The organism is Tatumella ptyseos ATCC 33301, assembly GCF_000735525.1.
GTDB classification, from domain to species: Bacteria; Pseudomonadota; Gammaproteobacteria; order Enterobacterales; family Enterobacteriaceae; genus Tatumella; species Tatumella ptyseos.
Genome location: NZ_JMPR01000027.1, coordinates 1 through 57671, shown reverse-complemented (window position 1 = coordinate 57671; position 57671 = coordinate 1). Strand labels below are relative to the sequence as shown.

Here is a 57671-nt window from a genome sequence, read left to right as displayed (position 1 = left end):
GTCGGTAGAGATACTGCCCCAGTTCATCCCCCCCAGTGACCCCGGGAAGCTCAGTGAAACATCCGTCCCGGGTGCGGTGTACAGCCCGTTATACCGCATTGATTTGAAGCTGATACGACAGACCAGCTGATCAAACGGCGTAGCGCCCCACATATCTGATTCTTTCAGCGTCTGTGCGCCTATCTGTGGCATACCGACCGAACGTGGTTGCGTATAGCTGTACTGTTCGCCGGGAATACCGCCACCTTTCACACTGACATTTTCAACTTTCGTCAGTGGCTGACCGGTCAGGCGATCCAGCACATAAATCTGCCCCGCCTTCGTTCCGACCACCACTGCCGGTTTTTCGGTACCGTCACTGATTTTGAAATTAATCAGGCCGGGTTGCATCGGAATATCAAAGTCCCACAAATCATTGTGGACGGTCTGATAGACCCATTTCTCCTTCCCTGTCGTCGCATCCACTGCCAGAATGGAAGCACCGTATTTGTGATCCAGTGGCGTACGGTTTGCCCCCCAGATATCCACAGACGAACTGCCCATCGGCATAAAGACGGTATTCATCGACGGATCATAGGACATCGGTGCCCAGGAATTCGGGGTACTGCGCACGTAATGTTCGCCAGCCGCCAGTACAGCATTCGGATTATTATTTCCGGGATCAAATGCCCAGCGTAACTGACCGGTGACCACGTCATAGCCGCGGATCACGCCGCCCGGCATATCAGTGCTGACGTTATCGGAAATACGTCCCCCCACCACGACCGTAGTGCCTGCCAGTGTCGGTGCTGAAGTCAGTACGTATTGCGGGTCCGGTGCATGACCCATGCCTTCCAACAGATTTACCGTTCCTTTGTTACCGAAGTCCTGACAGAACTGGCCGTTATCGGCATTCAGGGCAATCAGACGACCATCAATGGTATTCATCAGAATACGACGCTGACATCCGGCGGCATCCACCGCGGCTACCGGTGCCGGCGGAATACTGCCCGGAACGGTCGGCTGAGGCACCGGCTGTGTGGCATCAAAATAAGCCAGACCGCGGCAACGCATCCATACGGAGGATTTCGCGTTGATTTCGGCTTTCCAGATCGGCTTACCGCTATCGGCATCCACAGCAATCACATTATTGTGCGGAGTACACAGGAAGACCTTATCCCCGACCTGTAAGGGTGTTTGCTGGTCTTCTGCGCCGTTACCGTCCGGGCTCAGCGGCGTATCGCCGGTATGAAACGTCCATGCCGGTTTAAGTTCAGAAATGTTATTACGGTTAATCTGGTCCAGCGCGACAAAACGGCTGCCACCGGGGGTATTACCGTAGTTTTCCCAGTTTTTCTGCATCTCATTTTTGGCCACCGGGACCAGGGGCCTCTCCTGCCCTGAAAATTCAACCGGGTAATGGGGAACAAACATACCGGCAAAGGCCGCGATAAACGCAGCGATGGCAAGCGCTCCCGGCACATAAACCCACTTCCAGGCAGAAGGACGATTTTCATAATGACGTAACGATGGCAGCAGGAAAAATGCCAGGATCGCCAGGCTGCCGGGGAACATCAGACGGGAGATTAATGGCCAGAAATTGAGTCCGGCATCCGTGACAGCCCAGATAAGGGTACCCAGCATCGTCAGCAGATAAAGTGCCGCACCTGACGATCGCAGACGCAGGATAAGCACTCCGCTGGCCAGCATAAAAATACCGGAAATCAGGAAGTACGCGCTTCCGCCGAGGCTGACAAGCCTGACCCCGCCAATAATAAAAAACAGGGCAGTCGCGATGAGCAAAAGGCCGAGCACTAAACTGCCGATCCTTAGCCACAATGGTCTCTCTTTTGATAATAATTTCATAATGTAACCCCTGAAAAAAATAGCCAAAGGAGTATACATTTAAAAACATAAAATACACATAAATAAAACAAATGAAAAACAATGCCATAAAAACCCTAACAGAGATACTGAAAAATCACCTGTATTAAGGCTGCCGGGCTGGCAGAGTTGGCCGCTATTTAAAAATCAGAGACATTAATGTGTTATGATCTTGTGATGTATTTTTTCAGGAATTTATCATCTTATGAAGTCATCACGACCTGCCCGCCGCCGGCGTTTACTGTGGTTACTGGTTATTATAATCGCGATCGTGTGCTGGTTCTGGCCTAAAAAAGTCTCTTCGGAATCCTATAGTTACTACAGTTCCCTGCTCTGTCTGATTGCCGGTAACCCGCAAAATACCCCTACGGATAATTTCAGCACAGTGCTGCAAAAAACCATTGCACAGTCTGATTCTGATTACGCACTCAGGAAAGGAAAATACGACAGTGCCGCTGCTGATGCCGTGATAAAACACTGGAAAACGTTGAGCACTGAGCAACAACAACAGGCAAGACAGGACAATAGCGTGTGCCGTCAGCTGATGCATTCAGGAACCTGATACACGATCCGTACTGAACTATACCGTCCCGACAGCAGGCCCCGGGGCCATGCCCGGGGCTGAAGAAAGGCAGCGGAGATAATGACCTGACGGGCGGGGTTTTATGGCGGAAGATAACTAAGACCGGTCCGGGAGTGTGGGCTGGCCTTACCGTTTGATTCTCCGCCGGTTATTCCCCTTCAGAAGGTCAAACCTTACGATGCGTTACCCACCGCGTTATCAGGAATGCAGCGATAGCAAAAAAACCGCCCACCAGTGTTGCCTCTACTCTGTGTGCCGCGATACCGGTTTCCGGGGCGGTAAAACCTGAAATCATAAACACGACTGTCATGGTAATAAATGCACTGTACAGCCAGTAACACTTAGAGATGAGTGAATAAGATAACGTGAAAGAGATAAACCCTGTCACCATAAATGCGCTGACAAGAAACCAGGGATGCTGGTAATAAGTAATCAGCAGTGCAGCTGTTGCGCCTCCGAGTAAGGTCCCGGCAACACGACTGCGCGCACGACCAAAGGTATCCTGATAGTTATTCCGCAAACACAGCAACAGTGTCATACCTGCCCAATAGCCATTAGGCATATGAAAGAACCTGACCGTACTCATTACTGCACACATCGCCATCACCCCGGTCAGAACAGACCATTGCAGATGCAATTTATGCCGGTAAAGACCTGTATTCTGCTTCAGAAACGTCAGCCATCCGCGCGGGTTAAGATTTTTCATCCGGAAATGCGTATGCTGATAAACCAGCGCCAGGAAGATCATCTGTATCATGCCCCCCAACCCTATCATGCCGGCCCTTCCCAGATCCTGAACTGCATTATCCGCATAATAACCTGAGATAAGATAAGCAATCGCCCACTGTTGTATCATCCACCATGCACTGCTATCGATGTTAGCCATCATCACATACAGACCGGTATAGAACAGTGCGCCAGCGATATACAGCGGTACGATATTCCCTGCCATACTGCCCATCCAGGCGGATAATATCAGGCCCAGGGTAGTGATAAGCATCATCACAAAAGTCGATCCGCCCCAGGATTTATTTGCACCGAAGGCCAAAGTCATTGCACCACTTGCGGCAATACTTGCCGCCGGGACGTGCCCGGAGAGTAAGCCCGTTACAGAAATAACTATCATGACCGGGAGGCAAAATAACCCCAGTCGGACGTCATGTTTGATTTCATCAGACAGATTCATAGAGTTGCAATATTCCTTTCAGGATCATGATAATTCGGCTGATAATTATGAGGTAGCATAAGCACCTGTCAACGGTAATATCCCTTAGCAACCCTCCGAAAAAAAACGATACCCTGCCATTAAATACCATTATAATTCAATAGATTGATTAAAAAAATGTTCTCACGTCCTCCCTGATCCCCCTCCCCGTTGGTAGTGCTAATATTGACTATTTTTTGCTCAAGACATGCGAGGCAATGAAAAATAATTGTTATAAAAATAGCATTTTTTGACAAAATTAAAAACTGTACAACATTATATTGGCTGTACAACTTACTCTGAACTGTACAGCTTTACCGGTGAATATCACAGGCAGAAGAGCAGATTCGGCGATGAAATACTAAAGGGGCTTGCCATGCGTCAGAATGTAATTAGTCCGGGGAGTGCAGGTGAAATCGTCAATTATTTCAATGGATCGGCAGAGTTTTCACAGCAGGATACTCTTGGCCAGATCGTATTAGAGATCCTTAGCGAAGGTAAGAATATCAATCGTAAGGCACTGTGTGGCGCACTGCTTGCCCGTATAGAGAATGCAGCCACCGAAGATGAAGGCCGGCATTATCAGAAATTGATTGGTTTATTGCTGTAAGTGTTCATCGTCTGCGGGCGGGTATGTCAGAAGGGAGACCTTTTTAATGACCTGACTTCTCCGGCAGAATTGAAACGCAGCCCGAAAAGGAAATTCAGAATATCAGTGATGCGAAGAAATAAGCAGGAAAAATTAACAGAAAGCGTCCTGGGCGAAGCGGTTATTTCTTTACTGGAAGTCAATGCGCCGCTGAATGGATCGACGTTAGCTAACTGTATTAAGCACATGATAACAGTGGAAGTTAACCCTGAACGTAGCCATGCACTCTGCTGTGCTCTGGCAGAAGTAAAAGCCAGCCTCTCTTCAGCCAGAGAAGCTGACTCAGTGAAGACATCAGCTATTCCGGCTTTTAAAGATATAAAAAAACATTAGTTCCGGTATTCGCTTTATCACTAAAGATTGATGACAGGCCCGGAGTCTGGCTCTGACCTGCATCGCATTAATTTACAGCTGAATCCGTTTTTCAGCCTCTGGTCAATTAACCGAATGGATAATAACGTGCAACAGACTACTCATGAAGCAGAAATTACTCGTCACTTTCGTAACGCTGGTGATAAATTAACCGCAGAAACGGAAGTCCTTGATGCTGTTATTGCAGATATTGTGATGCATGGCCGAAAAGTGACGAATAAAGCTATTATCCTTTACCTGATCGCAGAACTTGAAAATTCCTCTGACCCTGTTCATCTGGATATTTTGCGCGGAGCCCTTGAAATTATCGTCGCAAAAACACCGGACGATAAAAATATCTGAAGGTCATCACTTCGATAAACAGGCTTTGAGAACTTATTAAGCAAAGTGGCTGACTGTTGGATATATGTTCAGACCAGGCAGCCATTTCTATTGCTTATCTCACTGTATTGCGGAAAATCCACGTTCAGAAAATCAGTCTCCACAATCTTCCCTTTAATGCTTCAGTGATTCCCGGGAAATTACGGTTCCGGATAATATCCATCCCTGCTATTGACATATCAGTGTATGAATTTTACCCGCAAGATTGTTGATCCCCCTGCCCTCTGACTTTACCTCTTTATTTAACAGGAATTATTACACTACCTCCTTATAATTTTCAAATCACCCTCCTCATTGACAACGAAGTCAACCCGGTATTTCATCCCGTTAATAATATAAAGAAGATTATAATCTGCAGGCTTTTTTACATTAGCAATAAAGCACGTATCAGGGTATTTTCTGTCAATATTATCCTCATAAGCCAACGGGCTTTGATACTGATCAGCTGAATAACTCAGTAAATAATAACTCAGATGATCACCCGGTGAGGAAGGAATACAAAGATAATGCCCCACAACATGCAAATCTCCCGGGTGATGAAAAGCCAGCTTGTCGCCCGGGCCACAACCGGCTGTCATAAACACCAAAGCAAAAAGAAATAGCTATATTTCTTCATTATATACCAGGGGAATTTCAGTTTTAACATTGCTGCAGACGATGACAGAATTCATTACCAGAATCTATGGGGCAGCTCTCATAATAATCAGAACAGTAATTTACTGGTATTATCTCAGCATTTGAAATAATTTTATTTTTAATAATTAATAAGCCTCCTGGTTTACCAGGATAACGAACAGCCCTCATCAGGCCAGCGACGTCAGCCCTTGCATCCAAAAACGACTGAGTTCACTTGCAGAAATATGGGTGGCAGGTAACAGGGGCTCAGGTTGCCCGGAAGATTCAGTAAAAAACTTACCCGCTAGTTCTCTTCCAACCCGTTGGGCCGCTGAGGTCTTAATACACCTCTGTTCATAAAATCTTTGCAGCGCGGCTTCCGGCTCATCATCCGCCTTCAGTATAAGAGAAAGATGCCATGCATCTTCCAGCGCCTGACACGCCCCCTGACCTGAAGTGGGTAATGAAGCATGGGCTGCATCTCCGATGATTAAAATGTTGTCCCGATGCCAAAAGGGAAGAGGATCTATGTCATGAACAAAAATGCAATTCACCGATGCACGATCAGCGGACAGTAGCACATTCTTCACCGGATCGGGCCAGCCCCGAAAACGCTGATGTAACTCTTCATACCAATGCGTCAGGGGTCGTTTCCTGTCAATAGCGGCATTCCATGCCCCGGCCCAATAGCACCGACCGTCATTAACAGGAACGATACCAAACCGCTGGCCCGGCCCCCGAAAATCACAAATCGCGTTATCCGGCAGGCTCTCTCCGGGACTGCTCACCCCGATGACGTTCACAAAGCCGTGATAACAGGGAGTGACTTTATCCGCATACAATGCCTGACGCACGGCTGAATTCATACGGCCATCGGCGCCGACAACCAGATCAAACTGCAGGCCCAATCGCATGACATCCGCTGCAGCGATTGAACAATTAAACCGGATCTGTACCCCCAAACTCTCCAATTCAGACGCCAGTAAACTCATTAGCTCACGCCGTAATACCGTTACACCGGGAAAACCACATAGTGAGTTGACGGCTGAAATATCGAACTCAGTCTGAAGAACGCCATGCTGATCGAACTGGCGCATCCTATCCGGTACGCCTCCTGCATGCCTGAGCTTTTCATCCAGCCCCATTTGCTGCATGACAAACATGGCATTAGGCCACAATGTCACACCCGCTCCCATAGAAGACACCGTACTGCCACGCTCAAAGAGAGTAACTTTATGGCCTTGTTTCGCCGCGAGTATTGCCAGTGCCATTCCTGCCACACCGGCACCTGCAATGGCAATTTTTCGATTTCTGCTCATGATTTTTTTCCTGATTATGAAGATTGATAAAAATTGTAATAGCTACCCTATTAGTGATAAATACGGATTTATTGTTTTATTAATCTCATTTTTTGGGATAGTTAATGATTGAAAAAATCGAAATTCAGTGGCTGATTTGCTTTCAGGCGGTCTATGACAAACGGAGTTTTAAGCTCGCGGCAGAACAACTTCAGCTGCCGATGTCCAATGTCAGTCGGCATGTCGCATTGCTTGAACGGGAACTTCATGTGCGGCTACTGGAACGTACCACACGTAAGGTCGCACCAACCGCAGCCGGTAAGCAGCTTTATCAATCCATTACGCCGCTTACGCAAGCTATGGATCACGCCCTGGAAGAGGTATCTCTGTCCGGCGATTCGCTGTCAGGTCACCTGAAAATCATTACACCGGACCTCCCCTTTCTGGCAGACATTCTCGCGGAATTCTGTATCAGGCATCCTCAAATAAAGCTAAGTTGTGATACTCAACTGGATCCCACAGAGGGACTGCTGGACGGGTTCGATCTGGTATTGCGCTTCGGACGTGGGCAACTTGAAGATTCAGGCTGGGTTGCCAGGGAAATCCTGCGTTTGCCGAGCTGTGTGGTGGCTGCGCCAGAATTTCTGAAACGTTACCCGCCGCCACAATCGATGGATGAACTCAGTAAAATCCCCTGTATCACCAGTTTATCGATACTACAGGGAATGCCCTGGCGGTTTAAACAGAACAAAACCGTCCAGGTACAGTCCGGCTACAAAGTTAACAGCGGGCAGATGGCTAAGGCAGCGGCACTGAAAGGACTCGGTCTCGCCATTTTGCCGCTTCACTCTTGTGGTTCAGAAATTAACAATGGCTTGCTGGTGAAGATTAACTGTAACAGCGAACCTGAAGACCTGGTGCTATACGCGTTGTATTCGGGCAGAAGATACTTACAGGTAAAAGTGAAAACATTTCTGGAACACCTGCAATCGGCGATCAGCCATTCCGGACTGAGCAGTAATCAGGACTGAATCGCCACCGTGCCAGTGAAGACCCATCCTCTGCTATTTATAAAACCATGAAGCACGAAAATATCCGGGAAACCGGAGTCTGTCTAATGGGAAGCAAAAAGCATTGAATACTGTATGTAAAAAGCCACCCGAAAGTGGCTTAGAATTATTTTGCCTCAGGGGCCAGCGTGGGACTAACGGCTTTGGGGTGGAGGGTATACATTCCGCCATTAAACGGATCAACAGCTAACCATCCAATCAGCCCTCCGAAGACAATGTTTCCGCCAATATACCAACCGTTAGCACTTGCTTTGATAGGCAGGGTTACGGGGGAGTAACCTTCTTTAATGAAAGTAATCTGATAGTTCTTTTTACCAAAATAGCTCCCATCAGATTTGGCAAGAGTTACGCCTTGAGGGGTAATCCCTTGAGAAATAAGGGAACCTGAATCATCTTTGATTTGAAACTGAGAGCCTTCCGGATCACTGTTAACCTGGACGAGCTGCGTATCATTACCAACGATAGTTGCACAACCAGAAAGCGTGGAAAGACAGAGAGCCAGGGCAAAAAACTTTTTCATTGAAAATATTTCCATATAATTACAATCAGAAATATCTTAACAATAAAATAAATATTTTCAATAAAAAATAGTTATAAATCAGTTATTTTCACCCTAAGCCCCCTGTTCTTTCACCGATTGATCATTGTAAATACTCTCCAGCGTCAGGGTTGCCGCTTCAAATCACTGACGGTTGGGCATTACTGTAAGCATCCTGTAAAAAGAACCATTCACTTTTATTAATCTTCAAACAGACTGAATATGTTCCCTGAAGGAGATAGCTATACGTAAAGCCCGATTTACCGAACACCAGATCATTGCCGTTCTGAAGTCAGTTGAAGTACTGCCAGTCATCAGCCCCATCCCTATAAACAGTGCCGTAAGACATGGCAACTCATTTTCACCTATACCGCAGCCCTGTCCGGTAAATACCAGAAATCATTGAGATGGCTATCAATCGCGTTGGATGCCGCGCCAGTGCGAACATTATGGGCATTGGTCTGAGTATCATTTTCCGACATTTAAAAAACTTAGGCCCCGCTCAGTAACTCACGGATACCATCTGGCTATGATGTTATTTTCTGCTCAGCAACGAACGAGTATTGGGGCTACGTAGGGTTTAAGTCACGCCAGAACTGGCCTATGACAGGATGCGCACGTGATAACACCTTTAGTGAGCACACAATTTTAACACTGGAGAGTCTTCTGAAACTAATATCAGCCTTAGAAGTGGTGGGATGGGGATTTGCATTAACCTGGACGTATCCAACAAAAAATGAAGACAAGTTACCAGCTGAGTTGACAGGCAGCTTTGAGCGAATGGCGGAGTTTCGCAGTTTGACAAAAGCATGACTGAAATCGTGGCTTGCTAAGCAATATATTCAGTTACCATCTTTTTTTTTAAAACAATTTCATATCGAAAATTAGATTTTTTATTGATTATTATAGCTAAATCATAAGATGTAATAAAAAATATATTTATCATGAAGATAAAGTTTTCTGAAATTGCTATACCACCTCAGATTGCTGGGTTGACCTAATCTATAGATCAGATTCCCTTTATACTTTACGTTAGAAAAGCACTAAGATATTTCTTAGTAGCGGCCTGTTGAAGGTATAGGGTGTATGTATTGATTTTTTACAATCACAGCCTTTAACACTCAGCCTAATCCGCGAATGATGCTTTCTGCCTGTTCGAGTTGTCCCCTGTCGTCAGCATTATTGTGCATATTTAAGTGATTTCTTCTTGAGGAGTACTAGTTTCATGGGTATAAAAGCGCAGGTGAGTATCGCGCACAAGCTGGGGTTCACATCACACCAGAATGCAGTTCCGCTGTTACGTGAGCTCATCTTGTATAATGATTCCGAAGAGACATTTCAGGATCTGACGCTGCATCTGCGAACCGTGCCAGCCGTGCTCGAAGAAAAAAAATGGAATATCGACCGCCTGCTCCCCGGTACTTCACTTGATATCAGGGATCGGGATGTCAAACTTAATGCTGAATGGCTCGCCGAGCTGACCGAAAGTGTACTCTGCGAAGTCACCCTAAGTTTGCGCCAGGGTGAGGAAGAACTCTTAGTTACTCATTACCCGCTTGAAGCACTGGCGAAAAATGAATGGGGCGGCAGTGCAATGATTGAATTGCTCCCTTCATTTATCATGCCTAATGATCCTGCGGTAGATCGTGTACTCAAATCAACCTCTGATGTCCTTCGCCGTGCAGGCAAAGATGACGCTCTTGATGGTTATAAAAGTAAGTCGAGAACTCGTGTATGGGAAATTGCTTCAGCTCTTTGGACAGCTGTCTGCAACCTCAATATCAGTTATGCCCTTCCCCCAGCCAGTTTTGAACGCAATGGCCAGAAAATTCGCACGCCAGGTACCATTCTGGAAGGAAAAGTCGCAACCTGTCTGGATACAACTTTATTATTTGCTTCAGTACTGGAACAGATTGGTCTGAATTCACTGCTAATGCTCAGTGAAGGTCATGCGTTTGCTGGCGTCTGGTTACAACCACAGGAATTTTCGCAGCTAGTGACAGAAGACGTCTCTGCGGTACGCAAACGTGTCGACCTGAAAGAAATGGTCGTATTTGAGACAACTCTCGCAACCAGAGCTCATCCGCCTTCATTTACTCAGGCATCTGATGAGGCGTTAAAGCATCTTAACGAGGATGTTTTTCACGCAGCCATTGATTCCCATCGTGCGCGGATGCAGAAAATTCGCCCACTGGCTCTGGGTGTCACTCGCCTTGAAGACCCGCCGGATGCCGGTGAGGTTATTTTGCACAAGTTTGAGGAAGCCCCCACTCTCCCTGATATTGACATTGATATCGAGACAACTGGCGAAAAAGAAGTCGGGGGGCGGCTGATACAGTGGCAGCGAAAACTTCTGGACTTAACCACCCGTAACCGCCTGCTACACCTGCCAGAAAGCGCTAAAGGCATTCGTTTGATCTGTGCGAATCCTGGTCAGCTTGAAGATAAACTGGCTGAAGGAAAACGCATTCGCATTGTCCCGCTCCCTGATCTCGAGAGTGGCGGTCGCGATGCAGAACTTTATCAGCAACTTACACACGAGAACCTGCGAGAAGAATACGCCCAGGTTGCGCTGGAACGCGGTGAAGTCGTCTCCTCAATGGAAAAATACCGCCTCGAGTCATCCCTGATCGATCTCTATCGGAAATCGAAAAGTGATCTGGAGGAAGGTGGTGCCAACACACTTTTCCTCGCTGTTGGCTTTCTTAAATGGAAAAAATCCGCTGATGACCCCAAAAGTTACTCTGCTCCACTGATACTGCTGCCGATTCAGCTTGACCGTAAAAGTGCACTTTCGGGCGTGACCATGCGTTTGCTGGAAGAAGAGCCCCGATTCAACCTTACACTGCTTGAGCTGCTACATAATGACTTTGCTCTGACAATCAACGGCCTGGATGGTGATCTGCCCACCGATGATAGTGGTATTGATGTGGATGGCATCTGGAATATGGTACGGCGTGCTGTGCGCGATATACCTGGTTTCGAAGTCACCCGTGATGTCGTGATTGGCACATTCTCTTTTGCCAAATATCTGATGTGGAAAGACCTCATCGACCGGACACCTCAGCTGATGCAAAGTGCGCTGGTAAAGTATCTCATCGAACGCGGCCAGGAAAATGCAATTCTGGCTAAGAGCGGAGAAATCATCAACGTTGAGGAACTCGATGACAACGTCAATACGCAGGATCTTTTCCTGCCGTTACCTGCGGATTCCTCACAAATTGCCGCCGTTGTAGCCTCTGCAAAAGGGAGGGATTTTGTTCTGGATGGCCCACCCGGTACCGGTAAGTCGCAAACCATAGCCAATATGATCGCGCATAACCTTGCGCTGGGAAGGCGCGTACTTTTTGTCGCTGAGAAGAAAGCGGCACTGGATGTGGTCTATCGCAGGCTCGAGGCCCAGGGACTCGGTGAATTTTGTCTGGAGCTACATTCGAGCAAAACATCCAAGATGGATTTTCTGAAACAGCTCGATCGGGCATGGGATGCACGTGATCTACTGACCACTACAGAGTGGAAGGAAGAAGCGGCTAAGGTGCAGCACCTGCGTAACAAACTCAATGAGGTTGTCCGTTTACTCCATATGCGCTGGCCAAATGGCTTAACGCTCCATCAGGCCATGGGCACTGTTATCAGGGATGCAAGTAGCGCGACGCCGCTCTTTAGCTGGCCTGCATCGACTTTGCATTCTTCTGCAGATATGACGCAGTTCAGAGAGATAGTAAAACGTCTGGAGCTGAACCGTGATGCCTGGAAACAGCATGGCAATCATTTTGGCCTCATCACACAGGCTGACTGGACCAATGAATGGCAGTCCTCTCTCATTGCTGCAGCAAACTCATTACCTGCAACCATCGATCATCTTGAAAACGCCACCGAGGCGTTACTGAAAGCGACAGGAATTACTCTGGACTCTACCGAGCCGGAGAGAGTGTCGCAGTTAGCTTCATTCTGTGAGTTATTGTCGGAAGCTTACGGCATTGACCTAAGTTTCATGTTCGCACCGGATGCCGCAATCCGTATAGAGTCAGCGAATAAAGCCGTCCACCTCCTGAAAGAGATTGAAGCGACAAAGGCTAATCTATCAGTGACCTACCCTGGTAATAGCTGGCAGCACGTTAATGTCCCGCAGATCAGAAACGCACTTGACGTCGCTGACAAAAAATTCTGGTTCTTTGCGACCAGTGCCCGCAAGAAAGTCATTGGTGAAGTTATCCGGCAACACTCGCTAACGTCAGCTCCCGACTTATCCGTTGATCTCCCGATTGCTGAAACTCTGCAGCAATTGCTGCAACGTCTGACCGAGCTTAACTCTGCCATTTTAACCCTACCGGGATGGGTTGGACTAGATACCAACGTTGCACAGTTGCAGACCACCCTGCTACTCGGCGAATCTATCCGCAACTCACTTGGTGGTTTTGCTTCTTCGCCACAGCAGTTGGCCGAGATCCGCTCTGCTGTAAAAAACCTGATTATCGATGCCAATGACCTTCTCGGTTCGCAGGGCGCTATCCCCTCCCTGACCCGTAAACTACGCACAGCGATCGCCGATTTTAATGACGCACAGGTTAGCTTCTGTAAGCTGATAAAACCCGTGGAGGACAAACCATCGCTCCCGGCACTGCGTGACTGCGCACTCAATATCCTGCAACATCAGTCCGCTCTTAAAACCTGGAGTGACTGGAGCCGTGTGCGTGAGGAAGCGATTTCACATGGCCTGCAGCCAGTGATCAACGCGCTGACCCATCCTGACTCAGGAGGCATCAGCGCTACAGAGATTTTTGAAACTGCCTATTGCCGCTGGTTTGCATCGTGGATGATCGATTCAGAACCGCTGCTACACAATTTTGTGCCGGCTGAGCACATGAGTGATATTGAGGCTTACCGTACGCAAACCGATCGTCTGGCTAAACTGACAGTACGCTACATCCGGGCTCGTTTATGTGGTGTCATTCCTGCAAAAAATGAGGTCAGCAGGCAGAGTGGTTTTGCCCTTCTTAAACATGAACTACAGAAATCCCGTCGTCATAAACCGGTACGCCAGATGGCAGCAGAAATGGGCGATGCCATGGCTAAACTTGCCCCCTGCATGTTGATGAGTCCGCTTTCAGTCGCCCAGTTCCTGCCCTCCGACCAGGCCTTATTTGACCTGGTAATTTTCGATGAAGCATCGCAGATTGCCCCGTGGGATGCTATCGGCACCATGGCGCGTGGCAAACAGGTGGTAATCGCCGGTGACCCCCGCCAGATGCCACCGACCAGCTTCTTTAATCGTGCAGCTAATGACACAGACGATGATACTGAAGAAGATATGGAAAGCATTCTGGATGAGTGTCTTGCTGCCGGCCTGTATAACCACAGCTTGAGCTGGCATTACCGAAGCCGTCATGAAAGCCTGATTACCTTCTCCAATCATCGCTACTATGACAGTAACCTGATTACGTTCCCCGCTGCGGAAACAAAGCAAAGTGCTGTCCAGTGGTGCAAGGTTGCAGGCGTCTACTCTAAAGGGAAAGGACGTCATAATCAGGCCGAGGCAGAAGCAATCGTCGCTGAAACGGTGAAGCGACTGACTAATAAAGAGTTCGTTGCATCAGGCAGAACGATAGGCATTATCACGCTGAATACCGAACAGCAAAAGCTAATCAGCGATCTGCTGGACCGTGCCAGACAGGAGCACCCTGAAATTGAACCCTTCTTCCAGTCTGAACTGGAAGAACCTGTTGTGGTTAAAAACCTCGAAACTGTTCAGGGGGATGAACGCGATTTGACCATACTCGGCATCGGGTACGGCCCGACTGAACCGGGCGCAAATACAATGTCGATGAATTTTGGACCACTTAATCGCGAGGGTGGCTGGCGGCGGCTGAATGTTGCCATCACACGTGCTCGACAGGAAATGATGGTCTTCAGCTCGTTCGATCCTTCCTTCATCGACCTTAATCGGACCAGCGCCCGCGCAGTTGCTGACCTCAAGCACTTTATTGAGTTTGCCCAGCGCGGCCCTGTAGCCCTTGCTCAGGCAGTACATGGGTCCGTAGGCGGTTATGACTCACCGTTTGAGGAAGCAGTGGCAAATGGCCTGAGAAGAAAAGGTTGGCATGTTATTCCGCAAATTGGCGTATCCCGTTTCCGTATTGATTTAGGGATCGTTCATCCGGATAAGCCTGGTGACTATCTTGTTGGTGTTGAATGTGATGGAGCCACTTACCATAGCGCAGCAACAGCACGAGATCGTGATAAAGTCCGGAGCGCCATCTTGCAGGGCCTGGGCTGGAAATTACTGCGCCTCTGGTCAACGGAATGGTGGATTGATAAAGAAGGTGCACTCGACAGGCTGGATACAGCAATAAGTCAGCTGTTGGAAAAATCCAGAGCAGAGGAAGCCGTATTAGTTGCTGAAACAGAAAAACAAAAACAGAGCACGCCAGTCATCGCTCCCGTAACCAATGCTGTCAGTGACGACATACTAGTTTCTAAAACTACACCTATCGCTAGTGATGGGCAAATATCCGAGTCAGTACCCCCGATCATCCCGCTTCCCGCCGAAGTAAGCGAAGATGATGATGGCACTGAGCTGAAGTATGCATATTCAGCTTCTCAGAATAACAACAAGCCAGCGCATGCCGGTATATATGTCGTTAACGATCTTCAGGAATGGTACGACAGGATAGATGCAGAAAAATTCTATCTCTCTGAATATGATGAGACACTTAAAACCCTCATTGAAGCGGTGGTGACAAGTGAATCACCTGTTCTGGATACAACACTTGTGCAACGCATCGCACGTATACACGGCTTCACTCGCGCCGGCAGACTGATACGTGAACGCGTAATTGGAATTGTTGATCAATACTATTACCTTGCAGCTGATCACTTAGGTGAAAACTTCGTATGGCTATCCGTGACGCAGCGTGCTGACTGGAATACGTTTCGTTTGCCTGCCACGGATAACGACATTCGCCAGGTTGATGCGATCCCTCGTGAGGAATTACGCGCGCTGGCGCTGAGTATTGAAAGTGACAATAAGATTCAGGAAATGACTCGCTCGCTCGGTATTAAACGCCTGACCAGTCAAGCAAAAAAAAGGATTGAATCAGTACTTGATGTTGTTTGAAGTGTAAGTAGACCTGCAGAAATAACGTCATTAATTTGGGTCATCGACTGATGAGGGGTAAGTAGGAAGGAAAAAGAAAACCCCGACAGTGCGGGGCTTTCAAATATAAATTGATAAGAACTGATTAGGTCAGATTAGCCCGTATATCATTCCCACTCAATCGTGGCCGGGGGTTTACCGCTGATATCGTAAACCACACGGGAGATCCCGTCGATTTCGTTGATAATGCGGTTAGAAACACGACCCAGGAAATCGTAAGGCAGGTGTGCCCAGTGCGCCGTCATAAAGTCGATAGTTTCAACTGCACGCAGTGAAACCACCCAGTCATACTTACGGCCATCACCCATAACGCCTACCGAACGAACCGGCAGGAAGACCGTGAATGCCTGGCTGACTTTGTTATACAGGTCAGCTTTATGCAGCTCTTCAATAAAGATAGCATCGGCACGGCGCAGCAGGTCGCAGTACTCTTTCTTCACTTCACCCAGAACACGCACACCTAATCCCGGTCCCGGGAACGGATGACGGTACAGCATGTCGTAAGGCAGGCCCAGTTCCAGACCAATTTTACGCACTTCGTCTTTGAACAGTTCTTTCAGCGGCTCCACCAGCCCCATCTTCATTTCTTTCGGCAAACCGCCCACATTGTGGTGTGATTTAATCACATGCGCTTTACCGGTCGCGGATGCCGCAGATTCGATAACATCCGGGTAGATGGTGCCCTGGGCCAGCCATTTCACGTTGTCCAGTTTCAGTGCTTCTTCGTCGAAGACTTCAACAAAGACGCGACCGATGGTTTTGCGCTTAGCTTCCGGCTCATCAATGCCTGCCAGCGCGTCCAGGAAGCGGTTTTCTGCAGGAACATGCACAATATTCAGACCGAAACGATCACCGAACATCTCCATGACCTGCTCAGCTTCATTCAGACGCAGCAGACCGTTATCCACAAACACACAGGTCAGGCGTGAACCGATAGCACGGTGCAGAAGCAGCGCCGTCACTGAAGAGTCAACTCCGCCGGATAATCCCAGAATGACCTGATCATCACCGACCTGCTCGCTCAGACGGGCAACCGCGTCATCGATAATTTTCGCCGGCGTCCATAAGGCTTCACACTGACAGATATCGATGATAAAGCGTTGTAACAGTGCCATCCCCTGACGGGTATGTGTCACTTCCGGGTGGAACTGTACGCCGTAGAAACGTTTCTCTTCGTTCGCCATAATGGCAAACGGGCAGGTTTCCGTGCTGGCAACAGTGACAAAATCATCAGGGATAGCGGTGACTTTATCGCCGTGGCTCATCCAGACATCCAGCTGAGGCTGCCCGGCCGCATTCAGGGTATCCTGGATATCCTTGACCAGTGCGCTGTCTGTTTTAATGTCGACCTGAGCAAAACCGAATTCACGCTCTGAAGATCCCTGAACTTTCCCCCCCAGCTGCATTGCCATGGTCTGCATACCATAACAAACACCCAGTACAGGAACGCCAGCGGTAAAGACATATTCAGGGGCACGCGGGCTGTTTTCTTCGGTGGTGCTTTCCGGGCCGCCGGAAAGAATAATGCCGTTTGGATTAAACTGGCGGATCTGCTCTTCGGTAACATCCCAGGCCCACAGTTCACAGTAAACGCCCAGTTCACGGACACGACGTGCCACCAGCTGAGTGTACTGAGACCCGAAATCGAGGATCAGAATACGATGTTTATGAATATTTTCCGTCGTCATTACAGTTTTCCAGGCAATAAATTTACTTAAAACGCCCGGCATGACCGGGCGATGAGGATAAGAAAGAGATTAAGAGCCTGTACGGTAGTTAGGCGCTTCTTTGGTGATGGTCACATCATGGACGTGGCTTTCAGAGATACCCGCGCCGCTGATACGAACAAACTCAGCTTTGGTACGCAGGTCATCAATTGTCTGGCAACCGGTCAGGCCCATACATGAACGCAGTCCGCCCATCTGCTGATGGATAATCTCTTTCATACGGCCTTTGTAAGCCACACGGCCTTCAATACCTTCCGGAACCAGTTTGTCAGCCGCGTTATCAGACTGGAAGTAACGGTCAGAAGAGCCTTTAGACATGGCACCCAGTGAGCCCATACCACGGTAAGATTTGAATGAACGTCCCTGGTAGAGTTCAATCTCACCCGGAGATTCTTCTGTCCCGGCCAGCATTGAGCCTACCATGACACAGGAAGCACCCGCGGCAATCGCTTTAGCGATATCACCGGAGAAACGGATACCACCATCGGCAATCACAGGGATCCCGGTGCCTTCCAGCGCATCGACAGCGTCAGCCACGGCTGAAATCTGAGGAACACCGACACCGGTCACGATACGGGTGGTACAGATTGAACCAGGGCCGATACCCACTTTAACTGCGCTCACGCCTGCGTCAGCCAGCGCTTTCGCACCGTTTGCTGTCGCGACGTTACCGCCAATAATTTCCAGGTCAGGATATTTAGCGCGGGTTTCACGGATACGTTGCAGAACACCTTCAGAGTGACCGTGAGAGGAGTCGATCAGCAGAACATCAACACCCGCAGCCACCAGCGCATCTACACGCTCTTCGTTACCGGCACCGGCACCGACAGCGGCACCAACGCGTAAACGTCCCTGCTCATCTTTACAGGCATTAGGTTTACGTTCGGCTTTCTGGAAGTCTTTTACGGTGATCATGCCTTTCAGATGGAATGCTGCATCCACCACCAGCGCTTTCTCGATACGCTTTTCATGCATTTTCTGCAGAACGACTTCGCGGGATTCGCCTTCTTTCACGGTGACCAGGCGCTCTTTCGGCGTCATGACCGCAGAAACAGGCTGATTCAGGTCAGTAACGAAACGAACATCACGGCCGGTAATAATCCCTACCAGTTCGTTTTCGGCGTTCACCACCGGGTAACCGGCGAAACCGTTGATTTCGGTCAGGCGCTTAACATCCAGCAGTGAAGTGGTCGGCAGAACGGTCTGAGGTTCAGTCACCACACCACTTTCATATTTTTTGACTTTGCGAACTTCGTCGGCCTGACGTTCGATAGGCATGTTTTTATGAATAAAGCCGAGGCCACCTTCCTGTGCCAGCGCAATTGCCAGACGGGCTTCGGTGACGGTGTCCATTGCTGCGGAAACCATCGGAATGTTTAAACGTATATTTTTAGTCAGTTTTGTACCGAGTTCTGCGGTGTTCGGCAGGACGGTAGAGTGAGCAGGAACGAGTAAAACATCGTCAAATGTGAGGGCTTCTTTAATGATTCGTAGCATAGCAATATCTCGACCTGGAAGTGATAAAATATTGCCGCGGCATTATACAGGAGGGAACCGTTTGCCTCCAGCTTTTTTATAAAAAACTCTTGATACTTCGTTCAGGCAATGTAGTATCGGTCAATTAACCCGCTGATTTATTATTTGATCTTCATCACATGTTGAATGACGAAAACACTAAAATTTTCTCAGTCAGTCGCCTGAATGCGACCGTCCGTCGGTTGCTGGAACATGAGATGGGTCGTGTCTGGCTGACTGCCGAAATATCCAACTTTACCCGGCCGGCCTCCGGACATTGGTACTTTACCCTGAAAGACGATAACGCTCAGGTGCGCAGTGCCATGTTCCGTAACAGTAATCAGCGGGTCAGCTTTCGCCCGCAAAATGGCCAACAGGTACTGGTCCGGGCCACCGTTACCTTGTATGACCCGCGGGGTGACTACCAGCTGATTGTCGAAAGTATGCAACCCGCCGGCGAAGGACTCCTTCAGCAGCAATTTCTTGAACTGAAAACCCGTCTGGATACCGAAGGCCTGTTTGCGGCACAGCATAAACAACCGCTGCCCTCGCCTGCCAGTCAGGTCGGGGTCATCACCTCTGCCAGCGGGGCTGCTCTGCATGATATTTTACAGGTGTTAGGTCGCAGGGACCCTTCTTTACTGGTGGTGATCTACCCTACCGCCGTGCAGGGTAACGAAGCCGCTGCCGGGATCGTCCGGGCCATTGAACTGGCTAACCAGCGCCGGGAATGTGATGTACTGATTGTCGGCCGGGGTGGCGGTTCTCTGGAAGATCTCTGGTGCTTCAACGATGAGCGTGTTGCCAGGGCTGTTTTTGCCAGCAAAATCCCGGTAGTGAGTGCGGTAGGCCATGAAACCGACATCACCATCTGTGATTTTGTGGCTGACCTGCGCGCACCGACCCCTTCCGCCGCAGCCGAACTGGTCAGCCGTAATCAGACCGAACTCCTGCGTCAGTTGCTGTCACAGCAACAGCAAATGGAAATGGCGATGGATTACTACCTGGCGCGTCGTCAGCAGAGTTTCAGCCAGCTCGGACACCGGCTTAACCAGCAACATCCGCAATTACGCCTTTCACGCCAGCAAACGCTGTTATTACAACAACAGCGTCAGTTACAGTCGGCCATGCAGCAACAGTTGCAGCAGCATAGCCAGCATTTTGAACAGCTCTCACAACGGCTGCAACGCCGTCAGCCTCAACCCCTGATCTACCAGGGCTCCCGGCAATTGAGCGAGGCCCGCTACCGCTTGCAACAGGCGCTGGAAAAGCAACTCAGTGAGAGCAGGCAGCGCTTCGCTACCCTGGCCGTACAACTGGAAAGTGCCAGCCCGCTGGCAACACTGGCGCGCGGGTTCAGTGTAACGACCGGAAGCAACGGGGATGTCATAAAAGAAACCCGGCAGGTACAGGCGGGGGAAACTCTGCGAACACGGCTGAATGATGGCTGGATAGAAAGTGAAATCACGGCGATCACACCACAAAAAGCAGCAAAACGTCCGCGCAAACCCCGCGCCCCCTCCGCAGACTAATCACGTCCCTGCTGAGATATGCGGCTGCCGGGAAACCCGCCCGGCGGCAGACCGGGGTCTTCCCTTTCCTGCCTGACCAAGGATATCAGAGGGCCTTAAGACTGATAGTCACGAAGGAACACAGTCAGGACATCTTTCGGGGCGACACCTCCGCAACTCTGGATCAGCCAGCCAACCGCGCCGCGATGATAGGTTCCGTGGAACAAAATATGATTGACCATATCCATCAGCCGCATTTCGCCTTCACCGCCATCGACAAAGGTAAAGCGGATCACTTTCCCGAATTCATCCTCAGATAGCGTCGTGATAAAGGCTATATATTCGTCTGTACTCTCCCTGAACGCCGTGATCAGCGCTTCTGCGGTCGGAGTTTCCGGGGTATTCAATGCCTGGTATCCATGCGGCCGGCCAGCCATATTGGCCCGGAAGATCCTGTCCACCACATAAATATGATTCATCAGACGCAGCATCAGATGATGCTCTTTCGCAGACGAGGCCGGCTCGATCCGTTTTATCGCCTCTAATGTTGCGGTATCAGCCCAGCGCTTATAAGCCAGTAATTTTATCAGGGTCTGTTTGTCCATCAGTCACCCCTTTTCATCTGTTGATCATGACAGATTTTCTCTGCACCTGCCTGATACAGAACCGTCGACCGGGACTGCAGACCGTCCTGCGGGCAAAAATAGTCTACGGCACCACACGCCTTAAGGACCTCCAGCGCCTGATGACAAACCGGACAACAGGGTTGCTTCAGATAGTGTCGCTGACACTGCAGACAGACAAACTCATTCTCTTTTTCCGACAACGGGGTCTGGCAGTGAATACAGACAGAATTCATCATTTCCTCCGGGGCATAAAAAAAGAGGACACTTAGGCCCTCTTAATTAATTAACGCTTATTCTTTTTCAGATGCGACATCAGACGCTGACGTTTACGCTGCTGTGTTGGCGTCAGCAGGTTACGTTTTCCGGCGTACGGGTTTTCACCCTCTTTAAACTGAATACGGATCGGCGTACCCATAACGTTCAGCGAGCGACGGAAGTAATTCATCAGATAACGTTTATAAGAATCCGGCAGATCCTTCACCTGATTACCGTGGATAACCACAATCGGCGGGTTGTATCCACCGGCATGGGCATATTTCAGCTTCACACGACGACCACGCACCAGCGGGGGCTGATGGTCTTCTTCTGCCATTTTCATAATACGCGTCAGTAACGAGGTGTTCACACGACGCGTTGAGCTGTCGTAAGCCTCAGTAATGGATTCGAACAGGTTACCCACGCCGCTGCCATGCAGTGCAGAGATAAAGTGAACACGGGCAAAATCAATAAAGCCCAGACGATAATCCAGAGCTTCTTTAACTTCGTCTTTAATTTCCTGCGAAAGACCATCCCACTTATTGACCACAATCACCAGTGACCGGCCACTGTTCAGAATAAAGCCCAGCAGTGACAAGTCCTGATCGGAAATACCTTCACGCGCATCGATCACCAGCAGCACCACGTTGGCATCTTCAATCGCCTGCAACGTCTTGATCACGGAGAACTTTTCAACCGCATCATTGACTTTACCACGCTTACGTACCCCGGCGGTGTCGATCAGCACATACTCACGCTCATCACGTTCCATCGGGATATAAACGCTGTCACGGGTCGTCCCCGGCATATCGTAAACCACCACCCGGTCTTCACCGAGAATACGGTTAGTCAGTGTCGATTTACCCACGTTCGGACGTCCGACAATCGCCAGTTTGATCGGCAATGTGGTCGGGTCAAAGTCGTCTTCCTCATCTTCCGGGATCAGATCCTGCTCTTCAGCTTCCACCGCGGCCCAGTACGCTTCGTTCTCTTCTTCTTCAGTCAGTGGCTCGATGACCTCTTCCTCTGCCCAGGGTAAGAGTACCGTTTCGAGTAACTGAGTGACACCACGACCATGAGATGCGGCAATCGGGTGGATTTCACCCATTCCCAGTGAGTAGAAATCGACAACGGCATTATCCGGGTCCATTCCGTCGGTTTTGTTAGCCACCAGGAAGGTGGCTTTTTCACGGGCACGCAGATGACGGGCAATCTGCTCATCCGCGGGCATCACCCCGGCACGGGCGTCGACCATAAACAGTACGACATCCGCTTCTTCGATAGCCATCAGCGACTGTGCGGCCATCCGGGTTTCGACACCCTCTTCGGTGCCATCAATACCCCCGGTATCAATAACAATGTATTCCCTGCCTTCAACTTCAGCGCGCCCGTATTTACGATCACGTGTCAGACCAGGGAAATCCGCTACCAACGCATCACGGGTACGCGTTAAACGGTTAAAAAGTGTGGATTTTCCTACGTTGGGACGTCCAACCAGCGCGACCACAGGTACCATAATAAAGCCTCATGACAAAAAAATTCGACCGAATCCGGTGATTATAACGATTCCTGATACAGAGTTCAGGCTATTCACAGGAAAAACTGTCAGCCGAAGAAAAACGAAACGGCCCCTGCATCACAGGAGCCGCCATTAACAGGTATTTGACTACCGGATTTTTACTTACCCTTAACGGGTAAAGGCATAAACCTCGCCGTTTTTCGCCTGAATTAACAGCTTATCACCGGCGACGACCGGCTGGGTCTGGAACCCGGAACTGTCAACTTTCTGCTGAGCGACAAAACGACCATCGGTGGTATCCATCCAGTGCAGATAACCCTCACCGTCACCGACGACCAGATAGCCATTATACAGCACCGGGGAGGTCAGGTTACGGTGTAATAAACCGCTCTGACGCCAGATTTCCACACCACCGTCCATATTTAACGCATCGACGCGGTCATTCTGATCGACCAGGTAGATACGGCCGTTATCGACCACCAGGTTTTTAACCCCGCCGATATCACGTTTCCACAGGATCTGACCTGAACGCAGGTCCAGCGCAGACAAGGAACCGTTATAAGCTATCGCATAAACGACACCGTTAACGATAACCGGCGTGGTATCAACATCGCTCAGACGATCGATTTCGGTCGCACCGCTGGGCTGGGAGATACGTTGCTGCCAGATAATCTGTCCCTGGTTCATGATAACAGCACTCACGCGCCCGTTATCACCACCGATAATCGCACCGCCGTAAGCGGTCGCCGGGGCAGATTCACCGCGCAGAGAGAGTGCAGGCACATCCAGGTTGACCACCCATTTGCTGGCACCGGTGTTCTGGTCCAGGGCCTGGAACATACCATTACTGGTATGGATCAACACTAAACCATCGCTGACCACAGGACGTGACAGGGCTTCGCCGGCAACCTGAGTCTGCCAGGCGATCGAACCATCACTGCTGTTCAGTGCGAAGACTTTACCGTGTTCTGTACCAATATACAGCAGGTTACCCTGTACTGTGATCCCGCCGGATAACAGCGCCGGTATATTGGAAGAGAAGAAACCGGTACGGGTAGAAAGATCAACTTTCCATTTTTGTTTACCCGTGTTCGCATCCAGTGCTTCAACAATACCGTAGCGATCTGCCGCATAGACAGTATTATCCTGCCATGCCGGATGCAGATTCGAATAAAAATCACCCACACCATCGCCAACCGATTTATCCCACACCATTTTAGGGGTGAACTGATTTACAACTTTTGGCAGGGGTGCCATTTTTACGACATCTTCTTCGCCACTGAATAGCGAACAACCGCTGAGCAAAGTGACCGAAACGAGTCCCGGCAGCAGGTATTTACGTAATTCCATGCGCTCTCTCTTTACTGGCTTAGCTTAAATTATTCAATTTCATTTGCATCATCTGCTTCATTGCCGGTGATGCATCAGAATCAATACCTTTACTCCAGGCAGCGCGGGCACCCTGTTTGTCGCCTTTGCTGAGCAACGCTTCACCACGGATATCGGCCATCAGCGCCGTCCAGCCATCGCCTTTGATACTGTCCAACGTCTTCAGTGCATCATCCGGATGATTTTGTTGCAACTGCAGACGGGCAAGACGCAAACGCATCACTGCCTGCAGATTAGCATCATCGCTATCTTTCAGCCCCTGCTCCAGTTGCTGAGTCGCTTTATCCAGGTGGCCTCCGTCAACATAAACCTTAGCAAGGTTCATCGCTGCCAGAGCACCATAAGATCCGTGTGTCTGGTTCACAAAAGCAGCGAGCGCATCCAGCGTTTCCGGCTTATCTGCATTCATGGCTTCAGACAACTGTTGGTAACGGGCCGACGTTTCCAGGGCATTACTTTCCTGATGGCTGACCCAGATACGCCAGCCTCCCAGGGCAGCAATACCGATCACCAGGCCGGCGGCCAGCGCTTTACCGTTGCCGGTAAAGAAGTTTCTGAGAGCCGCAGTTTGCTCTTGTTCGTTACTGTAAACTTCCACGCAATCCTACTCCTGTTAAAACTTAATACTTATCCCTGGCTTACTGCAGTGCGCTCAGTAAAAACCTGGAGACGTCATTCCGGTTAACGGTTTGCTGGTCGCCGGAGCTCAGATTCTTGATAACAACCTGCTGGTTGCTGACTTCATCTTCGCCTAACACCAGAGCCAGTTTCGCTCCCCACTTATCCGCACGGGCAAACTGTTTTTTAAAGTTTCCGCCGCCAAAGTTGGTCATCAGTTTAATCTCCGGGGCTGCATCGCGGACTTCTTCAGCCAGCTTCATGGCCTCAGACTGAACCCCTGCGCCGGAAGAGATAACATAGACATCCACTTTACGGTTCGGTTCAAATTCCGGGTTAACGGCCTGCACTAAAAGTACCAGACGTTCCAGACCCATCGCAAAACCGACAGCAGGCGTAGCACGGCCACCCAGTTGTTCCACCAGACCGTCGTAACGGCCACCGGCACAGACTGTACCCTGGGAGCCCAGGCTGGTCGTCACCCACTCAAAGACCGTACGGTTATAATAATCCAGACCACGCACCAGGCGTTGATTCACCGTATAAGCGATACCCACGTCATCCAGCAGTGCACACAGGCCGTCAAAGTGTTCACGGGACTCTGCGTCCAGATAGTCACCCAGTTGAGGTGCATCGTTCAGTAGTTGCTGGATATCAGGGTTTTTACTGTCCAGTACCCGCAGCGGGTTGCTGTACATACGGCGCTGACAGTCATCGTCCAACGCTTCTTTATGTTCTTCCAGGAAGGCGACCAGCGCATCACGGTAGGCTGCACGAGCTTCCAGGGAACCAATGGAGTTCAGTTCCAGGCTGACATGGTCAGCAATACCCAGAGCCTTCCACCAGCGGGCGGTCATCATAATCAGTTCCGCATCAATATCCGGCCCGGTCAGGCCGAAAACTTCTGCGCCAATCTGATGGAACTGGCGGTAACGGCCTTTTTGCGGACGTTCGTAGCGGAACATCGGTCCGATATACCACAGACGCTGTTCCTGATTGTACAACAGACCGTGTTCAATACCGGCACGTACGCACCCGGCAGTCCCTTCAGGGCGCAGAGTCAGGCTATCGCCGTTACGGTCGTCGAAAGTGTACATTTCTTTTTCGACCACGTCGGTCACTTCGCCGATCGCGCGTTTAAAAAGAGGCGTTTGTTCAACAATAGGCAGACGGATTTCACTGAATCCGTAACCTGCCAGTACCTGTTTCAGAACCTGTTCAATTCGTTGCCAGAGTGCGGTATCTGCTGGCAGATAATCGTTCATTCCGCGGATAGCCTGGATATTCTTTGCCACGTCAAAATCTCTTAACACAAAAAACCTGTCCGGCATCATACCTTAATAGGGCCAATACCGCACAGGTGCAATCATCAAAGAAATGTCTTCCCTGAGGAAGACATCAACCCTTATTTCTCAACCTGGCGGACATTAATTCGCTGGTTTTCGTCGAGCATCGAGGCTTTAGCCCGGATACGCGCTTCAAGCTGGTCGACCATATCGAGGTTATCCAGTCGCTCACGCTGACGGATACCATCTTCATAGAAGCCGCTCTTTTTATTGCCGCCGGTCACACCCAGTGTCGACACCGTGGCTTCGCCCGGGCCGTTCACGACACAACCAATAATGGAGACATCCATCGGGGTAATAATATCTTCCAGTCGCTGCTCAAGAGCATTCACGGTACCGATGACATCAAATTCCTGACGGGAACAGGTCGGGCAGGCGATAAAGTTGATACCGCGGGCGCGGATACGTAATGACTTCAGGATATCGAAACCGACTTTAATTTCTTCAACCGGATCGGCGGCCAGAGAAATACGCAGCGTATCGCCGATCCCTTCAGAAAGCAGTAAGCCCAGGCCGATAGCAGATTTTACTGAACCGGCACGGGCACCACCCGCTTCCGTGATCCCGAGGTGCAATGGCTGATCGATCTGTTTTGCCAGCAGCCGGTAAGACTCAACCGCCAGGAAAACGTCCGAAGCTTTAACGCTCACCTTGAACTGATGAAAATTCAGACGATCCAGATGATCAACGTGGCGCATCGCGGACTCAAGTAAGGCCTGTGGCGTCGGTTCACCATATTTTTCCTGCAGATCCTTTTCCAGTGATCCTGCATTCACCCCGATGCGGATCGGGATATTTTTATCACGTGCGCAATCCACGACCTGGCGGATACGTTCATTATTGCCGATATTACCCGGGTTGATCCGCAGGCAATCAACGCCGTATTCAGCAACTTTCAGCGCAATACGGTAGTCGAAGTGAATATCAGCCACCAGCGGTACATCGACCTGCTGCTTAATCAGACGAAAAGCCTCAGCCGCATCCATCGTCGGAACTGAAACACGAACAATATCGGCACCCACACGTTCAAGTGCCTTGATCTGATTAACAGTAGCTTCCACATCGGTAGTGCGGGTATTCGTCATTGACTGAACGGCAATAGGCGCTCCGTCGCCGACTGGCACCTTACCAACATAAATCCGGGTAGATTTACGACGGTTTATTGGAGCCTGGTTATGCATATTTTCTCTCCACAAGTCCCCGGGATGGCGTATTAATGCGCGCCAATCGTCAGGCGAGCGACCTGGTTAGTACGAACAAAACGACTTAAATCAACGGGCTGACCTCGGAACTGTACAGAGACAACCGCAGGCGCACCGATTTTGACACGGTAAGGTGTTTTACCGTTAAGGTTCAGCTGACCGCCCTTATGCTGTAATCCGCTGAATAATTTTTTACCCTGAGCATCTGTCACTTCCAGCCAGCAATCGCCACGGAAATTCATCACCAGTGCATTGGTGGTGGCCACCGTTGCATCGGTCGTGACCGGAGAGGCTGCCGGTGCCGAAGGTGCCTGTGTTTCCGCAGGACTCTGTACCGCCGGTGTCGCTGGCTGAGTCGGCGCAGGGGCTGCCTGAGACGGTGTCACAACCGCAGACGGAGCCGCACTGCCGGCAGCATCAGAAGAGGCAGGTGTCGTGTTATCGGCTGCTGCCGCGTTACCGGTCGCAGCAGGTGCAGTCGTGTCCGTTGTGGCTGGCGCAGCACTCCCGGTATCCAGTGGGATCGCATTACCGCCGGCCGGGGCATCATCACTGCCATCAGATAACGGAATCGATTGTTCATTACCGCTGCCCGCCGTGGTACTGGTCATGGCATTAAGATCGGCCTGTGAGGCTTTATGATTTTGCCACCACCAGGCCACTGTCAGGCCGACAACCACAACGATGACCAGCAGAGTGAATGTCATTAACATTCCGTCACGCTTTTTCCGTCGTCCGCTGCTGCCGAGGGCGATGTTGTGCATCGGCGTAATTTTCGCCGCACGGATGGGGGCCTGTTTGGACAGCATCGGTAAAATTTCATCTTCCGGTACCTGCACAAGACGGGCGTAAGAACGGATATAACCGCGCAGAAACGTCGCAGCTAAATCGGCCGGAGACTTATCCTCCTCGATATCGCGTACCGTGGAAAGTTTCAGGCATAGACGTTCTGCAACATTTTGCTGACTCAGTCCTTTGGCTTCGCGCGCTAAACGCAGGCGCTCACCGGTGGACTGAACGGCTGATTTTTCTTGGGTGGCTTCAGTATTCATTAGCTAAATAACGCTGGTACTGTATCGAAAGTGGAAAGATCCGCGCTAACTGCTCACCATAACGTTTCACGTCACTGGCGTCATTCTGTTGCACGGCGTAAAGAATCTTTAACCATAAGCTTTCTGCACTGGCAGAACGAAACTGGTGATAAATCTCCAGCAGAAATCCGGCATCTGCAAACTTCTGTCGTTCAATGCGACGCCCCGCTTCTGCCAGTAACTTATCTGCTGCAGCGGGTTCACTACTGATCACAGCCGTCAGTTTTTCTGCTGCCTGGCCTCGTTTCCCCTCATCAAGAAAACAATACCCCGCTGACAGCATCGTCTGAGTCCGGCCGTCCCCTGTTGTTGCAAGAGTTGCCAGTAAAAAACGCGACTGCGCTTTATCATACTGCCTTAAAGCACAGAGAAACGCACCGTAATTATTTAGTACATAACCATTTTCAGGTGCCAGCTTCTCCGCCCGAGTGTAGCAGACTCCGGCCATCGCATCATGGCCCTGAGTCTGATAAAGCCTGGCAAGCCCCAGTAATGGGCGATAATCGTCCGGCGATGCCTTGACGGCACGCCGTAAATTACGTTCAGCTGCAGTATATTCGCCAGCCGCCAGATACTGCAGGCCCAATTGTAAGCGTATCTCTCCGGCCACGGGGCCGGGATGTGGCGTACAGGCGGTGAATAAAAACACCACCGGCAACCCACAAACTATCCCTGAATATCTGAGCATCATGCCTCTCCCTGCTGATGGTTACGGTGTCATCAGCAGAGTCACACAGCGCTCAGACCAGGGAAAGCCTGCTTTGGTTACGCCTGAACCGTCTTCACAGAGATTTCTTCCCCGGCGATTTTTTTACGCATTGTCCGCTTGGTCCGGTCAATAACGTCCCCGGCTAACTGACCACAGGCGGCATCAATATCATCACCACGGGTTTTACGCACAATGGTGGTAAAGCCATATTCCATCAGCACCTTAGAAAAACGGTCTACGCGGCTGTTAGAACTGCGGCCGTAAGGTGCGCCCGGGAAGGGGTTCCAGGGAATAAGGTTAATCTTGCAGGGCGTATCTTTCAGTACTTCAGCCAGCTGATGTGCATCATCAGTGCTGTCATTAACGTGGTCCAGCATGACGTATTCCACCGTCACGCGGCCCTGATTGGCATTCGATTTTTCCATGTAGCGTTTGACCGACTGCAGGAACGCTTCAATATTGTATTTTTTGTTGATCGGTACGATGTCATCACGCAGCGCGTCGTTCGGCGCATGCAGAGAAATAGCCAACGCAACATCGATCATATCGCCCAGTTTATCGAGTGCCGGCACCACACCGGAAGTCGATAACGTGACACGACGTTTAGACAGCCCGAATCCGAAGTCATCCAGCATGATTTCCATCGCCGGGACGACATTGGTCAGGTTCAGCAGGGGTTCACCCATTCCCATCATCACAACGTTAGTAATGGGGCGCTGACCGGTGACTTTCGCTGCACCGATAATTTTAGCCGCACGCCATACCTGACCGATAATTTCGGACACACGCAGGTTACGGTTAAAGCCCTGCTGAGCGGTTGAGCAGAATTTACACTCCAGTGCACACCCTACCTGCGAAGAAACACACAATGTCGCACGGTCGTCTTCCGGGATATATACCGTCTCGACCAACTGGTCACCCACGCGGATTGCCCACTTGATGGTACCGTCAGAAGAACGCATCTCTTCGGCCACTTCCGGCGCACGGATTTCCGCAACCCGGGCCAGTTTCTGGCGCAGCACTTTGTTGATATCGGTCATTTGCTCGAAATCATCGCTGCAGTAGTGATACATCCATTTCATGACCTGGTCGGCACGGAAAGGTTTTTCACCCATTTCAAGGAAGAATTCACGCATCTGCTGACGGTTAAGGTCCAGCAAGTTGATTTTGGTGTTTTTAGGGGTCACGGTTACGGGGGTATCGGACACAGGAGTAGCTGCAGGTTCGGACATAATAATCTCTGGCCTCGTTGTTACACGTTATGGCGCGGTAATGGATAGTTAAAAAGGAACACCCCCGCAGAAAACTCTGCGGGGGTGTTCATTGTACATTATCTGTTGCGGGATGCCATCGGGGGTCCCCCTTTCGATGACAATTTTGTCACTGTATATTTACAGTGAATTCCCGCACCGACAGATTAACGGGTGCGTGCGCAGACTTCACCTTCACCGAAGAAGTAAGCAATTTCACGTGCTGCAGATTCTACAGAATCTGAACCGTGAGTTGCGTTTTCGGTGAAGCTGTCAGCGTAATCGGCACGTAAAGTTCCTGCCAGTGCGTTGTCCGGGTTAGTTGCACCCATCAGGTCACGGTGACGCTGGATAGCATTTTCACCTTCCAGAACTGAAACAACAACCGGGCCTGAAGTCATGAATTCAACCAGACCATCAAAGAAAGGACGTCCTTTGTGTTCTGCGTAGAAGCCTTCAGCCTGCTCTTTAGTCAGGTGCAGCATTTTAGCACCAACAATTTTGAAGCCAGCGCTTTCAAAACGGTTGTAGATAGCACCAATCACGTTTTTAGCAACAGCATTTGGCTTGATGATAGAAAAAGTACGTTCGATTGTCATTTTGACCTCAGTCTGAACTTCCAAAGTATGTCGCGTGGAATGGCCTGGTATTCTTATTAAAAGCGTACGAATTAACCATTCCGGCGAAGAAACGGCGCAAATTATAGGGGGCTAAGCGCTCATTGCCTACGGGTAATTACATTTTTTTTAAAAAAAGTCAGCAGACCGCCCGGGAAGGTCAATTAGTAATCAGCGCAGCCAGTCACCGGGATCAGGCCAACGCCTGTCGTCACCGTTGGCCTGCTTTTTTTGCGGCACAAGGCTTGAGCTGCCTCTTAAAATCACCGACACTCAAAAAAATGCTCATTCACAGGAGAGGCTATGAGTCAGACGCTTTTTGTTACCCCTGAATGGCTGGCAGAACATCAGCATGACCCACAGGTTCAGGTGCTCGATGCACGTATGTTACCGCCAGGACAGGAACAGACCCGCAATATTACTCAGGAGTATCTGGCGGAACACCTGCCTTCAGCTCCCTTCTTTGATATTGAAGCGTTGTCTGATCACACCAGTCCCTACCCGCATATGATGCCCCGACCGGAAGCATTCGCGGTTGCGATGCGTGAACTTGGCATCTGCAGTGATAAACATCTGGTGGTCTACGATGAAGGCAGTCTGTTTTCTGCCCCCAGAGCCTGGTGGATGCTGCGTTATTTCGGCGTGGCAGAAGTCTCTATCCTTGCGGGCGGGTTACAGGCCTGGAAAGCCGGCGGCTACGGGACTGAGCAGGGCCAACCGGCACTGACAGACGGTATTTTTGAGGCCCACCCGCAACCGGATCAAATTAAGCGTCTGAATGATGTGCTGCTGGTGAGCCATGAAGGGGGAGCACAGATACTGGATGCCCGTTCAGCCCCGCGTTTTCATGCTGAGGTGGATGAACCCCGCCCGGGACTGAAACGCGGCCATATTCCGGGCAGCCTGAATGTGCCCTGGAATACCCTGGTCAGTGACGGACGCCTGTCAGATAACGCCCGCCTGAAAACGGTCTTTGAATCGGCAGGCGTAGACCTGCAAAAACCGGTCATCGCGTCCTGCGGGTCCGGAGTGACTGCGGTTGTCCTGATTGCAGCCCTGACACAGCTCGGCCATAAACAGGTCTCGCTGTATGATGGTTCCTGGGGGGAATGGGGAAGCCGGGACGATTTACCTGGCGTTCAGTAACCGGTCAGTAATTTCCGCAGGGCGGTCTGCCGGTATCCGTCCGGGTTTTACTCAGCAACACCGGATGGGCAGCACCTTTATTACCGGGCGAACCGCCTGTCTCTCCCCTCTCCCGCCCATGATAATGATGCGGCGGCGGGAGCGGGGAAAAGTATCGTGCGCCCAACCCGCATAGCGGCACTCTGCAACTGATGCCGGGATTATCGGTCAGCAGCAGACTGTTGCCGTGACCAGTGCGTCATTTCTTCTGAAATAAACCAACCCACGAGGTCGCGATACAGGGCCTCAATCACATCCGGTTCCAGACCGCACTCCACCGCCCATTCCCGACGCTGCCGGAGCATGGACTCAAACCGGGAGTTTGCCTGCACCTGATCCGCCGTTTTTTTAAATTTTGCCGCAGCTTTGACAAACTGATAGCGCTCTCCGATCAGCGAGATCACCTGCTGATCGATACGATCGATTTCGTGCCGGATTTCGGTCATGTCACGGCACGACTCCGGGGATATAATCGTTGCAGAAGACATCATTCAGGTTCCTTTTTCGCGGGAATTTTCGTTCCGATCACAAAACATCACGGACAACATACCAGAACGATGCTCCCCCGTCGAAGGTAAGTCCTGACCTATAAGAGATCATGTTCGCTTTTGAGCTCGGTTAAACGGCTGTTCAGCGCTTCTAAATGCTGTGAAATCGCGTTAATTTCCGTTTCGCTCACCGGATGATGGTTATCGAGTTTTCGTTGTACCTCATCAAGTTGCGCAAATACCGGCTGACCGCCCAACTGGAGTGTCTGACGCATCTGATAAATTGCGGTTTTCAGCTCTGAGATAGTCATATAGGACTTACGCTTTTGCTCGGCATCAAGCAGGCGTTGTTCCAGATGTTCAAGCTGGCGATTTACCGTCGCCCAGCTATTGATGGTCGGCAGACTGGCTCTTTGTTCAGCAAAATAGCGTTGCCAGCGGACGGTCAACGGATTGCCCGGCCACAGGACATTTAAACGCACCGCTGCAGAAGGTTGCTCCAGCCAGTGAAAAATACTCATCGCGCAGAGAGTCAACGCGATCCCGGCCATACCACTGACAAGCCAGGACTTCCGGGAGCGGCAATGCGGCTGCACCACAGGCTCCGGAAGAGGCTCTCTGGCGGCCTGAACACCCGGCGATGCCGGCGCGGAAACCGCCGGGGTTATCGCCAGCGCCCGTTGTTGCAACGACCGGCGGCCTGACCGGAGATAATCGAGCAGATGACTCAGCGCCGCCTGACTGCGCGATTGCAGGCTCAACGCATGGCTGAGCATCATCGATACGGCTTCTTCAAGCTGTGTCAGCGTATCAGGTTCTGCACTGGTGAGCGGCAGGCTGTAAACACTGGTCGCAGCATTCGTGGCATACCATTCGATAATTTGCATGCGAAGATCTGTGGCGGCTAAGGGTGGCCAGCACTGGAGCTGTTTTCTGCCAAAGGCTTCCGCCAGCAATAACGTGGCATTGGCCATGCCAATCCAGCCGTGGCGATGGCCGCTGATCAGGCAATACCAGACCCCGCTTTGCAGGTCGTAACCGTGGCGTTGAAAGATCTCCAGGCACTGGTTCTCTTGCGTCAGCCACCATGACCGGTCGTGAACGTGGCGCTTCCAGCCATTGACGTTGTTACTGAGCAGCAAAAACTCATGGTGATGGCGAGGATCGTGGCAACTGATTTTCACATCAACAGGTTTTAAAATTGCATTAGCCTTTGTCATGGTGTTTCCGCGTCACGAGTTTATTTTTGCTGAGGGTAAGTTTCAGCCCGCCTTTCATGACCTTGTCTTCCTGAAACAGGTGATCTGCCAGCAATGGCAGTGTATGCCGGTTCAGTACCTGATCGATATCGCGGGCACCGCTCTGGTTCACCTGACACAGTCCGGCTATCCGGGTGACAACGCTTTCGCTGTAACTCAGTTGACTCTCGCCGTTGCTGGCGACGTGATAACGATGGCAGATTTTGTCCAGCTTAAGCCTGATGATCTGCGCAAGCGTTTGGGGTTTTAACGGCAGATACGGGATTAACGTGATGCGCCCCATCAGAGCCGGGCGGAAAACATGCTCGAACTCCGGGCGTATCAGCTCACAGAGTGCCTCTGGCGAGGTCTCTCCTCCCTCGCAGGCTGCGATGATCTTCGCACTCGCCAGGTTTGATGTCATAATAATCAGGGTATTACGGAAGTTGATGCGCTGACCTTCCGCATCCTCAATCATGCCTTTGTCGAACACCTGATAAAACATTTCCATCACATCCGGATGGGCTTTTTCCACTTCGTCGAGCAGTACCACGCTGTACGGATTGCGTTTCACTGCCTCGGTCAGCACACCGCCCTGACCATAACCTACATACCCCGGTGGCGACCCCCTCAGGCCAGAGACGCTGTGCGCCTCCTGATATTCTGACATATTGATCGTTACCAGACTTTGCTCACCACCGTACAGCAACTCCGCCAGCGCCACCGCAGTTTCCGTTTTTCCGATACCGGAAGGGCCGGCTAACAGGTAGACACCCGTAGGTTTTTGCGGGTCACTAAGGTTGGCGCGGCTGATACGGATTTGCGTGGCGATGGTTGCCAGTGCGTGACTCTGGCCGACGATGCGCTGTTCCAGCCGGTGATGTAACTCACTCAGTTGATGATGTTCTTTTTCCATCATCCGTCCCAGCGGAATGCCCGTCCACCCGGAGACCACATCGGCGATACAGGCGGTGTCTACACAATCAAATACCAGCGCATGGGTTTCATGTAACTTCGCCAGTTCACTGCGCCATCGGGCAATGGCGCTTGCATCGTCGCTTTCCTGCAACTGTTGCACCAGCGCTTTTTGTTGCTTCCACAATTGCCGGAGATGGATCCGTTCGGCCATCAGTTCAGTTTCCCGCTGAGCCAGCGTAGCCAGCCGCTTCCCGTGCTGCCCTTCTTTATTTAACGCATCACGTTCAGTGTGCAGATGAGTAAGCTGAGCCTCGATATCTTCAATCTCTTTCGGAGAATACGACCGGGATACTGCCACGCGGGCACAGGCGGTATCGAGCAGGCTGACGGATTTGTCCGGTAACTGCCTGCCGGTGATGTAACGGGAAGAGAGGGTCACCGCGGCGTGAATAGCGCTCTCAAGGATCTGTACCCCGTGATGACGGGACATGGCGGGCGCGATGGCTCGCAGCATAGCGGTAGCGCTTTCTATGCACGGCTCGGCAACCTCCACCGGTTGGAAACGGCGGGTCAGTGCGGCATCTTTCTCGAAATACTTTTTGTATTCCGCCCGGGTGGTGGCCGCCACAATGCGTAGCTCGCCGCGTGCCAGCGCGGGTTTCAGCAGATTCGCTGCATCGTTTTGGCCGGTCTGACCGCCTGCGCCAATCAGCATGTGCGCTTCATCAATAAACAGGATGACAGGCTGCGGGGCACCGGTAATTTCCTCCATCAGCACCTTAAGGCGATTCTCGAACTCACCTTTCACACTGGCACCCGCCTGTAGCAGGCCGAGATCCAGCGTCAGGACTTCCATGGATTTCAGCATATCGGGAACGTTACCCGCAGCGATGCGCAGCGCCAGGCCTTCCACCAGCGCGGTTTTTCCCACGCCTGGCTCGCCGGTAAGGATCGGATTGTTCTGGCGGCGGCGCAACAGGATATCAATCATCTGGCGAATTTCTGCTTCCCGTCCCGGTACCGGATCCAGTTCGCCGTTACGCGCCTGCGCACTGAGGTTTCGGGTAAATGTAGAGAGGGTGCTGTGGTTCGTCTGTGCCGGTGAAAGCACATGGCTTTCTGCGGGCTGGCAGGCGTTAAACAACACATTTTCTGCAACCTCCGGCGTACAGTGAAGTGCTTTACGTACGCCGCCGGCCAGTTCCGGTGCAGTATTTTCATCCAGCAGACACGCCAATAATGCAGCGGGGGCCAGTTGCGTTAGTCCCCAGCCCGCACTGGCGCAAACCCAGGCTTTTTCCAGCCACTGAACCAGACCAAAGGAGAACACTGGCGCATGGCTGTTACCGTTTCGCAATGTGTTTAACGTTTGCTGTGTCGCACTGAGCAGGGCATCACCGGACAGCCCTGCACTCAGACTGAGAGTTTCCATCAGGCTGCTGTGGCGAACAATGATCGCCAGTAAAAGATGTTCAACGTCGACTTCATGATGGGTACGGGAAATCGCCTGACTGACGGCGTCGTCCAGACACGCACGGCTTTCCGGGGTCAGTTTATCAACGATGTGTTTTAAATAGCGGCTCATAAATATTCCATTTCGTAAATTACCGGCATTCAGAGACAGTTTCCGGCAGGCCGGAGAGTCGGCCACGCAGCGCGGCAGAAGGTTCGAGAGTTTGTTTTGTTGTTTCCAGACGCTGTTTTTGTTTTTTAAGATCCGCCAACTGACTGTCCAGCGCTTTCCAGCCCATCCATGCGTTTCGCAGTTGAGTCGGGTCGGAAATCCTGAAGCGCAGCAGTATCTGTCTGATATTCAGTGCCGCCATAGCATCCGCGTTGTCATCAAAATCACGGACGTCAATCAACGCTTCGCCACGCACAAAATCGTTAAGGAAGTCAGGCCAGGCGCTGTTACCGTTATAGTGGTAGGCAGAGGTGAAATCAGGGAATTTCACTTCCAGTGTCACTCGCTTGCACTGTCCCGGCCGCCAGATAAATTGCGTTTGCTCGGCAAAATTCATGCTATCAAGCACGCTGACACCACTCTGACATTCCAGCGTCAGGCGCGAGCCTGTCGGGATCAGGCGTGCGCCTTCCGGCACGGTCGCCGGCTGGCTGACGATGCTGATACTGTAGGGGGTACTCTCCATGGCTTTTTGCTGCAGGGTCAGTTGTGCCATCTGATCATTGAGCACTGCCAGCTGATCGGCATTCTCAGTGAACGGTCGCTGCGGGACGTCAAGCACATCTTCCGGATTTAGCAGGTGACGGGCAATGTTCAGAAACTCGTCACTCAGCGGTAACGTCTGCCCCTGATATGAGCCGGCCTGTGGTCCCTGCTCATTAATGATCAGTAAGTTTTTGGCCGGGCCACGGAAGAAGTCCGCCAGATACTGCCCCGTCAGCACCACCTGTGCGTCGTATTCAAGTCTCTGAGTATTTTTGCGTATCGGCCACAGCACGTTACTTTGCCACTGCTCGTTGAGCCAGCAGCCAGAGCGAGACAGTGAGTGGGCCAGAAGCGCCCCGGCCTCGCTTTGATATAACGACCAGACCGCATCCACACCGATTTCCTGGCTGCGGGGATCTGACGTTTTACGCAACTGTTCAAAACCGGCGAAGAGTGTGACCAGCGGATTGTTTTTTTGGACGTCCGTCTGCGCGGCGAAAAGACCGTCGGTCAGCGCCGGGCTCAGGGCCCCCTGATTCAGAGCCTGACTGATCACCGTATTCAACGCCGCCTGCCATTTCTGCCATGCGATAATCACAGGCGAACCGGACGTGGCGGCAGAGAGTGATTGTCCGCCTCCCAGCCATGCCCTCAATCCCTGACGAAATGTCGCGTCAACGCCCTTTAATGTCTTCAGCGCAGGGTTTTCTGCAGCCTGTGCAGGCAGACGTTGTAAGCGTTGCAGTTCTGCCAGCCAGGGCTGGAGGCTTTGCTTCGGAATATCCTCCAGGTCGAGGGCAACACGCCTTGCAAACTGCATCGCGGGGCTTTGCCCTTGAGCCATATCAATCAGTTGGTTTTGCGACAGCGAACGCGGGGCCTGATCCTGAAGATAAGACGCAACGGAGAACAACATCCTGCGCCAGGCGTTTTGCCGCAGGACAGGCAAAGCCTGCATAAACTGTTGAAGTGCGGCCCCGGATGGCGATTTTCCTCCGGCCTGTACGATGAGGTTCACCCATTCGGTAAGCTGCACTTCGCCCTGTCGTGTCCAGATACCGGATAATCTGACGGTGTCAGGCAGTTGCGGCCAGTAGTCGCTGGCCAGGACATCATGCAGAGTGTCATCCGGCGCGGTCAGCCAGGCCAGCGTGTGGTCATCATTGATAAGCGCGGTTAGCAGACGATGCAGCGCCGCCAGATGTCTGGCACCGGTGGGTTGTTGCATCTCCCGGCGTTCAAGTGCCAGCCTCGCGTACGGGGATGCCGAAGGATCGACAGAGTAAAGCCGCAGGGCATCAGGGATGGCTGGTCTCAGGCTCAGCGCCGCCAGCGTGGCACCGTCACGCATCGCCTGACGGGTCAGCAGGGTCTGAGCCAGACTGAGCACCATCTGACGCTTCACGGGCAAGGACGCCGTCAAAAATTGCTGCTCATACGCCGGGAGCTGAGCATCGACGTTCAGTAACTGAGACGGTAGTGTCTTCCGCAGGCGTGCTTCAGCCAGCCTGTGCTGGTCGTTAAGCACGTGCGCAAAAGGCAGATATACCAGCGGGGAATCGTGGTACGTTTCGTTTTTCATCAGTGCATCGACCAGTGCTCCCGGGGGCAGCGTCGCCATGTTGTGCTGCATCAGCAGGGTACTTTTCAGTGCGCTGTAACCCAGCGCCATCACGCAGCCCAGCAGTAACAGGCGGCCCGTCACTGCGCGCAGTTTCCTGCGGTAATGCCATTGCACATCGCGCGTTTTACTGAACGCCGGAAGGTGGTATGCCAGCAAGTCGTGAACAAATAAGGTGGTGCGGTGACTTTTATTTTTATCCTGTTGCTCACTTGCCGTGAACCACACGCCACCGAGCGTTGCCGGGGTGAAGTAAGCATTGGGTTCACACAGCGACCCCACAAAAAGCCGCAGCGGATCTTCCAGCCGGGCGAACGCTTCCGGGAACGCCAGCAGCGCGACCTTGTCCTGCACTGAATCGGGTGTGCTGACAATGCTGAGCCGGGCGAGATCAAACCCTTTTTTCAGCGCGGTAAAAAGCGGCAGCAACATCGAGGTGTCTTTACCATCGATTTCCGGCGGCGTCGGCCAGTAATATCCCAGCGCCTGCTGTTGCTGAGCGAAGGATAATTGCCTTGCCCACAGGCTGAACGCCGGGAATTTATCGCACTGCGTCACCGTAATGTAGAGCGGCAGCCGGCGCTTAAGTTTGCGGGTCAGAGGATCTATCCGGGTACGGATTTTGCGCGCCTTTTCATGTAGCGCGCTGATGTCTTCGTTCATGAGTTCGCTGACCGGCAGGCAGATCAGGATCCCCGCCGGTGCGGGTGCTCGCGTGATCCAACCGACCATTTTCCCCCAGGCACGGTGGAATGCCGGAGCGCCGTTGAGGAAATTGCCGGAGATGTCCAGGAAGCCGGCGTTATGGAAAAACCACCAGCGCAAGGTGTGAGTCGGTACAACGTTATTGTCCTGTTTATTCCCGGAGAAAACCGGCAGTCCCGATCCGGCCAGCAGTGACGTTTTGCCGCAGCGGTCGCCGAGCAGCAGATACCACGGGATCGGGGGGCGTTTACGCTGTATGCGCCTGACCACCGCCGCCCCGGATTTCCAGTGTTCGAACAGCACAAACTCCCGGCGTGACAGGCGAAATTTACGGAAAAAACAGCGTGCTTTATTATCTTTAATCAGCTGTGTCAGCCAAAGCAGTGAGACCCACAGCAGGACGGCTGCGATCAGCACACTCACCCAGACCGCGAAAATGGTGACCGTACTCCACTCATGCCAAAGCCCGGTGATGCAGCAGAAGAGAAACACCAGACACAACAGCAACAGCCATCCGGCAAAAACGAATAATTTTTTCAGCATACGTTCTTATGAAAAATAAAGGGTCAGAAGAAGTACCAGAGCGGCGTAAAACAGCACCAGCCCGGGGATCGCAAATACCACGTTGTATCCGGAGGAGGTCATTAAGCGTTCACCGACATTGACCGGGGTAAGTGGCGCATCGTTCGGCCACGTCTGCCACGCGGGCGGCAGGCACAGCCGGAGCTGTTGTTCGATGAGGGCGTTGAGCGTCTGACGATCCTGCTCCCCGCCGTATTTCCCACAGAATCCGTTGTGCAGACAAAACAAAAACACCTGCCGCGCCGCCTGCTCTTCTTCTTTCAGGTCACTCAGTCGGGAGAAAAAAAGCTCGCCGCCGATGGACGTCCGGAAATACTTGCGTTGCAGCAAGTCGGAACGCCAGTGTTGCACCAACGGTTGCGCCGAGCACAACAGGGTTTCATCGAGCCAAACGACCACGGCGAAGAACGCATGCTCCCGTTCGGATTCGGAAATATCATGACGGCAGGCCTCCTGCATCGACTCTTCGAGCCGGGTGATGCAGAGGGCGCGAAAGGTGTCGTAATCGGCAAAAATCTCAGGCTCATGGGCGAATCGGGCCGCCAGTTTGAATACCGGCAGATAGCAGTCGAGTAGTTTCATTGTGAAGGGTCCATAAAGACCAGTTGTACCTGTAAGTCATCGGGAGCATCAGCCCAGTAAAAGGCGATATTCTTTTCTGTTTCGGCCTGTTTCCACGCCTCCTCATGCTGGTTAAGCATAAAGTAGAAGAAATCTTTGCGATCAGGTACGCCGCGTGGTGAAGGGTTCATCCGGGTTGCGGTGATGCCCGGGAGTGCGTGCTGGATCAGCACATTGATGGTGTCCTGAGAGGCGATTTTAAATTCACAACCGGCGGAAAAGCTGACCTGCCGCGATGCCAGCTTTTCTGAACGTAACAGCAACAACACCCGGCTGGCTGGCTGCCTTTCGATAGCCAACATCTCGCAGCGATAGATCCTTTGCTCGTCGGATTGAAGCGTGACGTAAGTGTTATCTTCCAGTGCCAATCCGTTGAGCAAAGTGATCAGCGTATTTTTGACACGAGTAAAGGAATCGATCAGGCGATAGTGATCGTAAAGCAACGGTGACGCACCACCGTCGAGCCATTCGCCGGTGTACGAGCACATGTCGTTAAAGGACGAAATCTCCCCGACCACTTGTATCAGCAGGCCATAGATGTGCCACGGATGAAGGGTCGGCGCACGGCAGTAATGCTCAAGCAGGGGCAGTGCGCGGTTAAGAGAGCGCATCGCCAGAAGCTGCGTGATGTCACTGGCGCTTTTAATGCCATTGCTGAGCTGGTCGCGACGTTTATATTCTTCGAGTTTTCGGGCGCGACTGCTGAGTTCGGCGCGCAGTCCTTCAAGCAGATTTTTGAGTGCCGGGGAGCCCGCAAGCGCGACCGTTGGCGGACTGAAACGCGGATCAAATATAACGCGTTCGTTGTCATAAAGTAGCTGAAGTAACGGCAGACACTCACAATCGACTGCGGTTTCTTTTTCTTCGTCGCTCAGTATACGAACGTTATAGACGATGCGCGGCACGACACTTTCCGGGCCGTTGTGATAAACGTCTTTCATCACTCCGTTATCGGCAGGGTTGATCCAGCGGCTACAGGTGCCGGTACCCACATTCTGATGGCCCGGGTCAAACCGGCGCAGCGCCACCCACAAGGTGAGCGGCTTTTCACGTTGTTTCCATGCCTCCCGGAACTGGTACGGCTCAAGCAGGCAATTCCCCGGGTATTCCAGATAATAGCCAGAGGGCAGGATCATCTGTAGCTGGTCGATTTTCAGTGAAAAATCGACCAGCGTTTCCTGGTTAATATCGCACTGTATTACGCCGACGTTCCATGGCTGCGCAATCTGCCGCTGCTGTGCCAGCATGTAACTGTGATGGAGGTCCACCGACTGAAAATGCTGAGGTTGCAGATACAAACCGGAGTACCAGTAAATCTGTTGTTGTTCAGGATACATGCTATTTATCTCCCTTCACGGGGGCGGTTTCAGACGGGGTCTGCGCGCGCCGGGCATTCGCTGGCTGCACCACGTCTTGCGGGGATGAATTCGTCGTCAGTTGTGTGATGCTTTGGCTACCGAGGGTCACGTTCAGCGTCAGTGGCGAGAGGCTTGCGGTCCATATTTTGTTCCACCAGCCCGTGCTATTCAGAGTGACCGGAACGCTCACTATCGCCATATGCTGCTTTTTCGGGAACGGGTAGTACCCTGCGACAATCGCTACCTCCCGGGTGTTCTCGATGCGGTCGATATGCAGAGTGGTACGCTGGCCGGGCATCGCGGGATACCGATCCACCTTCAGGATGTCGTCTTCGGCTCCCGCTCCGCTAAACAGACTTTTCAGCTGTGCCGGATTGGAGAGGATCTTATTGAGCGAACTGGCCTTTTTCGCCTGGATCACCAGCACGGTGCAACTGTTGGCTATCTCATTCCAGCTGTTCAGGCCGGGCTCTGCCGTGATGTTGAGGGTAATTGCCCCCTGCGCAAACGGCGCGATCATTTGATCGACTGCCTGCTGTTTAACAGAGACTGTCTGGCTGCCCTGGTAGCCCGGGCAACCGGAAAGCAGGACGCCGGTAACGAATAAAACGACTGACTGACGGACGACGTTCATACCTGCTGTCCTTTTAGTACCTGATTGATTTCACGAAGACTGCCGCTGTCACTCACCATTTCCTCGAGCCACTCGGTCAATGTCATGTTGGCCCAGCGGGCGGCGCGTTCCATCAGAAACGGCACCGGGCTTGAGGGCTCGGTTTGGCGGAAAAAATGCGCGATGGACAGCATCTGGCTGATGGCCAGATCCCGTGAGAGTGGCTGCTCCCTCTGCGGAAACCGGTAAGTTTCCCCCGCCTCAACGGCGGCGGTTTCCCCGGTGATTTCGGTGAAATTCATATTCAGCGTGTCACCGCCTGTCGGGATCGCCCGCTGGGCCAGACGTTGCAGAAAACAGGTACTGTCGGTCAGGTACTGCCGGGTCTGTGCAAACAGGGCGTGTGGCTCCTCCTGACTCAGCGAGAAATAGCAGGTCTCCAGCCGGTCGAGCTGAATTTGCAGACGTTCAAGGACACCGGCCTGCTGGCTGATTTCGATGGAGGAAAACGCCGCGGCGAGCGAATCAAATGTCGCTACCGTCAGATCGCCTTCTTTTGCAATCATGTCGTCCCGCGACTCCGGCCATGTGCAAACTTTATGTTCGAAGGCCAGCACTTTATGCCAATGTGCCAACGACGACTCCGGCTGACGAAGCAGCGGGAGGGTATATAGCGCCTGACTGATATCCCGATCGAGCCGGCTGAGTTTGCTGTAGCGGAACGTCGCGCCGTCTTCATCCGCCAGAGGCCAGCAGTGAAACCAGAAATGCGTGATGAATTCACTCAGAAAATGAAAGCCGGTTTCCGTGCCCTCAATGCCCTGTAAGTGAGTCATTGCCTCCACCAGCCAGCAACCGATCTGCAGATCCTTGCTTTGCTCTGACAGGGCGGCAACAGACAGCGACCTTACCTTGTGCCAGTCCGCACGCAGCGGCTCTGCAATAGTCCATTCATCCTGCGGCAGATAGTCCGGGTCGCTCTCACGCGCCTGACGGATATCATTATAAATTTGCTCGTATTCAAGATTGATCCCTGCCGGATCCTCCGGGCTAATCGGTATCAAAAGCGCGGCTATTTCGGGTTGCATTGTTGCCATGTCTTTCATCCAATGAAAACAGAACTATCCAATAAGAACTTTCGGGCATCCCATCACGATGGTGCCGCCGTGGGCGCAACTGTCACCCATGCGGGCGGCAGGTTTTTTGCCAATGAATACTTTTACGCTCCCCATAACAACACTGTCCGGTGGCCCCACACAGATGGCCATTGAACCGACAGTGACCGCTGGCATACCGCCGATCAACACCATCGGGACGCCGGTGGTGATCGGGCCGCCGGTGTGAGGAATGGGCGGCAGGCCGGGGGTGACCATCGGGCAAACATGCATATCGGAAACGCGAGCTGCGGGTTGTGCCATTACGCTTTCTCCTGTGCCCATTGCATCAGCAGGTGGCGGGTGCCGTCTGCCGGATTGTCAGCGTTGCGCGTCGCCAGCATCAGCAACGCGCAGCGCAGCATTCCGGTGCTGAGGTGCGGTTCGGGATACACAGCTTCCAGCCCCTCCGGGCTCATGCTGCCCTGCGACCAGAACAGTGACAGCGCCAGTGCACCTGCCGGGGTATCGAAGCCCAGGGTTTCGGCCTGGTGAAAAATCTGCCAGCGCAGTTTTTCATCGGGCACGGCAACCCAGCGCTGCATGTCGTCCAGCAGCGGTGCGCTGGCCGGTGGCTCGCAGCGGCGTAAACGACCGAGCAGCCAGAGGCTCAGTGCACGCGGTTCGGCCTGCTTCACCCAGCGCGTCAGTACCTCTTCCCACTCATCGTCGGCGAACTGCTGCGCTAACGGGACATAACCGTCATCAGACATGCTCTCTCCTTACTCCGTCGTTGTTAGCCAATGTTGATTATTCCGCCTTTGATTTGCGTCATACCGCTTCCCTGCACCGTGGTCATCGCGCCCTTGAGTTCGGCGGTACCGGAGCCTTCGATTTTGATTAGGGTGCCGGTGATGTTGATGCCGCTGGGCGAAATCACGATTTTGTTAGACCCGACTTTCAGTTCGATCGACTGTGTCGATTCGATGACGCAGGTTTTGTCGGTTTTGATGTTTCCACTGCCACCGGATGCCGTGAGGGAGTAATTGCCGTTGCTCAGGCTGGTGGTGACGTTACCGGTGACTTTTTGCTCCATATCACCTTTATTCAGGGTGATATGCAGAGAGCCTTGTTTGAGCACCAGCGTGTCATTGCCCTTGGTGATTTCCGTGTCCCGGTTCGCGCCGATTTTGCTTTTCACCTCGTGTTTTACCTCGCTGGTGACATCGTTTTTTACGGTCAGCAGCAGGTCTTTTTGTGCGGTGAGGGTCAGCTTCTCTTCGCCTTTTTTATCGTTAAAACTCAGCCGATGGCCGTCTTCCATAGCGCCTTTGCTGGTGCTGCGCGTGGCAAAGCCGGATTCAGTTTTCTCCTCCGGCAATGTGAAAGGCAGCTTATTCTGGCCGTTGTAGACCGAACCGGTGACTAACGGAAAATCAGGGTGCCCCTGAATGAAGCTGACCAGCACTTCACTACCGATGCGCGGAATAAACTGAAAACCGAATTTGCTTCCGGTCCAGGGCTGAGAGATGCGCACCCAGCATGAACTGGTGTCGTCATTATTGTTTTCTGTGTCCCACGGAAACTGGATTTTGATACGGCCGTATTGATCCGTGTGAATTTCCTCAGAAGAAGGGCCAACCACTTTGGCGATAAGGACTCCGGGAATTTCCGGCGGGACGCGGGTGCACACCGGCCGCCAGTTCACGCTATGGCGTAGTGACTGGATTGCACAGTGATAACTGCCGGCACTCTCTTCAAAACTGTTCGTCGCCTCAAGGCTCAGGGACTGAATGCGATAACTGTCATTGTCCGTGGGGTGGCCGGTCAGACTGAACACTTCGCCGCAACTGAGCCAGTAAGCGTTAACCGTCGCATCGTACAGTTGGGTATTCGCCTCAAATGCCGCTATGGCCTGTGAGACTGTGCCGGTCAGCGCGGTGCGTTCGGTGGCCGGGGTAATATCAGTAAACTTCAGGTGGTCAATGCGCTGCTTTGTTGATGCAGTATCCTGATTATCGGTGACTGCCGCCGCTTTCTGCATGTTGTAACCGTACAGACCGACTTCGCCCGGGATCAGTCGCGAACTGACGAACCAGCTATTGATGTTGCCGGAAGTGAGGGGTTGCCCCGGCGAGCGCCACGGCAATGTGCCCATGTTGGCGGACGGATGACCGCCGGGGTGATCCACAAGCACCATCTGGTGCTGATCCTCCTGATGTTTAAAGAAGTAGCCGATGCCCTCTTCTTCCAGCAGACGGCTGATAAAATCGAAATCGGATTCACGGTACTGAATACAGTACTCCCGCTTCTGATAGGTATTTCTCAGTTGCAGACTGACCTGACTGATCTTGTGTTCGCTGAGCAATTTTCTGACAAGATCCGGCACAGCGATATTTTGCCAGACGCGCGTCGCTCGTCCGGACTTTAACAGCGCAAAAGCAGGCTCAAGCCTGAAAGTGCACACCGCCTGATCGTTAGCATCCCGGCCGCGCTGAATGTGGGTCACGACCCCGTGCAGATAGCGCCGGGGCCGGTTGTGCAAGCCGTCGCCAATCTGGCAAGACACCGTTTTGCCATGCAATGCCGCAATGCCTTCCTCATCAAGTGCTGTCACAGAGCGCAGTTCATAGCAAAAAGGTGTGGAAATCGTCTCCTGACCACTGACGGACAACAGTAAGAAATCCGAGGCAACGGCGCCGTTCCAGTGCAGAAAGTGATTTTTCTGCATATCTTTTAGCTGTGCGGTTAATAACATTCTCATCTTCCTTTTCAGAGACTCGTGATGACGAAAGGGGCGCGACAAACGGCGGTATCGCTGACTTAATCGGGCTGCGGCAAACTAACGTGGCGCAGGGCGGTGGGGTCACGCTGGCCAATACAAATATCCAGCCCCAATTGACCTGCACCCAGCGGTACGGGCGGGCTGTTACCACTGCTGATGCGCAGGTGAACCGAAAAATCCAGCCCGGGCCCGACGTATTCCCGAATGCGACTCCAGATTTCCTGATAAAACGCCCCCTGCGGAATGAAGTGCAGCGAACGTGCCTGCGGCATCGGCCCGAAGGTGACATCAAAGTTCGACAGGATCTCCCTGCGCACGCGGCCAATCATCGGTGCGGTTTCCAGGGTTTGGCACGGATTTCCCAGCTGGCAATGTTCCGTCTCATCTACCGTTTTCCAGCCACCGGTGAAGGGGGTGATCTCTACGGGCACGGCGTAGTAGTGGCTGAGCCAGACTTCCAGATTGACCATCGAACGGACCGGTGACGAGAACAAATGGGCGTAATTCTCCCCGCCGGAGATAGACTGCGACGTAAGTAAGCCTGTCAGTGCCAGCGTTGCCTGCTGTAAAGGCGACCTGGTTTGTGCTTCGGCGAGGGCATACAGATGATTTTTCTGCCACGCCAGGAAATCGAGGCAGTACAGGCGATGGCCGAAAATATCCAGAAATGCCTTGGCGCTGTGGTCACCATAACGATACTGGCGGCCAATCATCCATTCGGTGTAAGCCGTCGGTAAGGCCCCCTGCGCCCCCGTCAACCCATTCTGCCAAACGGTGATGCATAGCGGATCGTCCGGCGTCGCCTGCTCTATGCTGGCAATCTGCCCGACGGGTGCCTCAAGGGAAAGGGGGGAAACCATCCAAAGCTGAGTGTCCAGCGTATCTGCCGTCGCTTCGTTGCTACCGCGTAGCTTACGCAGCAGCGTTCGCACCTGCTGGCAGAAACTGAACCGGCTGGTAATACGCGTTAAATCCATGACAGTTTTCCTGCCCGAACCGGCCAGATACGTCGCGTATGCTCTTCATTTTCAATCACCGTGGTGACACGGGTGAAACTGTTGACCGGCGCATACAGCCCGAGGAAGTGATCCAGAAAACAACACAGCAGAAAGTATTCCGGTTCGTTGAGTGCTTCATGGGTAAAGGTGATCGTCAGCGCGATACCGCGCGCCAGCGTCTGAGGATCGTTGGACACCAGCCGGGTTGTCACTGGCTGTACGTCGAGATGCAGGATCATGTTGATCATGCGCGTAATGGCAGGAGCATCGTGAAAATTATATAGCATGAGTGTTTCACGCAGTACCTGTACGCCCTGACTGCCGCTGAGCAGCATGTGATTAAGGGAGAGCTGGGAAATCAGACGCCAGCGAACGGCACTTTTATCCGGCGGTGGCATGGGCCGCGTCGGGCGGTTGAGTGCGGTAATTTTCAGGCCCGCCAGGGGTAAGTCGGAATCAAAATCGCCATCAGGATGACCATTTTTCATTCCGCAGGGGATGGCGTGATTGGTACAGGTCAGATTGAGGGTGACCAGGTCGCCTTTCGGTGTATCCGGCTGGCTGTTGCGGTTGGCAAAGGCGATAAACAGGTTACGCTCAGCGCCTCCCTCGCCCACGGTTTCGCGCTGAAAACTCTGCCAGTAAATACCCGCATCCCCCTCAATACGCGAGTGATCAATACCAAACAATGGCTGAACGGGTACCATCGCCCGGTCTTTATCTTCTCTGTCCTGAATAAAAACATGGTTGATGGCCCAGACGTCAATCTGCTGTTGGCGGCGGATGTCAGGAACCACCTGATATTCCGCAGTGTTTTCCGTCAATACAATGGGTTCTGCCCGCTGAACGAACAGGTTGATGGCCGGCGTGCAGTTCAGCCGAAAAAAGGAGGCGTCGATGATCTTCGCCAGCTTCTCCAGATGATGCCCCAGGTGGGTACGGTTAAACACCACCCGCAAGCTGAAGACAGAATTCGCGGCCGCGTGAAAACTCTCCGGCAGGCGGATATCCAGAAAATAGAACTTCTGCGGGAAGAAAAAATAATCCTGTAACTGCGCATGAATCGGTGCCACGCGCGGATCCTGTTCCAGGAGCCCCTCCTCCTGCGTAAAGCCAACCGGGCTTATCGCTGTACTTTTCAACGGGCAGGACGCGTCACCCTGATAAACGCTCAGCTTATGGATCTCAGAGCACAGCAGAGTGTAGATAATGTTGACGGCGTTGCCCGGGCCATGCAAAAACAGCCGCACAGCTCCCCCCGCCACTGCCGCACCAGACCAGACCTGAAAACTGAGGTTCAGATGCCATTTAAGATCTTCCTCGTCAAAACGCAAACACGCCTCAGATACCGATAGCGGTAACAGGACGACGGGGTATACCGTCTGAAACTGGCACACCACATCGTTGATATTCCGTGTGAACAACGAGGAACCGGCGGCAATAGTATTCTTATCGGTTAAGCCGCTATTCAGCCTGTGCGGTTCAATGGCAACGATGCACGTTGACGGCATCACCCGCAAAAACTGCGGTGCGATAGTGGTGAGCAACGCCTCCGTGAACTCCGGCATATCGTCGTCCAGGCGCTGATGAATGCGGGAGGTGAGTAACGCAAAAGATTCAATGATGCGTTCAACGTGCGGGTCTTCTGATTCACCTTCGAGCATGCCCAAACGACGGGCAATCTTGGGGAAACGGCTGGCAAACGCTTTGCCATGCTGTTTCAAAAAGACCAGTTCTTTCTGATAATACGACAGCAGCCTATTCATCGAAATAAAACTTACCCGTGCAGTCATCCCACACCAGTTCAAATTTCACTGGCAATGCATTATGCAAAGCATGTATTTCAAAAATGACGTGAGATGAATTATTCGTTTTAGTCATAATTGCCACGTCGGATAAACGTGGCTCAAAGCGCTGCAAGGTCATTGCAATCTGTTGTTCGATGATTTTTTTTCGTCGTTCGGTGTCATTAATTTGAGAAACCGAAGAATTGATACCGTAATTTAATACCGATGCATTCACCAACGGCAAGGTTTCAACATGAGCTAAACGCGAACGTGAAGACAAAAGCATCCTGAGCTCATTCAGCAGCCAGGGGCTTTTTTCTTCCGTCCGGTAAGTTTCTTCTTCAATCTGAGGATTGTCATCACTCAGGCGAAGCAATAAAGAAGGCATGGTTCATTCTCATGTGATATAAAGCAGTGCTTGCACACTGCTGTTGATAAATATTATTTAAGACTTTTTTCCGGAATGTCGTATTTGATCGGCCCGATTTTATCCAGCCCCGTTTCTTTCACATCAGGAACATTGAAAGTCACTTCAACCATGCCTTCATAGGTGAAGCTCAGATTCATAAATAATTTTTCACGCATGTCGAAACTCAGACTACTGAACTTGCAATCGTTATAGACAGTCCGCTGGATTTCATAATCCTTATCGAACTGGTCTGAGCCACGATGAACAATAGTAATGGCAATTTTTTTATAACCACGTTTCAGATACTGTTCGTATAAGCTACTGGTTTCTTTTGTCACCTGAATAGATGCATTGCAGGATTCAAAATACGTCCCGTCAGGACCGGAATACGTCGTTAATCCGGCCGGGGAATACCCTTCCATCCAGCCTTTATACGTTTGTTCTTCAGACGAACCGGCAATATCCTTGCCATCAATCGTTATTTTAATGAACTGACAGTCTTTCAACTTTGCCATTTTTTATTTCCTTTAAGTAAATGACGATTAAGCACTGGCCGCCGCGGGTAAATCAGCGACTAAACGCAGTGACATACTTAACCCTTCCAACTGGAAGTGCGGTTTCAGGTAAGCAATTGCGCGGTAAGTCCCCGGGAAACCAGGCACTTCAACGACTTCAATACTGGCTTCACGCAGAGGGTAACGTGCTTTGGTTTCCGGCCCGGCGTTATCCGAAGCCACCACATATTGCATGATCCATTTCTGCAGATATTCTTCACATTCACTACGTGACATAAAGCTGCCAACTTTGTCGCGAACGATAGATTTCAGGTAATGAGCAAAGCGGGAGGTTGCCAGAATATATTGCAGCTGGCTGGACAAACGGGCATTGGCATTGGCTTGTTCGGAATTATACAGACGGGGTTTGTTGACTGATTGTACTGCGAAAAATGCAGCATAATCGGTCCCCTTGCAGTGCACCAGCGGTATAAAGCCAAGGTCTGACAGCTCTTTCTCGCGGCGGTCGGAAATAGCGATTTGTGTCGGGCACTGCATGACGCGTTCACCGCTTTCAGAAACGTAATTATAAGCAGGTAACGCGTTGACCAGCCCGCCGCCTTCCACGCCCCGAATAGAAGCACACCAGCCATACTCTTCGAAAGAATCGACGATACGCCCGGCCAATTCATAGGCTGAGTTGACCCACAGATAATCGGTACCGACATCATTTTCCTGAATGTATTCTTCAAAGCCAAAGGTCTCAACCGGCACGGTTTTCGCACCATATGGCATACGTCCGAGCACCGCGGGTAGTGTCATACCGATGTAACGGCTGTCATCCGTCTGGCGGAACGAACGCCAGCGAGCGTAATCCGTGGTATCAAACATTTTCACCAGGTCCCGCGGCCGGGGCATTTCGGAAAAATCGTTCATCGATAACATTCCGGGCGCGATGGCACTCAGGAACGGAGCGTGTGCGGCAGCGGCCACGTGAGAGATTTGCTCCAGGAGATCGATGTCCTGCGGAGTATTATCGAACTGAAAATCTCCGACAAATGCGGAGAAAGGCACTCCGCCAAAGGTCCCGTATTCGCTTTCATACACGCACTTAAACAACATTGACTGATCGAAATCAGAAGCTGATTTAAAATCTTTGATCAACTCCTGTTTGGTACAGTGCAGCAGACGGATCCGGGTATTTTCCGTCACACTCGATTTCACCAGCTTGTGTAAACCCCGCCATGAGGATTCCTTTTTCTGAAATTCGGGGGCATGCATGATGAGGCTGATCTGACGGGAAAGTAGCTCATCAATCTCACTGATGCGGGCTTCGATACTGCCGATAAGATCGCTGGATATCACCACTGCACCGGAAACCACCTCTGCCAGGAAGTTATTTAACTGAGACTTCATGCGGCCACGGTCTGATTCACGACGTATGGCCTGAGTGGTATCAATGATTTTATCCAGCTGACCTTCGCTCAGTGTCAATGGTTCAGGGGCACTGAGTTGTTTTTCAGAAATCATTCCGAATCTCCCTGCGCTTTATTAACATCCGGGGACGCCATGTTTTGCTGTTGAAAGAGCTCTGAAAGCTGTTCTTTCAGCCGTTCGTTGCTGGCAGTGCGATTGCGCAGATCACACAGTTGTTCACGGAGTTCAATCAGTTTGCGCAAAGGTTCAACCTGACGGGCAATATTGTCCGGTGAGAAATCTTCCATACTGTTGAAGGTCAGTGAAACAGCCAGCTCCCCCTCATGTTCGGGTAAGACATTCTTCACTAAAAACTCAGCATCAGGCTTCATTGAAGACATCACACTGCCAAAGTTATCTTTATCGATACTGAGAAATTTTCGGTCACGTAAGTTATCGCAACTCCGGGTAAAATCGCCCATCACACCGATCACTAATGGCAGTTCTTTAACCGTCTGTGCATTGCCAATATCAACGTCATAGGTAATTTGCACACGCGGCGGCCTTGCTTTATCTAATTTATGCTGTGTATTTCCCATGAAAACCTCCATGTAAAAATATTATTTTCAAATCATCGTCTCAGGAACTTCTTAATTCAGAAGGCCATGTGAAATCTTATAACTTCTTTAATACATAAATGCCGACAGACGTTCAGGAATCCGTGGTTTCTTAAGCTTATACTTCCTAAGATAATCACAAACAAAATTAATTATGGGAAACCCATGCTTACCAGGATAATGACCATGAGCACATATTAACTCAATGATGCTCAACAAACTTACAGCCCCTATAAATAAACTACCCCCATTTACCCATCCAAATACAGACAGAAGAAGGCGGTTAATTCACACGCTACAGTAAGAATCTTAGCCTATGTTTTTTTATATATTAATCGAGTTGATTTACAAAACATTACCCACCCACATTTAAATACACCTCCCCCCACCCGATCACAGGTTAAGAAGTCAATGCACATCATCAAGCTTACCATAAAAACAAATAAAACCCGGTCTCATATGAGACTATCTATTTTTATTCTAATAAAAAACATCTCATTTCAGATGACGATAAAACACCTGACAAAAATATCATCAGCAACTCTTTCCGCATGAGCGGAAAAATGAACCCGGCGGGTGACCATTGTTAATATGAGTTTTCGACAAAGGATAAATAGTATAGTGACAAATATCAGCCCGATGGCCATTCACTTTGACAGAGTTTCTTTGGGATGCCGTAAACATAACCGGAACCACTGACCTCCCTCTCTGAAAGTCATTCGCATGTCAGGGTCCATGTCGTCGTAACCAGCGACTTACCAATGGCAGCGTCCTTTGCAGCACTAAATTGATACGTCACAGTATTTGTCTGGGCAACTGACGGTCCGATAGGGATAGCGGACTGAGTGGTAAACCCGCCTGTCACCCCACGGCCGGACGGGGTGCTTGCGGAGTACGTCAGTGTGGCCGGGAGATACGAAGACAGTGTGTACACTCTAAACAACGAGCCCTTCGTTCCCCCCGGCATCAATTTCACTTCCTCATTCAGGGCGCTCACCTCCACCCTCGCCGAATCCGTTTGGGTTGTCACTAAGTTACTCCAGTTTGACTGCGCTCCTGTAAGAAACCCGGCTGTCACTTGCCCATCAACGCGTATACCGCTATCGAGCGTTATTTCCAGTTGCCCTGTAGAGCACATGTTGAAGCCACTTCCGGACGGCGGGGTGAATTGGGCCCATCCGTTTTGCTGCTGACATGTCGCTGGAAACCAGTTGATCATCCACATGATCTGCGCGGCATATTTCGCGCTGCTGACTGCACTGCACGGAAGATTCGTGACTTTTATAGGCTCTTCAAGTTTCCACGAACCGTCTTTAAACACCGCACTCTGATATGTCCCTGCCTTGATGTACAGGTATGAATTATCGCATTGCAGGGTTGATCCGGCCATGGCAAAGGCGGACCAAATCATGCCGGAGACTACGATGGCGGATTTATACATTTTTCCTGATCCCCGTTGTTTATACGGCGGATAACACGGACTGTTTACCTGCCCTTCAGACCCTTGCCTGAAAAATAGTTTCATGACACTGCAGTATCCCCCACCAGCGAACTCAGCGCGCAACCGCACGGACTCCTTCGCCTCCTCCCGGTTCGGGGGAATACAGTCCGGTCAGTTATAGTTAAAACTCAGACTTACCACTGAGGTGAAAGAACCCGGTGTGATGACGTCGGCCGTTTTGACATAACCGGCTTTAAAGGTATATGTCCCGGTATGATTACTGTCTAACGTAATTTTACTCGTGGAACTGGTACCACTCGGCTTCAGCACTGTGGAGCCATTACTCGCCAGAAGACGAAGCGCAATCCCCGTCGAGCCACCAAAATCTTTGAATGCTGTAGTGTCGGTACCGTCCTGGTTTACTTCTCCGGCCACACTGATTTTTACCCCCGTGGAGTCACTTCCACATGTGAAACTGACGAGCACCTCTTTTATGGACATCGTTTCGCCCACCGCCTTAAATGCAGTGTCTGCCACACTATCCAGCGTTGTAGTATAAATATCCGTATTGAATTGACAGGTCGTATCCTGGACGACTCCCGATATCGTGATAGTGGCGCTATCTGACTTAGCAGCATGGGCAGTCATTGCAGACATCAGCAGGGTCGTGGATAACAGCGTAAAACACTTTTTTTTGTTAAAAACAGTTCTCATATTCAAAATCACCTTGTGAGCATAAAACAGAGGTTATTACGTTAATTTTTCTGATTTACTGTGACAGGTTTCATTAATTCTGATCACCGGTGAACTGTCGGTTCTTTCTTCTTTTTTCGGAAGATGATAACGGATAGTACAGTGCTGGTCCGGTGCACTTCCCCACTGTGCGGTTAATATGCCGTCAGTCTGCATACCGGACAGGTAAACCAGTCCGTCGTCGCCAACGATTCCGGTAATGTCGCCGTCGGTGACCGTACTTCCCATAGGTAAAGGTTGACCATCATGGGTGAGTGTCATCAGTACCCGCACACCGTGGCGGGTCACAAAACGCGCCTTAACCACCGCGCCTTTGGTCGGTACCACACGCGACACAGCCCCCTCAATATCGGTGTCGTCATCAAGTGTTTTCGTGTCCAGTGCAATGCGGTTTTCACGATAAGCAGACACGTAAGGCTTAATGGCATATCCACGCCAGTCTGTCTGCACACCTGTCCCGCTCTCAACCGAAAGTCCTTTCGCACCGGGTGCCACTATCAGGACGTTTGTATCTCCCAGGGGTTGCCCGAAGGTCAGTCCCTCACTGTGCAGCAATGCACCACCGGAAACACCATAACTGATCTGACGATAGTCATTACTGTAGCTGTAACCCACATTACTGCTGCCATACCCCCCCTGATAATTCAGGCTGGTACTGCCGCTCTGTCCGTCATGGCGGGAATACCCCTGTGACACACTCCAGTTAAGGTTCTTATTCTCCAGAGCAGATCCACTCAGCCCGATGCGCTGCAACGAACTTCCATTACTGTCATGGCTACTATTAAATGTGGCGTACACGGAGCTATGTCGACGGGCAGACGACGGCGGTGACAGCAATGAATCCAGCGGTACCGATAAAGACAGATACACTGACTTGTCTGCCCCCGACTGGCTGCTTTGTCGGCTGTAGTTGTATGAAAGGCCGTACGTTACCGCTCCCAAAGAACTGCTGAATCCACTCTGCAGCGAGTTGCTAACCTCATCGCTGTTCCAGTAAGTCTGGCGAATGCCACTCAGATACAGAGAACCGGTTCCCAACCGTTGTGACACACTCGCCTCAAAACGGGCGCGTTTGACTTTATTCAGATCATAATATCCCCCCCGGTTGTATCGGGACGGGCGACCATCAGGGTCAACCGTATCATCATCATAGCGCCAGCCATTCATACCTTTCAGCGCGGTTTCTTCCAGGGTATGAAACCCCTTCGTGGAATAGCGGTAACCGGTCAACCGGAAAGAGGTTCCGAGTGAGTTCAGTGAACGGGCATACAGAAAACGCAGCGATTGTCCCTGATAACGCGAACCATCAGAAAGCGTGCTGTTAGCCTGCGTAATATCAGCAGACAGCGCCCCCAGAACCCCCAGACTTATCCCGGCCCCCAGCGCGGCACTGAAATAATTTTCCGAATACTGCAGGCCACCATAGACCGTTACATCGTGCGGCTGTCCCCGGGGATAAAGGTCCCTTCCGCAAAGGCCGGATTATCATAGTGACTGCTTCCGCCGCGAAAACGTCCTGCGGTCACGCTGTATTTAAGGTGCCCTTCACGCTGCAGCACCGGCAGGGATGAATAAGGGACAGTGAAGGTGTGTTCACTCCCGCTGGCCTCCTTCACGATCACTTCGAGGTCACCACTTGAATACATGGGGAACAAATCCGTGATGGAGAATGCACCGGGCGATACATAGGTCTGGTAGATAATGAACCCGTTCTGGCGGATGCTGACCCGGGCATTGGTTGCCGCACTTCCCCGGATAACCGGTGCAAAACCACGCATAGTATCCGGATACATACTGTCATCCGAACTCAGTCTGCCCCCCCGGAATGCCAGCGAATCAAAAATATCGCTATCCGTCGTGCCTTCACCCATAAGCAGTGAACTCTTCCAGGGTGTGATGGTGCGTTCGGCGTAGGTCGTCAGATGCTGCCAGCTTCGGGAGTGACTGCCCGGGCTACTGTAGTCGCGCCAGGTACGGGAGTCACGCAGACGCCAGGCCCCGATATTAATGCCGCCCCTGAGGTTCAGGTAATGGCTCTGCGAGTTACCGTAACGTCCATGGTTATTACTGCCATTAAATGAGTAATCCAGCAGGACAGCATTAATGCCCTCATCCCAGAGTTCAGGGGCGATATACCCGTTCGCTGTATTCTTCATCGCAGCCTGAGGAATACTGATGTCGAGGCGCATTTTCTGGAAGTTAAACCTGGTGAACGCATCGGGAATATATAACCCCGGAGATACGGCCTGCTCGTCCGTGAGAGCCATCAGCGCCGGAAACAGGCGGACGTTAACACCTAGCGTTTCCATCTCCTTACGGGTCAGCACGGCTGTCAGTCCGGTATTATCACGGACATACGCCTTTCTGACCGTTGGCTTTTCATCGGCAGCCTGTGCTGTATTCTCACTTCCCGACTGAGAGCCTGAGTCCCCTCCGGCAGGTGCTTCCGTTATCTCCGAAGAGTCCCTGCATCGTCAAAACGTACTGTCCTGGCAGAAACATAATAACCATTCAGATAGATATCTACCTGATACATCCCCGGAAGCTGCTTTCCCTCTGTTGAAAAAAGTGATAAATCAGCCACTGTATGTAAAGCGCTGGACACCAGTTCTGGCGGGAAATATAACTCCGCATGACCATTTGGCGAAAACAGCCCCAGTAATACCATGCCCACAGGTGAGATGGTGAACTTACTTTTGCTGAGGTGTTCATTTTTTCCGGATGCGTTCATTTTTAAGACTACCATCAATTAAAATGAAGATATTACTTTATCGAAACTGTCAGCTCTGGCGTCAGAGCACCATAATCATTAATGGTTCTGAACGTAACACTGTCTTTTCCGCCAACAGGAAACGACTGTGTAATACTTTCTCCCGGCGGGGCCATGATGTCTTTTAATGGGATGTCACCTGTTTTTAACTGAGCGATAGTAATATAATAAGGCGTCGGGTTTTTTATCTTAAGCTGGTTATCGGAGTGATAAAACTCCAGCCCGGATGGCGCATCACTCGTCGGTATTTTAAGCCCATCGGGACGCACAAATAATTTAATTCTCGTCACTGCAGAAAGCAGCAGTAAATTTTTTCCTTCCATCTTTTCTTTATCAACAGAAGGGATCGCTTTAGCATTAAAATAATACAGCGTTTCTTTATCCTGAGGCAGAGGCTCCCCGGTATACATCACGCGAAGAATATTTTCATTCAAGGGTCCGCTCACATAAAGTGGCGGTGTGACAATAAAATCAGTCGTTTTTTTTCCCTCAGCATCCTCAATC

The 57671-nt window shown here is 51.5% G+C and carries 50 protein-coding genes and 1 pseudogene (1 of these 51 running past the window's edge); 10 read left to right on the top strand and 41 right to left on the bottom strand.

The genetic code is table 11. The annotated features are described in order from the left end of the window. Positions 1–1845 carry the 5' portion of a glucose/quinate/shikimate family membrane-bound PQQ-dependent dehydrogenase gene (locus tag GTPT_RS07265; RefSeq protein WP_029990896.1) on the bottom strand. The gene continues 594 nt to the left of window position 1, outside the view, so only the first 1845 of its 2439 coding nucleotides appear in the window; it begins with the start codon at positions 1843–1845; its stop codon lies beyond the left edge, outside the window. Positions 1846–2068: 223 nt separating this feature from the next. Here GTPT_RS07265 and GTPT_RS07260 point away from each other — a divergent pair, with 223 nt between their 5' ends. Beyond that, positions 2069–2425 (top strand): hypothetical protein, encoded by a 357-nt coding sequence (locus GTPT_RS07260; RefSeq protein ID WP_025903634.1) that lies wholly within the window; start codon positions 2069–2071, stop codon positions 2423–2425. A gap of 187 nt (positions 2426–2612) precedes the next feature. Here GTPT_RS07260 and GTPT_RS07255 read toward each other — a convergent pair whose 3' ends face one another. After that, positions 2613–3632: an FUSC family protein gene (locus GTPT_RS07255; protein ID WP_051170849.1), complete on the bottom strand. Its 1020-nt coding sequence runs from the start codon at positions 3630–3632 to the stop codon at positions 2613–2615. Positions 3633–4026: 394 nt separating this feature from the next. Here GTPT_RS07255 and ycgZ point away from each other — a divergent pair, with 394 nt between their 5' ends. The 3 genes from ycgZ to GTPT_RS07240 all read left to right on the top strand — a co-directional run bounded on the left by ycgZ (position 4027) and on the right by GTPT_RS07240 (position 5013). After that, entirely contained in the window at positions 4027–4260 is a 234-nt protein-coding gene (ycgZ, locus tag GTPT_RS07250) for a regulatory protein YcgZ (RefSeq protein WP_025903636.1), read from the top strand. 108 nt (positions 4261–4368) lie between these two features. After that, positions 4369–4632 carry a hypothetical protein gene (locus GTPT_RS07245; protein ID WP_025903637.1) on the top strand — a complete coding sequence of 88 codons (264 nt, stop codon included), beginning with the start codon at positions 4369–4371 and terminating at the stop codon, positions 4630–4632. Between the two features lie 126 nt (positions 4633–4758). Beyond that, positions 4759–5013: a biofilm development regulator YmgB/AriR family protein gene (locus GTPT_RS07240; RefSeq protein ID WP_025903638.1), complete on the top strand. Its 255-nt coding sequence runs from the start codon at positions 4759–4761 to the stop codon at positions 5011–5013. Between the two features lie 299 nt (positions 5014–5312). Here the strand turns inward: GTPT_RS07240 and GTPT_RS18050 are convergent. Together GTPT_RS18050 and GTPT_RS07230 are read right to left on the bottom strand one after the other, a co-directional pair. After that, positions 5313–5642, bottom strand: a pseudogene (locus GTPT_RS18050) (hypothetical protein); the annotation flags it as partial. A gap of 213 nt (positions 5643–5855) precedes the next feature. After that, entirely contained in the window at positions 5856–6986 is a 1131-nt protein-coding gene (locus GTPT_RS07230) for an FAD-dependent monooxygenase (protein WP_029990892.1), read from the bottom strand. A 104-nt stretch (positions 6987–7090) separates the two neighbouring features. On the opposite strand from GTPT_RS07230, the gene GTPT_RS07225 reads away from it, so the two are divergent. Next, positions 7091–7996 carry a LysR family transcriptional regulator gene (locus GTPT_RS07225; RefSeq protein WP_029990891.1) on the top strand — a complete coding sequence of 302 codons (906 nt, stop codon included), beginning with the start codon at positions 7091–7093 and terminating at the stop codon, positions 7994–7996. 145 nt (positions 7997–8141) lie between these two features. Here GTPT_RS07225 and GTPT_RS07220 read toward each other — a convergent pair whose 3' ends face one another. Then, positions 8142–8555, bottom strand: a complete 414-nt coding sequence (locus GTPT_RS07220) for a putative periplasmic lipoprotein (RefSeq protein ID WP_025903642.1) — start codon at positions 8553–8555, stop codon at positions 8142–8144. 425 nt (positions 8556–8980) lie between these two features. On the opposite strand from GTPT_RS07220, the gene GTPT_RS18045 reads away from it, so the two are divergent. The 3 genes from GTPT_RS18045 to proA all read left to right on the top strand — a co-directional run bounded on the left by GTPT_RS18045 (position 8981) and on the right by proA (position 15690). Then, positions 8981–9082, top strand: coding sequence for an IS1-like element transposase (locus GTPT_RS18045; protein WP_081671480.1), 102 nt, complete (start codon positions 8981–8983; stop codon positions 9080–9082). A gap of 7 nt (positions 9083–9089) precedes the next feature. After that, positions 9090–9386, top strand: coding sequence for an IS1 family transposase (locus tag GTPT_RS18040; RefSeq protein WP_081671479.1), 297 nt, complete (start codon positions 9090–9092; stop codon positions 9384–9386). A 412-nt stretch (positions 9387–9798) separates the two neighbouring features. Then, the gene (gene proA / locus GTPT_RS07215) at positions 9799–15690 is read left to right on the top strand and encodes an anti-phage protein ProA (RefSeq protein ID WP_029990890.1); all 5892 of its coding nucleotides are present in this window, start codon (positions 9799–9801) and stop codon (positions 15688–15690) included. 146 nt (positions 15691–15836) lie between these two features. On the opposite strand, the gene guaA is transcribed toward proA, so the two are convergent. Further along, positions 15837–17417 (bottom strand): glutamine-hydrolyzing GMP synthase, encoded by a 1581-nt coding sequence (gene guaA / locus GTPT_RS07210; protein WP_025903644.1) that lies wholly within the window; start codon positions 17415–17417, stop codon positions 15837–15839. Positions 17418–17486: 69 nt separating this feature from the next. Then, positions 17487–18953, bottom strand: coding sequence for an IMP dehydrogenase (gene guaB, locus GTPT_RS07205; protein ID WP_029990889.1), 1467 nt, complete (start codon positions 18951–18953; stop codon positions 17487–17489). A 158-nt stretch (positions 18954–19111) separates the two neighbouring features. Here guaB and xseA point away from each other — a divergent pair, with 158 nt between their 5' ends. Next, positions 19112–20503, top strand: coding sequence for an exodeoxyribonuclease VII large subunit (xseA, locus tag GTPT_RS07200; protein WP_029990888.1), 1392 nt, complete (start codon positions 19112–19114; stop codon positions 20501–20503). A 95-nt stretch (positions 20504–20598) separates the two neighbouring features. Here the strand turns inward: xseA and GTPT_RS07195 are convergent, their stop codons facing one another. From GTPT_RS07195 to ndk, 11 genes are all read right to left on the bottom strand, one after another. Beyond that, a complete protein-coding gene (locus tag GTPT_RS07195) occupies positions 20599–21087 on the bottom strand; it encodes a DinB family protein (protein WP_029990886.1) in 489 nt (162 codons plus the stop codon). Further along, on the bottom strand, positions 21087–21344 hold the full coding sequence (locus tag GTPT_RS07190; RefSeq protein ID WP_235501141.1) for a YfgJ family double zinc ribbon protein: 258 nt from the start codon (positions 21342–21344) through the stop codon (positions 21087–21089). The genes GTPT_RS07195 and GTPT_RS07190 overlap by 1 nt, the downstream gene beginning before the upstream one ends. 47 nt (positions 21345–21391) lie before the next feature. After that, the gene (der, locus tag GTPT_RS07185; protein WP_025903649.1) at positions 21392–22879 is read right to left on the bottom strand and encodes a ribosome biogenesis GTPase Der; all 1488 of its coding nucleotides are present in this window, start codon (positions 22877–22879) and stop codon (positions 21392–21394) included. A 171-nt stretch (positions 22880–23050) separates the two neighbouring features. Next, positions 23051–24232, bottom strand: coding sequence for an outer membrane protein assembly factor BamB (bamB, locus tag GTPT_RS07180; RefSeq protein WP_025903650.1), 1182 nt, complete (start codon positions 24230–24232; stop codon positions 23051–23053). 19 nt (positions 24233–24251) lie between these two features. Then, positions 24252–24869, bottom strand: coding sequence for a YfgM family protein (locus tag GTPT_RS07175; protein WP_025903651.1), 618 nt, complete (start codon positions 24867–24869; stop codon positions 24252–24254). Positions 24870–24909: 40 nt separating this feature from the next. Further along, the gene (hisS, locus tag GTPT_RS07170) at positions 24910–26184 is read right to left on the bottom strand and encodes a histidine--tRNA ligase (RefSeq protein ID WP_025903652.1); all 1275 of its coding nucleotides are present in this window, start codon (positions 26182–26184) and stop codon (positions 24910–24912) included. A gap of 110 nt (positions 26185–26294) precedes the next feature. Next, positions 26295–27416: a flavodoxin-dependent (E)-4-hydroxy-3-methylbut-2-enyl-diphosphate synthase gene (gene ispG, locus GTPT_RS07165; protein ID WP_025903653.1), complete on the bottom strand. Its 1122-nt coding sequence runs from the start codon at positions 27414–27416 to the stop codon at positions 26295–26297. Between the two features lie 32 nt (positions 27417–27448). Then, entirely contained in the window at positions 27449–28489 is a 1041-nt protein-coding gene (rodZ, locus tag GTPT_RS07160) for a cytoskeleton protein RodZ (protein ID WP_029990882.1), read from the bottom strand. After that, positions 28479–29219 carry a type IV pilus biogenesis/stability protein PilW gene (gene pilW / locus GTPT_RS07155; RefSeq protein WP_111678624.1) on the bottom strand — a complete coding sequence of 247 codons (741 nt, stop codon included), beginning with the start codon at positions 29217–29219 and terminating at the stop codon, positions 28479–28481. Before pilW ends, rodZ begins: the two co-directional genes overlap by 11 nt. 74 nt (positions 29220–29293) lie before the next feature. Next, complete coding sequence (gene rlmN / locus GTPT_RS07150) at positions 29294–30469, bottom strand: dual-specificity RNA methyltransferase RlmN (RefSeq protein ID WP_025903656.1); 1176 nt, start codon at positions 30467–30469, stop codon at positions 29294–29296. A gap of 185 nt (positions 30470–30654) precedes the next feature. Then, positions 30655–31086 (bottom strand): nucleoside-diphosphate kinase, encoded by a 432-nt coding sequence (gene ndk / locus GTPT_RS07145; protein ID WP_025903657.1) that lies wholly within the window; start codon positions 31084–31086, stop codon positions 30655–30657. Positions 31087–31407: 321 nt separating this feature from the next. Between ndk and sseA the strand changes: the two genes are divergently transcribed. After that, on the top strand, positions 31408–32250 hold the full coding sequence (sseA, locus tag GTPT_RS07140; protein ID WP_025903658.1) for a 3-mercaptopyruvate sulfurtransferase: 843 nt from the start codon (positions 31408–31410) through the stop codon (positions 32248–32250). Positions 32251–32450: 200 nt separating this feature from the next. Here the strand turns inward: sseA and GTPT_RS07135 are convergent, their stop codons facing one another. The 23 genes from GTPT_RS07135 to GTPT_RS07030 all read right to left on the bottom strand — a co-directional run. After that, positions 32451–32780, bottom strand: coding sequence for a chorismate mutase (locus tag GTPT_RS07135; RefSeq protein ID WP_241964843.1), 330 nt, complete (start codon positions 32778–32780; stop codon positions 32451–32453). Between the two features lie 95 nt (positions 32781–32875). Next, positions 32876–33997 (bottom strand): VasL domain-containing protein, encoded by a 1122-nt coding sequence (locus GTPT_RS07130; protein ID WP_029990875.1) that lies wholly within the window; start codon positions 33995–33997, stop codon positions 32876–32878. Further along, on the bottom strand, positions 33984–36518 hold the full coding sequence (gene tssH / locus GTPT_RS07125) for a type VI secretion system ATPase TssH (RefSeq protein ID WP_029990874.1): 2535 nt from the start codon (positions 36516–36518) through the stop codon (positions 33984–33986). Before tssH ends, GTPT_RS07130 begins: the two co-directional genes overlap by 14 nt. 19 nt (positions 36519–36537) lie before the next feature. After that, complete coding sequence (locus tag GTPT_RS07120) at positions 36538–39972, bottom strand: type VI secretion protein IcmF/TssM N-terminal domain-containing protein (RefSeq protein WP_029990873.1); 3435 nt, start codon at positions 39970–39972, stop codon at positions 36538–36540. A 6-nt stretch (positions 39973–39978) separates the two neighbouring features. Next, positions 39979–40593 (bottom strand): DotU family type IV/VI secretion system protein, encoded by a 615-nt coding sequence (locus tag GTPT_RS07115; protein WP_025903663.1) that lies wholly within the window; start codon positions 40591–40593, stop codon positions 39979–39981. Continuing rightward, the gene (gene tssK / locus GTPT_RS07110) at positions 40590–41969 is read right to left on the bottom strand and encodes a type VI secretion system baseplate subunit TssK (protein WP_029990872.1); all 1380 of its coding nucleotides are present in this window, start codon (positions 41967–41969) and stop codon (positions 40590–40592) included. Before tssK ends, GTPT_RS07115 begins: the two co-directional genes overlap by 4 nt. A gap of 1 nt (position 41970) precedes the next feature. Then, complete coding sequence (locus tag GTPT_RS07105; RefSeq protein ID WP_051170844.1) at positions 41971–42624, bottom strand: type VI secretion lipoprotein TssJ; 654 nt, start codon at positions 42622–42624, stop codon at positions 41971–41973. Beyond that, complete coding sequence (tssA, locus tag GTPT_RS07100) at positions 42621–43700, bottom strand: type VI secretion system protein TssA (protein ID WP_025903666.1); 1080 nt, start codon at positions 43698–43700, stop codon at positions 42621–42623. Before tssA ends, GTPT_RS07105 begins: the two co-directional genes overlap by 4 nt. Positions 43701–43724: 24 nt before the next feature. After that, entirely contained in the window at positions 43725–44021 is a 297-nt protein-coding gene (locus GTPT_RS07095; RefSeq protein ID WP_029990870.1) for a PAAR domain-containing protein, read from the bottom strand. Beyond that, positions 44021–44470, bottom strand: a complete 450-nt coding sequence (locus GTPT_RS07090; RefSeq protein ID WP_025903668.1) for a DUF6931 family protein — start codon at positions 44468–44470, stop codon at positions 44021–44023. The genes GTPT_RS07095 and GTPT_RS07090 overlap by 1 nt, the downstream gene beginning before the upstream one ends. Positions 44471–44493: 23 nt before the next feature. After that, positions 44494–46455: a type VI secretion system Vgr family protein gene (locus GTPT_RS07085; protein WP_029990869.1), complete on the bottom strand. Its 1962-nt coding sequence runs from the start codon at positions 46453–46455 to the stop codon at positions 44494–44496. A gap of 65 nt (positions 46456–46520) precedes the next feature. Further along, positions 46521–47459 (bottom strand): type VI secretion system baseplate subunit TssG, encoded by a 939-nt coding sequence (tssG, locus tag GTPT_RS07080; protein ID WP_038011129.1) that lies wholly within the window; start codon positions 47457–47459, stop codon positions 46521–46523. Then, positions 47450–49246, bottom strand: coding sequence for a type VI secretion system baseplate subunit TssF (tssF, locus tag GTPT_RS07075; protein ID WP_029990867.1), 1797 nt, complete (start codon positions 49244–49246; stop codon positions 47450–47452). Before tssF ends, tssG begins: the two co-directional genes overlap by 10 nt. Next, entirely contained in the window at positions 49239–49655 is a 417-nt protein-coding gene (locus tag GTPT_RS07070; protein WP_029990866.1) for a type VI secretion system baseplate subunit TssE, read from the bottom strand. The genes tssF and GTPT_RS07070 overlap by 8 nt, the downstream gene beginning before the upstream one ends. Positions 49656–49708: 53 nt before the next feature. Continuing rightward, positions 49709–50191: a hypothetical protein gene (locus GTPT_RS07065; protein ID WP_029990865.1), complete on the bottom strand. Its 483-nt coding sequence runs from the start codon at positions 50189–50191 to the stop codon at positions 49709–49711. Between the two features lie 27 nt (positions 50192–50218). Beyond that, complete coding sequence (gene tssC, locus GTPT_RS07060; protein WP_025903674.1) at positions 50219–51700, bottom strand: type VI secretion system contractile sheath large subunit; 1482 nt, start codon at positions 51698–51700, stop codon at positions 50219–50221. Next, positions 51697–52185 carry a type VI secretion system contractile sheath small subunit gene (gene tssB, locus GTPT_RS07055; protein ID WP_025903675.1) on the bottom strand — a complete coding sequence of 163 codons (489 nt, stop codon included), beginning with the start codon at positions 52183–52185 and terminating at the stop codon, positions 51697–51699. Before tssB ends, tssC begins: the two co-directional genes overlap by 4 nt. A gap of 733 nt (positions 52186–52918) precedes the next feature. Then, positions 52919–53644 carry a hypothetical protein gene (locus tag GTPT_RS07050; protein ID WP_029990864.1) on the bottom strand — a complete coding sequence of 242 codons (726 nt, stop codon included), beginning with the start codon at positions 53642–53644 and terminating at the stop codon, positions 52919–52921. A 171-nt stretch (positions 53645–53815) separates the two neighbouring features. Then, entirely contained in the window at positions 53816–54358 is a 543-nt protein-coding gene (locus GTPT_RS07045) for a fimbrial protein (RefSeq protein WP_029990863.1), read from the bottom strand. Positions 54359–54394: 36 nt separating this feature from the next. Further along, positions 54395–55813: a fimbria/pilus outer membrane usher protein gene (locus tag GTPT_RS17910; RefSeq protein ID WP_280513354.1), complete on the bottom strand. Its 1419-nt coding sequence runs from the start codon at positions 55811–55813 to the stop codon at positions 54395–54397. 14 nt (positions 55814–55827) lie between these two features. Next, positions 55828–56724, bottom strand: a complete 897-nt coding sequence (locus tag GTPT_RS17905) for a fimbria/pilus outer membrane usher protein (RefSeq protein WP_051170840.1) — start codon at positions 56722–56724, stop codon at positions 55828–55830. A 122-nt stretch (positions 56725–56846) separates the two neighbouring features. After that, positions 56847–57065 carry a FimD/PapC N-terminal domain-containing protein gene (locus tag GTPT_RS17900; RefSeq protein WP_241964924.1) on the bottom strand — a complete coding sequence of 73 codons (219 nt, stop codon included), beginning with the start codon at positions 57063–57065 and terminating at the stop codon, positions 56847–56849. Between the two features lie 95 nt (positions 57066–57160). Then, on the bottom strand, positions 57161–57671 hold a 511-nt coding region (locus tag GTPT_RS07030; RefSeq protein WP_029990861.1), incomplete at its 5' end, for a fimbria/pilus periplasmic chaperone.

Excerpts from the sequence above, each read along its gene's own strand:
- GTPT_RS07260 (WP_025903634.1), top strand. The coding sequence starts at position 2,069 with ATGAAGTCATCACGACCTGCCCGCCGCCGGCGTTTACTGTGGTTACTG.
- GTPT_RS07255 (WP_051170849.1), bottom strand. The coding sequence starts at position 3,632 with ATGAATCTGTCTGATGAAATCAAACATGACGTCCGACTGGGGTTATTT.
- ycgZ (WP_025903636.1), top strand. The coding sequence starts at position 4,027 with ATGCGTCAGAATGTAATTAGTCCGGGGAGTGCAGGTGAAATCGTCAAT.
- GTPT_RS07245 (WP_025903637.1), top strand. The coding sequence starts at position 4,369 with ATGCGAAGAAATAAGCAGGAAAAATTAACAGAAAGCGTCCTGGGCGAA.
- GTPT_RS07230 (WP_029990892.1), bottom strand. The coding sequence starts at position 6,986 with ATGAGCAGAAATCGAAAAATTGCCATTGCAGGTGCCGGTGTGGCAGGA.
- GTPT_RS07225 (WP_029990891.1), top strand. The coding sequence starts at position 7,091 with ATGATTGAAAAAATCGAAATTCAGTGGCTGATTTGCTTTCAGGCGGTC.
- GTPT_RS07220 (WP_025903642.1), bottom strand. The coding sequence starts at position 8,555 with ATGAAAAAGTTTTTTGCCCTGGCTCTCTGTCTTTCCACGCTTTCTGGT.
- GTPT_RS18045 (WP_081671480.1), top strand. The coding sequence starts at position 8,981 with ATGGCTATCAATCGCGTTGGATGCCGCGCCAGTGCGAACATTATGGGC.
- proA (WP_029990890.1), top strand. The coding sequence starts at position 9,799 with ATGGGTATAAAAGCGCAGGTGAGTATCGCGCACAAGCTGGGGTTCACA.
- guaA (WP_025903644.1), bottom strand. The coding sequence starts at position 17,417 with ATGACGACGGAAAATATTCATAAACATCGTATTCTGATCCTCGATTTC.
- guaB (WP_029990889.1), bottom strand. The coding sequence starts at position 18,953 with ATGCTACGAATCATTAAAGAAGCCCTCACATTTGACGATGTTTTACTC.
- xseA (WP_029990888.1), top strand. The coding sequence starts at position 19,112 with ATGTTGAATGACGAAAACACTAAAATTTTCTCAGTCAGTCGCCTGAAT.
- GTPT_RS07195 (WP_029990886.1), bottom strand. The coding sequence starts at position 21,087 with ATGGACAAACAGACCCTGATAAAATTACTGGCTTATAAGCGCTGGGCT.
- GTPT_RS07190 (WP_235501141.1), bottom strand. The coding sequence starts at position 21,344 with ATGATGAATTCTGTCTGTATTCACTGCCAGACCCCGTTGTCGGAAAAA.
- der (WP_025903649.1), bottom strand. The coding sequence starts at position 22,879 with ATGGTACCTGTGGTCGCGCTGGTTGGACGTCCCAACGTAGGAAAATCC.
- bamB (WP_025903650.1), bottom strand. The coding sequence starts at position 24,232 with ATGGAATTACGTAAATACCTGCTGCCGGGACTCGTTTCGGTCACTTTG.
- ispG (WP_025903653.1), bottom strand. The coding sequence starts at position 27,416 with ATGCATAACCAGGCTCCAATAAACCGTCGTAAATCTACCCGGATTTAT.
- rodZ (WP_029990882.1), bottom strand. The coding sequence starts at position 28,489 with ATGAATACTGAAGCCACCCAAGAAAAATCAGCCGTTCAGTCCACCGGT.
- pilW (WP_111678624.1), bottom strand. The coding sequence starts at position 29,219 with ATGATGCTCAGATATTCAGGGATAGTTTGTGGGTTGCCGGTGGTGTTT.
- rlmN (WP_025903656.1), bottom strand. The coding sequence starts at position 30,469 with ATGTCCGAACCTGCAGCTACTCCTGTGTCCGATACCCCCGTAACCGTG.
- ndk (WP_025903657.1), bottom strand. The coding sequence starts at position 31,086 with ATGACAATCGAACGTACTTTTTCTATCATCAAGCCAAATGCTGTTGCT.
- sseA (WP_025903658.1), top strand. The coding sequence starts at position 31,408 with ATGAGTCAGACGCTTTTTGTTACCCCTGAATGGCTGGCAGAACATCAG.
- GTPT_RS07135 (WP_241964843.1), bottom strand. The coding sequence starts at position 32,780 with ATGATGTCTTCTGCAACGATTATATCCCCGGAGTCGTGCCGTGACATG.
- GTPT_RS07130 (WP_029990875.1), bottom strand. The coding sequence starts at position 33,997 with ATGACAAAGGCTAATGCAATTTTAAAACCTGTTGATGTGAAAATCAGT.
- tssH (WP_029990874.1), bottom strand. The coding sequence starts at position 36,518 with ATGAGCCGCTATTTAAAACACATCGTTGATAAACTGACCCCGGAAAGC.
- GTPT_RS07120 (WP_029990873.1), bottom strand. The coding sequence starts at position 39,972 with ATGCTGAAAAAATTATTCGTTTTTGCCGGATGGCTGTTGCTGTTGTGT.
- GTPT_RS07115 (WP_025903663.1), bottom strand. The coding sequence starts at position 40,593 with ATGAAACTACTCGACTGCTATCTGCCGGTATTCAAACTGGCGGCCCGA.
- tssK (WP_029990872.1), bottom strand. The coding sequence starts at position 41,969 with ATGTATCCTGAACAACAACAGATTTACTGGTACTCCGGTTTGTATCTG.
- GTPT_RS07105 (WP_051170844.1), bottom strand. The coding sequence starts at position 42,624 with ATGAACGTCGTCCGTCAGTCAGTCGTTTTATTCGTTACCGGCGTCCTG.
- tssA (WP_025903666.1), bottom strand. The coding sequence starts at position 43,700 with ATGGCAACAATGCAACCCGAAATAGCCGCGCTTTTGATACCGATTAGC.
- GTPT_RS07095 (WP_029990870.1), bottom strand. The coding sequence starts at position 44,021 with ATGGCACAACCCGCAGCTCGCGTTTCCGATATGCATGTTTGCCCGATG.
- GTPT_RS07090 (WP_025903668.1), bottom strand. The coding sequence starts at position 44,470 with ATGTCTGATGACGGTTATGTCCCGTTAGCGCAGCAGTTCGCCGACGAT.
- GTPT_RS07085 (WP_029990869.1), bottom strand. The coding sequence starts at position 46,455 with ATGTTATTAACCGCACAGCTAAAAGATATGCAGAAAAATCACTTTCTG.
- tssG (WP_038011129.1), bottom strand. The coding sequence starts at position 47,459 with ATGGATTTAACGCGTATTACCAGCCGGTTCAGTTTCTGCCAGCAGGTG.
- tssF (WP_029990867.1), bottom strand. The coding sequence starts at position 49,246 with ATGAATAGGCTGCTGTCGTATTATCAGAAAGAACTGGTCTTTTTGAAA.
- GTPT_RS07070 (WP_029990866.1), bottom strand. The coding sequence starts at position 49,655 with ATGCCTTCTTTATTGCTTCGCCTGAGTGATGACAATCCTCAGATTGAA.
- GTPT_RS07065 (WP_029990865.1), bottom strand. The coding sequence starts at position 50,191 with ATGGCAAAGTTGAAAGACTGTCAGTTCATTAAAATAACGATTGATGGC.
- tssC (WP_025903674.1), bottom strand. The coding sequence starts at position 51,700 with ATGATTTCTGAAAAACAACTCAGTGCCCCTGAACCATTGACACTGAGC.
- tssB (WP_025903675.1), bottom strand. The coding sequence starts at position 52,185 with ATGGGAAATACACAGCATAAATTAGATAAAGCAAGGCCGCCGCGTGTG.
- GTPT_RS07050 (WP_029990864.1), bottom strand. The coding sequence starts at position 53,644 with ATGTATAAATCCGCCATCGTAGTCTCCGGCATGATTTGGTCCGCCTTT.
- GTPT_RS07045 (WP_029990863.1), bottom strand. The coding sequence starts at position 54,358 with ATGAGAACTGTTTTTAACAAAAAAAAGTGTTTTACGCTGTTATCCACG.
- GTPT_RS17900 (WP_241964924.1), bottom strand. The coding sequence starts at position 57,065 with ATGGTATTACTGGGGCTGTTTTCGCCAAATGGTCATGCGGAGTTATAT.